The sequence below is a fragment of the Streptomyces sp. NPDC002888 genome (assembly GCF_042888465.1).
Taxonomy (GTDB): Bacteria; Actinomycetota; Actinomycetes; order Streptomycetales; family Streptomycetaceae; genus Streptomyces.
This window is the reverse complement of sequence record NZ_JBIAPU010000022.1, coordinates 57,672-115,342: the sequence shown is the minus strand read 5'-3', so window position 1 is coordinate 115,342 and position 57,671 is coordinate 57,672. Positions and strand designations below refer to the sequence as shown.

Annotated in this window: 43 protein-coding genes (2 of these 43 cut by a window edge); 24 read left to right on the top strand and 19 right to left on the bottom strand. The window is 71.2% G+C overall.

What is annotated here, in order from left to right; translation table 11 throughout:
• Window positions 1-147: the 3' end of an SAM-dependent methyltransferase gene (locus ACFYWX_RS31745; protein WP_389427980.1), read on the top strand. Its footprint begins 669 nt before the window's first position; only the last 147 of its 816 coding nucleotides appear in the window; its start codon lies beyond the left edge, outside the window; its stop codon occupies window positions 145-147.
• Between the two features lie 97 nt (window positions 148-244).
• On the opposite strand, the gene ACFYWX_RS31740 is transcribed toward ACFYWX_RS31745, so the two are convergent.
• Window positions 245-1,204, bottom strand: a complete 960-nt coding sequence (locus ACFYWX_RS31740) for a GNAT family N-acetyltransferase (protein WP_389427978.1) — start codon at window positions 1,202-1,204, stop codon at window positions 245-247.
• Between the two features lie 225 nt (window positions 1,205-1,429).
• Here ACFYWX_RS31740 and ACFYWX_RS31735 point away from each other — a divergent pair, with 225 nt between their 5' ends.
• Window positions 1,430-1,960, top strand: coding sequence for a hypothetical protein (locus ACFYWX_RS31735; RefSeq protein WP_389427976.1), 531 nt, complete (start codon window positions 1,430-1,432; stop codon window positions 1,958-1,960).
• 35 nt (window positions 1,961-1,995) lie between these two features.
• On the opposite strand, the gene ACFYWX_RS31730 is transcribed toward ACFYWX_RS31735, so the two are convergent.
• Together ACFYWX_RS31730 and ACFYWX_RS31725 are read right to left on the bottom strand one after the other, a co-directional pair.
• Window positions 1,996-3,123, bottom strand: coding sequence for an FAD-dependent monooxygenase (locus tag ACFYWX_RS31730; protein WP_389427974.1), 1,128 nt, complete (start codon window positions 3,121-3,123; stop codon window positions 1,996-1,998).
• Window positions 3,120-5,144 carry a LodA/GoxA family CTQ-dependent oxidase gene (locus ACFYWX_RS31725; RefSeq protein ID WP_389427972.1) on the bottom strand — a complete coding sequence of 675 codons (2,025 nt, stop codon included), beginning with the start codon at window positions 5,142-5,144 and terminating at the stop codon, window positions 3,120-3,122. Before ACFYWX_RS31725 ends, ACFYWX_RS31730 begins: the two co-directional genes overlap by 4 nt.
• Window positions 5,145-5,424: 280 nt before the next feature.
• Here ACFYWX_RS31725 and ACFYWX_RS31720 point away from each other — a divergent pair, with 280 nt between their 5' ends.
• From ACFYWX_RS31720 to ACFYWX_RS31700, 5 genes are all read left to right on the top strand, one after another.
• Window positions 5,425-5,598 carry a hypothetical protein gene (locus ACFYWX_RS31720; RefSeq protein ID WP_389427970.1) on the top strand — a complete coding sequence of 58 codons (174 nt, stop codon included), beginning with the start codon at window positions 5,425-5,427 and terminating at the stop codon, window positions 5,596-5,598.
• Window positions 5,565-5,942: a YncE family protein gene (locus ACFYWX_RS31715; protein ID WP_389427968.1), complete on the top strand. Its 378-nt coding sequence runs from the start codon at window positions 5,565-5,567 to the stop codon at window positions 5,940-5,942. Before ACFYWX_RS31720 ends, ACFYWX_RS31715 begins: the two co-directional genes overlap by 34 nt.
• Window positions 5,943-6,077: 135 nt before the next feature.
• On the top strand, window positions 6,078-6,839 hold the full coding sequence (locus ACFYWX_RS31710) for a carbonic anhydrase (RefSeq protein WP_389427966.1): 762 nt from the start codon (window positions 6,078-6,080) through the stop codon (window positions 6,837-6,839).
• A gap of 88 nt (window positions 6,840-6,927) precedes the next feature.
• Window positions 6,928-7,473 (top strand): hypothetical protein, encoded by a 546-nt coding sequence (locus tag ACFYWX_RS31705; RefSeq protein ID WP_389427964.1) that lies wholly within the window; start codon window positions 6,928-6,930, stop codon window positions 7,471-7,473.
• Window positions 7,466-8,002, top strand: a complete 537-nt coding sequence (locus ACFYWX_RS31700; RefSeq protein ID WP_389427962.1) for a CbrC family protein — start codon at window positions 7,466-7,468, stop codon at window positions 8,000-8,002. The genes ACFYWX_RS31705 and ACFYWX_RS31700 overlap by 8 nt, the downstream gene beginning before the upstream one ends.
• Before the next feature lie 36 nt (window positions 8,003-8,038).
• On the opposite strand, the gene ACFYWX_RS31695 is transcribed toward ACFYWX_RS31700, so the two are convergent.
• Both ACFYWX_RS31695 and ACFYWX_RS31690 read right to left on the bottom strand, forming a co-directional pair.
• A complete protein-coding gene (locus ACFYWX_RS31695) occupies window positions 8,039-8,464 on the bottom strand; it encodes a hypothetical protein (RefSeq protein ID WP_389427960.1) in 426 nt (141 codons plus the stop codon).
• Window positions 8,465-8,567: 103 nt separating this feature from the next.
• Window positions 8,568-11,777, bottom strand: coding sequence for a BTAD domain-containing putative transcriptional regulator (locus ACFYWX_RS31690; RefSeq protein WP_389427958.1), 3,210 nt, complete (start codon window positions 11,775-11,777; stop codon window positions 8,568-8,570).
• Window positions 11,778-12,085: 308 nt separating this feature from the next.
• On the opposite strand from ACFYWX_RS31690, the gene ACFYWX_RS31685 reads away from it, so the two are divergent.
• From ACFYWX_RS31685 to ACFYWX_RS31660, 6 genes are all read left to right on the top strand, one after another.
• Entirely contained in the window at window positions 12,086-12,484 is a 399-nt protein-coding gene (locus ACFYWX_RS31685; RefSeq protein ID WP_389427956.1) for a hypothetical protein, read from the top strand.
• A 106-nt stretch (window positions 12,485-12,590) separates the two neighbouring features.
• Window positions 12,591-13,250 (top strand): M15 family metallopeptidase, encoded by a 660-nt coding sequence (locus ACFYWX_RS31680; protein WP_389427954.1) that lies wholly within the window; start codon window positions 12,591-12,593, stop codon window positions 13,248-13,250.
• Between the two features lie 207 nt (window positions 13,251-13,457).
• Window positions 13,458-13,988, top strand: coding sequence for an RNA polymerase sigma factor (locus ACFYWX_RS31675; RefSeq protein WP_389428105.1), 531 nt, complete (start codon window positions 13,458-13,460; stop codon window positions 13,986-13,988).
• Window positions 13,989-14,077: 89 nt separating this feature from the next.
• On the top strand, window positions 14,078-14,956 hold the full coding sequence (locus tag ACFYWX_RS31670; protein WP_389427952.1) for a C40 family peptidase: 879 nt from the start codon (window positions 14,078-14,080) through the stop codon (window positions 14,954-14,956).
• Between the two features lie 66 nt (window positions 14,957-15,022).
• Window positions 15,023-15,796 (top strand): M23 family metallopeptidase, encoded by a 774-nt coding sequence (locus ACFYWX_RS31665; protein ID WP_389427950.1) that lies wholly within the window; start codon window positions 15,023-15,025, stop codon window positions 15,794-15,796.
• On the top strand, window positions 15,790-16,197 hold the full coding sequence (locus ACFYWX_RS31660; protein ID WP_389427948.1) for a hypothetical protein: 408 nt from the start codon (window positions 15,790-15,792) through the stop codon (window positions 16,195-16,197). Before ACFYWX_RS31665 ends, ACFYWX_RS31660 begins: the two co-directional genes overlap by 7 nt.
• A gap of 78 nt (window positions 16,198-16,275) precedes the next feature.
• Here the strand turns inward: ACFYWX_RS31660 and ACFYWX_RS31655 are convergent, their stop codons facing one another.
• On the bottom strand, window positions 16,276-16,659 hold the full coding sequence (locus ACFYWX_RS31655; protein ID WP_389427946.1) for a hypothetical protein: 384 nt from the start codon (window positions 16,657-16,659) through the stop codon (window positions 16,276-16,278).
• Window positions 16,660-16,677: 18 nt separating this feature from the next.
• On the bottom strand, window positions 16,678-17,067 hold the full coding sequence (locus tag ACFYWX_RS31650; protein ID WP_389427944.1) for a hypothetical protein: 390 nt from the start codon (window positions 17,065-17,067) through the stop codon (window positions 16,678-16,680).
• Window positions 17,068-17,307: 240 nt separating this feature from the next.
• Here ACFYWX_RS31650 and ACFYWX_RS31645 point away from each other — a divergent pair, with 240 nt between their 5' ends.
• Window positions 17,308-18,498, top strand: a complete 1,191-nt coding sequence (locus tag ACFYWX_RS31645; protein ID WP_389427942.1) for a hypothetical protein — start codon at window positions 17,308-17,310, stop codon at window positions 18,496-18,498.
• Between the two features lie 109 nt (window positions 18,499-18,607).
• Window positions 18,608-18,985 (top strand): hypothetical protein, encoded by a 378-nt coding sequence (locus ACFYWX_RS31640; RefSeq protein ID WP_389427941.1) that lies wholly within the window; start codon window positions 18,608-18,610, stop codon window positions 18,983-18,985.
• Between the two features lie 12 nt (window positions 18,986-18,997).
• Here the strand turns inward: ACFYWX_RS31640 and ACFYWX_RS31635 are convergent, their stop codons facing one another.
• From ACFYWX_RS31635 to ACFYWX_RS31615, 5 genes are all read right to left on the bottom strand, one after another.
• On the bottom strand, window positions 18,998-23,593 hold the full coding sequence (locus ACFYWX_RS31635) for an FtsK/SpoIIIE domain-containing protein (protein WP_389427940.1): 4,596 nt from the start codon (window positions 23,591-23,593) through the stop codon (window positions 18,998-19,000).
• Between the two features lie 74 nt (window positions 23,594-23,667).
• Window positions 23,668-24,942: a hypothetical protein gene (locus ACFYWX_RS31630; protein ID WP_389427939.1), complete on the bottom strand. Its 1,275-nt coding sequence runs from the start codon at window positions 24,940-24,942 to the stop codon at window positions 23,668-23,670.
• Window positions 24,939-25,511 (bottom strand): sigma-70 family RNA polymerase sigma factor, encoded by a 573-nt coding sequence (locus ACFYWX_RS31625; RefSeq protein ID WP_389427937.1) that lies wholly within the window; start codon window positions 25,509-25,511, stop codon window positions 24,939-24,941. The genes ACFYWX_RS31630 and ACFYWX_RS31625 overlap by 4 nt, the downstream gene beginning before the upstream one ends.
• Before the next feature lie 305 nt (window positions 25,512-25,816).
• Entirely contained in the window at window positions 25,817-26,122 is a 306-nt protein-coding gene (locus ACFYWX_RS31620) for a hypothetical protein (protein WP_389427935.1), read from the bottom strand.
• A gap of 150 nt (window positions 26,123-26,272) precedes the next feature.
• Window positions 26,273-28,588 (bottom strand): hypothetical protein, encoded by a 2,316-nt coding sequence (locus ACFYWX_RS31615; RefSeq protein WP_389427933.1) that lies wholly within the window; start codon window positions 28,586-28,588, stop codon window positions 26,273-26,275.
• Between the two features lie 251 nt (window positions 28,589-28,839).
• On the opposite strand from ACFYWX_RS31615, the gene ACFYWX_RS31610 reads away from it, so the two are divergent.
• The 3 genes from ACFYWX_RS31610 to ACFYWX_RS31600 are packed head-to-tail and all read left to right on the top strand — an operon-like array spanning window position 28,840 to window position 44,555.
• Window positions 28,840-40,989, top strand: a complete 12,150-nt coding sequence (locus ACFYWX_RS31610) for an actin cross-linking domain-containing toxin (RefSeq protein WP_389427931.1) — start codon at window positions 28,840-28,842, stop codon at window positions 40,987-40,989.
• The gene (locus ACFYWX_RS31605) at window positions 40,986-43,670 is read left to right on the top strand and encodes a right-handed parallel beta-helix repeat-containing protein (RefSeq protein WP_389427929.1); all 2,685 of its coding nucleotides are present in this window, start codon (window positions 40,986-40,988) and stop codon (window positions 43,668-43,670) included. The genes ACFYWX_RS31610 and ACFYWX_RS31605 overlap by 4 nt, the downstream gene beginning before the upstream one ends.
• A 27-nt stretch (window positions 43,671-43,697) precedes the next feature.
• Window positions 43,698-44,555, top strand: coding sequence for a hypothetical protein (locus ACFYWX_RS31600; protein WP_389427927.1), 858 nt, complete (start codon window positions 43,698-43,700; stop codon window positions 44,553-44,555).
• Between the two features lie 31 nt (window positions 44,556-44,586).
• Here the strand turns inward: ACFYWX_RS31600 and ACFYWX_RS31595 are convergent, their stop codons facing one another.
• A complete protein-coding gene (locus tag ACFYWX_RS31595) occupies window positions 44,587-46,077 on the bottom strand; it encodes an RICIN domain-containing protein (protein WP_389427925.1) in 1,491 nt (496 codons plus the stop codon).
• A 249-nt stretch (window positions 46,078-46,326) separates the two neighbouring features.
• Between ACFYWX_RS31595 and ACFYWX_RS31590 the strand changes: the two genes are divergently transcribed.
• Together ACFYWX_RS31590 and ACFYWX_RS31585 are read left to right on the top strand one after the other, a co-directional pair.
• Window positions 46,327-47,055, top strand: a complete 729-nt coding sequence (locus ACFYWX_RS31590; protein WP_389428103.1) for a thioesterase II family protein — start codon at window positions 46,327-46,329, stop codon at window positions 47,053-47,055.
• Between the two features lie 170 nt (window positions 47,056-47,225).
• Entirely contained in the window at window positions 47,226-47,666 is a 441-nt protein-coding gene (locus ACFYWX_RS31585; RefSeq protein ID WP_389427923.1) for an ATP-binding protein, read from the top strand.
• 26 nt (window positions 47,667-47,692) lie between these two features.
• On the opposite strand, the gene ACFYWX_RS31580 is transcribed toward ACFYWX_RS31585, so the two are convergent.
• Window positions 47,693-47,989 carry an ANTAR domain-containing protein gene (locus tag ACFYWX_RS31580; RefSeq protein ID WP_389427921.1) on the bottom strand — a complete coding sequence of 99 codons (297 nt, stop codon included), beginning with the start codon at window positions 47,987-47,989 and terminating at the stop codon, window positions 47,693-47,695.
• Window positions 47,990-48,274: 285 nt separating this feature from the next.
• On the opposite strand from ACFYWX_RS31580, the gene ACFYWX_RS31575 reads away from it, so the two are divergent.
• Window positions 48,275-49,231 (top strand): helix-turn-helix transcriptional regulator, encoded by a 957-nt coding sequence (locus tag ACFYWX_RS31575; protein WP_389427919.1) that lies wholly within the window; start codon window positions 48,275-48,277, stop codon window positions 49,229-49,231.
• Window positions 49,232-49,262: 31 nt separating this feature from the next.
• Here the strand turns inward: ACFYWX_RS31575 and ACFYWX_RS31570 are convergent, their stop codons facing one another.
• Genes ACFYWX_RS31570 through ACFYWX_RS31550 form a run of 5 tightly spaced genes read right to left on the bottom strand, consistent with a single transcriptional unit; the run spans window position 49,263 to window position 53,379 of the window.
• Entirely contained in the window at window positions 49,263-49,835 is a 573-nt protein-coding gene (locus tag ACFYWX_RS31570) for a hypothetical protein (RefSeq protein ID WP_389427917.1), read from the bottom strand.
• On the bottom strand, window positions 49,832-50,380 hold the full coding sequence (locus ACFYWX_RS31565; RefSeq protein ID WP_389427915.1) for a hypothetical protein: 549 nt from the start codon (window positions 50,378-50,380) through the stop codon (window positions 49,832-49,834). The genes ACFYWX_RS31570 and ACFYWX_RS31565 overlap by 4 nt, the downstream gene beginning before the upstream one ends.
• 52 nt (window positions 50,381-50,432) lie before the next feature.
• Window positions 50,433-51,503, bottom strand: coding sequence for a M14 family metallopeptidase (locus ACFYWX_RS31560; RefSeq protein ID WP_389427913.1), 1,071 nt, complete (start codon window positions 51,501-51,503; stop codon window positions 50,433-50,435).
• Window positions 51,504-51,505: 2 nt separating this feature from the next.
• Window positions 51,506-51,829 carry a hypothetical protein gene (locus ACFYWX_RS31555; RefSeq protein ID WP_389427911.1) on the bottom strand — a complete coding sequence of 108 codons (324 nt, stop codon included), beginning with the start codon at window positions 51,827-51,829 and terminating at the stop codon, window positions 51,506-51,508.
• A complete protein-coding gene (locus ACFYWX_RS31550; RefSeq protein ID WP_389427909.1) occupies window positions 51,829-53,379 on the bottom strand; it encodes a S8 family serine peptidase in 1,551 nt (516 codons plus the stop codon). The genes ACFYWX_RS31555 and ACFYWX_RS31550 overlap by 1 nt, the downstream gene beginning before the upstream one ends.
• 333 nt (window positions 53,380-53,712) lie before the next feature.
• On the opposite strand from ACFYWX_RS31550, the gene ACFYWX_RS31545 reads away from it, so the two are divergent.
• The 3 genes from ACFYWX_RS31545 to ACFYWX_RS31535 all read left to right on the top strand — a co-directional run.
• The gene (locus ACFYWX_RS31545; protein ID WP_389427907.1) at window positions 53,713-55,419 is read left to right on the top strand and encodes an NAD-dependent malic enzyme; all 1,707 of its coding nucleotides are present in this window, start codon (window positions 53,713-53,715) and stop codon (window positions 55,417-55,419) included.
• 124 nt (window positions 55,420-55,543) lie between these two features.
• On the top strand, window positions 55,544-56,587 hold the full coding sequence (locus ACFYWX_RS31540; RefSeq protein WP_389427905.1) for an AEC family transporter: 1,044 nt from the start codon (window positions 55,544-55,546) through the stop codon (window positions 56,585-56,587).
• Window positions 56,588-56,688: 101 nt separating this feature from the next.
• On the top strand, window positions 56,689-57,671 hold the 5' portion of the coding sequence (locus ACFYWX_RS31535) for an FUSC family protein (RefSeq protein ID WP_389427903.1). The gene runs 736 nt beyond the window's last position; only the first 983 of its 1,719 coding nucleotides appear in the window; it begins with the start codon at window positions 56,689-56,691; its stop codon lies beyond the right edge, outside the window.

Here is a 57,671-nt window from a genome sequence, read left to right as displayed (position 1 = left end):
CGTACCGTCGACCAGATCACGGCGTTCTTCGACGGCTTGGAGCTGATCGAGCCCGGGGTCGTGTCGGTTCCCTTCTGGCGTCCGGACTCCGACTCCCCCGCCCCGCAACTGGTCGGCGAGCACGGCGGCCTCGCACGTAAGCCGTGACACCACCCCGACAGGCCGGGCGTACGACGATGAAGAGCGCCGTCCCGGACGGGGTGGCGCTCCTGTCGTCGCTGCACGCCCTGCCTGGACGTCGTCCCTACACGTCGTCCCAGGCCATCGAGCTCATCCTCCAGCCGGCCGGTGTGCGGACGAACTGGGTGGTCTTGTGTCCGGAGCTCTCGAACCACTCGCCGTCGAGGTAACCGGACTTGCGGTAGGCGCTGAAGCGGTGCGCGATCGACCCGAAGACCTCGGTGCGGTCGGCGACTTCCCATTCGGAGAACTCCGTGAGCGTGCCGTCGGTGAGGATCTTCTCGCGGGGCTCGATGAACGCGTCGAGGTCGTAGATCACGGGATCGGCCCCGAGGTTCTTGATGATCATGCCCTGTGGGATGAACACCTCGCGGATGACGTCGACGTCGGGCCGGCTGCCGCCGGTGTTGGTGAACGCGCCGAGGAAGGCTCGCATCAGGCGGTCGAGTTCGGCCCGGGTGTCGGACGTGGACGCGTCCCGTTCGGGTGACCAATCCTCGTCGAGGACGGACCAGACTTCGCTGTCGTGGCGGACGCCCTGGTACGGATGGCGTCGGCGCAGTACGCCGTCGCGGGTCATCCCGAGCCGACGCGCGACCTCGGTGCTGCGGGTGTTGCCCGCCGCGACCCACCACTCGACACGGCTCATCCCGCGTTCCTCGAAGGCCCAGGTGATCAACGCCCGGCAGGCCCGGGTCACCAGCCCCCGGCCCTCCCCGGCCGCCTCCAGCCAGCAGCCGATCTCGCACACGCCCAAGGCTCCGTCGAAGCGGGTGAACATGACGCCGCCGACCAGCGTGCCGTCCAGCCAGATGCCGTAGATCCGCGCGGTGTCCTGGGCCTGGTTGTCGGCGTAGCGCTGGAGGACGGCCGTGGCGGAGGCGAGGTCGGTGCCGAGTGTCGCCCAGGGTATCCACGGGTCCACGTTCGGGCGGGCTCGGTCGATGTGGGCGAGGAACTCCCGCGCGTGCCAGGGCTCCAGGGGGCGGAGCTGAGCGTCGTCGCCGAGCGGCAATGTGAACACGGATACCTCGATCCCTGGGGTGGCGGGTGGCACGTGACAAGCGTTCGGTTCGTCTCGACCGGGCCGATCATGCACTACTTCCCGACTCCACCGACGCGCGGCGTACAACCCTTTGAGGGGCCCACGGGTCTCACCAGTCGTCCGAAACGTTCCGAGACATCCGGAATCACCGCTTCGGGCGGAGTGTCTCGACGACCATCGACGACCACCAGGGGGAACCACCACATGCGTTATCTCAAGACCGCCGCCGCCTCGCTCACCTGCGCCTTCGTGCTCGTCCCGGCCGGCATCGCCTCCGCCGGTACCGGGCCGGCTCCCGCGCCGGGTGCCCGCACCGCCCCGTCGGCCGCGTCCACCGCGCCGTCACCGGCCGGGAACCCGGCGAGTTCGCGGGCGCAGGTCGCCGGGGTGTGTGCGGACGCCTACCAGATCGGCACCACCGGGTACGTCAAGCGCAGCGGCACGACCATCGCGTCCGTCAAGCAGTTCTACTCGCCGTCCTGCGCCAAGAACTACGGCTACGTCTGGGTCTGGGACAGCTTCCGTGACACCGCCGGGGACTACGACGTGACCGCCGCCGTCTACAGCTACTCGCAGGACGAGGTCCTGGGCAAGCGTTCCTGGACCAACACCACCGTCCAGGAGTTCTGGTCGAGCGGCACCAGCACGGTCACGGAGTGCACGGCCGGGGTGGGCACCGTGCGCAAGGCCGGCGATCCCGCACCCGTGGCGGGCTACTCCGGCAAGCGCTGCTGAGACCGCGCTGACGGCGGCGGCATGGCACGGGAGCTCTATCCCGCCCGTGCCGCCGCCGTCCCTTGTCTTCGGGACCAGAACGGGCGGTCGGGCCAGCGGGTTTCCTGGGCGTGGGCGGTGCGGTGCGCGTGCTGGTACGCGATGCGGGCGGTGGTGATCTCGGCTGTGTAGGCGTCCAGGGCGCCGCGGGTGCCACGCAGGTGGGCGTCGATCGCCCGGCCCGCGCCGAGTCCGGTGCACAGGGCGGTGAGGATGCCCTGGGCGGACAGGGGGTCGAAGGCGACGGCGGCGTCCCCCGCCGCGATCCAGCCGTCGCCGTGGACGTGGTCCAGGTGGGCGCTGTGGGCGGGGGCGCGGCGGGGAGGGGTCGGTGTGCCGAGTCCGTGGGGGTGGGCGGTGGGCGCCACGTACCGGGTGGTGAGGAGGCGGCGGCGGAAGTCCGCGGGGGTGAACAGGTCGGGGTCGGTGAAGTAGGCGACGAGGCGGCGGCGGGAGGGCAGCAGGGTGGTGTACCACCAGCCGTCGGGGGCGGATTCGACCAGGGAGTGGCCGTCGGTGGCCTCGGGCAGGGCGTCGAGGGTGAGGTGATGGGCGGTCAGCCGGTCCTCGACGTGTCGGCGGGCACCTGCGGTGACGGCGATCGCGGCGCGCCGGCCGGTGGCGTCGACGATCCAGCGGCAGGTGACGGTGCGCGGTCCGGCGGGTGCGGCGTGAAGGGTGAGCCGCCAGCTGCCGTCGCGGCGGCGCAGGGGCCGGCGTACGGCGGTGTGTTCGGCCACGTCCGCACCCGCCGCGCGTGCCGCGGCGCGCAGGGTGCGGTCGAACAGCGGGCGGTCCAGGTGCCAGCCGTGGCCGTAGGGATCGCGGATGAAGTCGACGGTGTGCAGGGCGGTGGAGCCCCAGGAGGAGTGGTTGCCGTGGCACGGCAGATGTCCTCCCGTCAGGACGGTGTCGGGGACCTGGAGGTCGTGCAGGAGCAGGCGCGCCACGGGCACCAGGGCCTCGCCGGTCTTCGGCGGGCCGGTCGCCGAGTCGGCGAGGAGCACCGTACGGCCTGCCCTGGACAGGGTGAGGGCGGCGGCGCAGCCGGCGGGGCCGCCGCCCGCGACCACGACGTCGTAGTGGTCGCGTGGCGGTCTGTACGTCGCCGTCGGGGAGGTCACTGGGATGCGCGGAGCGGGTCGAGCTTCTCCAGGTAGCCGGCGGCGATCGCCGCCTCGTCGTGGCCGGTGGCGCGCATGGCCTCGCCGATGGCCTGGGTCACCAGGGCGGCCTCCACCTGTTCGGCCGGCAGTTCCCCGCTCCAGGTGCCGGCCTCCGCGGCCAGCTGGGGGCTGGCTGCCTGCGGGACCTGGACGTTGACGAGGTTGGCGTGGTCGGGCGCCCCTCGCAGTCGCTCGCCGGGGACGGACTCGACCTGGATGAACTCCGGGAACCGGCCGTCCCCGCCCTCGTAGGCGTGGGTCTCCACGATGCCGAAGTCGGGCCAGTCGTCGATCATCTGGCGGCGCTGCTTGTTGAAGTCGGAGCCGGTCAGGCCGCGCAGCCACACGGCGCGTCGTTCGAAGGCCCGCTCCCTGGTCGGTAGGTCGGTGCCGGGGTCGTTGACGATGTCGAAGTCCGAGCGCTTCAGGACGTGGTTGGGGATCTGGGCGGGCCAGAAGGTGGGCAGGTAGGGGCTGTAGCGGGGGCCCAGACCGCTCAGCACCTGATAGCCGGAGCGGCAGCTGGCGGCGTCGCACTGCCAGGGGGCGGCCATCCAGCGGGTGAGGTCTCCGGGGCCCTGCGCGTACAGCGGGCCGTCCTTGGACTTGACCTCCTGGTCGCTGAGGACGTCGCCGTAGTCGCGTTCGGGGTCGTCCGGTGCGCGGTGCAGGATGCGGAAGGGCTCGGCGTACATGGTCTTGTTCCGTACGGGCCAGGTGACTTCGCAGCCGGGGTGGAAGGCGTCCGCGGCGCAGTTCTCCAGCGCGGCCCGGTCGAGCAGGGCCGGTTGCTCCTGGACGGGTGCCTGGTCGACGTCCTCGTGGTGCCCGTGGAGCGGGCCGGGCTGGAAGCGGCCCTCGGCCCACCGGGCGAGCAGTCGGTCCTGGGTCGGGGAGAGCCTGATGTGCTGCCGTTCCGAGGTGCCCCTGCCGCTGGACATCGCGTCGCCGTACAGCCAGGGCCACGGCAGCGGTGACGTCTTGTCCCGTTCGTAGTCGCGCATCTGGACGTAGATCTGGCGGCGCAGTTCCTGGCTGCTGCCGCCCGGGTCGGCGAGGCGGGCGCGCAGTGCGGGGTCGAGGAAGTCGTTGGGGCCCTTCCAGCCGAACTGGGTGGCGAAGCCGTGGTTGGTCCACTGGAGCCCGCAGAATCTGCTGAGGATCGGCTCGATGTGGTCGGCGTAGGAGACGATGTCCTCGCCCGGCAGTGTTCCCTCGGTGGTGAACACGTCCTGGAGTACGTCGTAGAGGGTGCGGACGGTCTTCACGCCGGGGGCGTAGTGCGGTGGGGCCACCACGACCCAGGCCGGCGTCGCCGTCCTCGTCTGTCCGCCGATCGTGACCTGCGCGGTGACGGGGCCGTCGGAGACGTCGTCGTACCAGGTGTCGTTGTTGGTGACACCGGTGATCGGCTTCTCCGGGGTGGCGTAGGAGGCCGACTTCCCGTTGCCGCCGACGACGAGCAGGCGGCCACTGGGCTCGGTGGAGATCTGGCCGAGCGGGACCTTGCGGCCCATGATCGTGCCGGTGTCGAAGGTGCCCACGTCGTGCAGGGAGGCGCGGACGGTACGGATGCCGGGGTCGATGGCGAGTTTTTGGCGCTCGGCGCCGATCACGCCGGCATTGCGCCTGCCTCGCTGTTCCGGCGTGAGGGAGGCCGCTTCGGGGATGTCGAGCGGAATGTGGAAGCGGTACCAGGCGGCCTTCTTGTTGGCCAGGTGCACCGACCAGCGGATCTCGCTCACGCCGTCCTGACCGGGCTTCAGCTCCCGGACGACCTCGCCGGCCTGGTTGTAGCCGTAGACCCGGAACCGGGCCGCCTGCTTGATGATCGCCCCGGACGCGTCCTTGTGGGAACCGGGGGGAAGCGGCTTCTGGTGTGGTGACTCGGGGCCGATGAACGGCGCCGCGGAACTGTTGCCGACCCGGGCGACACCGATCGCCGGATGGATCTTCACCTGCACGATCTGCTGGTCCATGGGGAGCCTTTCGGTCGGACACACCGAAGCGAACATAGGCATGGGTGTGGGTGTCTGCGCAGGTGGCGGGGGCCGTTGGAGTGATGCCTTCACACCGTCGGGCCAGGTGGGGGGGCGGCGGTCCGGCTCGGATCAGCTCCTTGCAGACCATGTCCCTCACCCGACAGCGTGAACCGGCCCGGCGGGCCGCTTCAACGTGTACGGACCCGGTACGCGTTGGATGTCCGGCGGCGGGTGGGCGGTCCCGGGAGGTCGGCGGCGCCGGGCAGACGGGAGAGTCATGCAGTTCCGTGATCGCGCTCTGTTGCGGCTGCTGGACGCCGGTGAGCGGGCCGCGCTGCTGACCAACGCGGTCGGGGACCGGCTGTCGGCGGCGGCGTTCGCGTGCAGGCGTTCGGAGGCGGCGGGCGGGGCGACGGCGTGGACGACGAGCCGGCGGCTGTCGGTCCGGTGACCGCGGTCACGGCTCGACGGGTCGGGCTGCTGCCCGCCGCCGTGGCGAGGCAGTGGGTGGACGCGCAGATCCACGACCTCCAGACGAGCCGCCAGTGGCAGGTGTCGGCGGCGATTCCCGTGCTGCCCCCGCGTTCTCCCGCTGGCGGGACTCCCGACGGGGCGACCGCGCTGGTCGTCGCCAGTTTCGCGAACCTCCTCACGGTGATCGAGACGAGGACGAACCAGGTGACCACCACGCTGCCGGTCGGAGAGCTGCCGAAGCAGGTCGCGGTGGCGCCGGACGGTCGCCACGCCTACGTCACCGATTCGTCGTCCGGCACCGTGACCGTCGTCGACCTCTGAGGCTCCTCGGCAAGGTCAAGGAACTCCCTGGAAGGAACCAAGGGTTGGGCAACGTCCAGCCCTGGTTTCGCCACGCTCTCCCATGGTTCGGCAACGCGACGAAGCAAGCGCGTGCTCGGACATACGTTCCTCTCCGTGAACTCTGACGTCACCTCCCACAGATCCGTCGGTCTCGTGCCGACCGCCCCCGCTGCCACGCCCCGGCGAGCCCTCATTCGGGCAGGGCTGACGGGGGCCGCCGCCCTCGGCAGCGGCATCGCCCTCGGCGCGGCTCCCGCCTCCGCCGCCACCCCCGGCCTCCCGCGCCCCCGCCCCAGCACGCCGGAGGAGGCTCTGCGGGAGCTGGCGGCCGGCAACCGGCGCTGGCGCACCTACCGGGAAAGGCACCCGGACGAAACGCCCGCGACGCGGCGGAGCCTGACGTCCGGTCAGCATCCGTTCGCTGTCGTGCTCGGTTGTGTGGACTCCCGTGTTCCTCCGGAGCTCGTCTTCGACCAGGGCCTCGGTGACCTCCTCACCGTGCGCAGCGCCGGCGAGGTCCTGGACGAGGCCGTCATCGGCAGCGTCGCCTACGGGGTGCTCGAACTGGGGATACCGCTGGTCCTGGTGCTCGGGCACCAGTCGTGCGGTGCCGTGCGGGCGGCGGTCGAGGCGGACGTTTCCGGAGGGCGGCTGCCCGCCCACATCCAGTACCTGGCCGACCAGATACGCCCCTCGATCGACCGTACGAAGGAGGGCGACGCGCGCGTCGACGCGACCATCGACGCCAACGTACGGGCCGTCCGCTCCCGGCTCGCCGCGGAGCCCGACCTCGCGGCGAAGGTGAAGAGCGGGCAACTCGCCGTCGCCGGTGCCCGTTACGAGCTGAGCAGCCAGCTCGTCCACTCCGTCGTCTGACCCTCCGCATTCCCGGCGCGCGGGCTCCGCGGTCCGCGCGCCCGGCATTCGACCGTGTGTGTCAGTGCAGGCCGTTAGAGTGCCGCGCATGTCGCTGATCAGCTCCATCCTCAGGCACGACGACGTCGCCGCCTTCCTCGCCTGGCCGGGCGACTTCGACCTGGACCGACGCGACCACGGCGAGGAGGTGCACCTCGCCTCGGGCGCCGCGCTGGAGGGGTTCGCGGGTGACGGGGCAGGGGGCACCTTCTTCTTCTGCGGTGCGGGCGGCGAGGAACGTCCCATCCTGTACGCGGACTCCGAAGGGGGCGCGGCGCTCGTCGCCGTCGGTCTGCCCGAACTCCTGCGGCTTCTGCTGACGGCACCCTGGTGGCACGGCTGCCAGGCGTTCACGGCGGAGGAGAGCCGGGAACTCGCCGCGGAATACTTGGAGGACATGCCCGACCTCGCGGCTCGGCAGGAGCGGGTCGCCGCGGCCCTCGGCCTGGAACTCCCCGGCGAGGCCGACGTGTTGGCCCGTCTGCGTGAGGTCGTCACCGGGGCCGGTAAGGCCTACGTCCTCGTGTTCACGCCGGAGGACGAGCCCTACGAGCCCCTCTTCACGGGCGTTGTGGCGGACAGTGACCGTGACTGAGCCGCTTCCGGGGTTTCCCTACCACCCTGATCCCCTCGCCACCGGCTCCGTGGTGGCCGCCGACGCGGTGTGTGCGTGTTGCGGGAAAGCACGCGGTCACGTGTACGTCGGGCCGGTGTACGCCGTGGAGGAACCCGGGGGTCGGCTGTGCCCGTGGTGCATCGCCGACGGGAGCGCGGCCGCGACGTACGAGGCTCAGTTCTGTGGAGGTGCCGTGGGGGACGACGTGCCCAGGGAGGTGTTGTCGGCCATCGCCGAGCGCACGCCGGGGTTCTCCGGGTGGCAGGAGGCGCAGTGGCTGCTGCACTGCGGGGACGGCGCCGCCTTCCTGGGCCGCGTCGGTGCCGCCGAACTCGCGGACCATCCCGATGCGGTCGAGGCGATGCGGCAGGAGATGAGCGGCTGGGGCCGGCCCGCGGAGCGGACCGAGCACTACCTCGGCGCGCTGGACAAGGACGACCAGCCGACGGCGTATCTCTTCCGGTGCCGGGTGTGCGCGGCCCATCTCGCCTACTCCGACTTCACGTGAGCGTCGTGGCGGGCGTTCGCGTCGGTCTGCCCGGGGTCAGATGAACTCGCAGTCGACGTCCGCGTCTCCGGGGGCGTAGACGGGGGCGCCGGGCACCGGGGAGTTGTTGGAGCCGCCGCTGACGAACACCGCCGAGATCCAGCCGAGGGTCCTGCCCGGCGTGATGATCTGCACCCAGTAGGTGTTGGTGTAGGGGCCGTCGGTCACGCGGCCTTGCGCTCCGCCGTCCATCTGGCAGTAAGCCTGGACCCTGACTCTGGTCAGCCGCTCGGTGGTGGCGAGGTCGCAGGAGGTGCTCTGGCACGTGCGCACACGTACGTCGCTCGCGTACACGTACACGGAACCGGACGGCGGGTGGGCGGCCGCCGGCTGCGCACCCGAGATCAGGATGGACGCTACGACGACGAGCAGTCCGGCGAGTGAGCGCAGCGCTCTGACTGTCATGCGTGCGGTGTTCGGCATGGTGGATTCCTCTCCCGGCGGGGGTCGCGGGCGGCGGATGCCGCGCCGTCCACCCGGGTGACGGAGGGCGGTCGCGCCACGTATGAGTCCGGGGGTGGGTGCGTCAGGGCCGCGCGACGTCCGGTGGGTCCGGGGCCTCCAGGGCCTCGCGGCTGCCGAGTTCGCGGAAGATGTGCTGCGCCTGCTGTCGTAGCTCCCGCCCTGTGCGTGCGTCGCCCTTGGCCAGTTCGGCGGTGCCCAGGTCGCGGAGGGTGCGGGCGCGCCACAGGGGCAGTTCCAGTTTTTCCCACAGGGCGAGGGCCTGTCGCAGGGTGTCGGTCGCGGACTCCCGGTCGGACGCGGCGAGATGCCATTCGCCGAGTGTGCGCAGGACGAGGGCCTCCCCGAACATGTCCTGGCGCTCGCGGGTGATCTCCAGGCACTGGTCCAGGCGTCTCCGGGCCTCGGTCATGCGGCCCTGGCGGAACTCGACCTTGGCCAGGGACTGGTTCGCGTACATGGCGCCGAAGGCGTCGCCCGTCTCCTCGAAGATGTCGAGGGACTGCCGCAGCAGGGCCTGTGCACTCGTCAGGTCGCCCCGCGCCCGGTGGCACAGGCCCAGGGAGCGCAGGGCGAGCGCTTCACCGTGCCGGTCGTGTGCCGTCACGTACAGCCGGTGTGAGCGGGTCAGCGCGTCCCACGCCTCCTCGTGGCGGCCCTGGTCCCGGTACACGCAGCCGATGCCGTACTGGACGTGGGCCATGGCAGCGGTGTCCTCCGGCTCCCGGTAGAGCTCGAGCGCCGATGTCAGCAGGGTCAGGGCTTCGGTGAAGCGGGCCTGTTCGCGGCGTGCCGCGCCCATGCCGGACAGTGCGTCGGCGCGGCCGCGTCGTACGGCTCGCTCTTCGAAGAGGCGGAGTGCCGCGGTGAAGAAGGCGTGTCCCTCGTCGAAGCGGTCCTGTTCCAGGCGGAGTTGGCCGAGCCCGTTGAGCAGCCAGGCCTCGCCCTCCACGTCGCCGCCGCGGCGCACGGCCTCCAGGGCCACGTCGTGGGAGCGGGACCAGGCGTCGAACTGGTTGTAGAGCGCCGCGGAGGCCGCCATGAGGGCGGCGGCCAGCTCGCGGGCGGCGTCGAGCATCCCGTGTTCCGCGCAGTGTGTGACCGCGGCGAGCAGGCACCGCTGCTCGGCCGCGAACCAGGCGGTCGGCTCGTCGGTGAGGTGTGCCGGCTCGTCGTCGGGTCTTCTCGCGCCGCCCGCCGGTTGTGTCGGTTCGTCCGCCCGTCGCTTCGGCTCGTTCGTCACGGCGGGCGAGAAGAGCCTCGACGCGCCGCCCGGGCCGCGGGTCGCCGCGCTGCGGGACATGGTCAGCCAGCGGTCCACCAGGCGCAGTATCGCCGCCTCCCTGTCGTGGCGGTCCTCGTCGGCCAGACAGCGTTCGCGGGCGTACTCGCGTGCCAGATCGTGGATGCGGTAGCGGGTTCTGCCCGTCTCGTCGGTGCGCACGACCTCCACGAAGTGGCAGTCGACGAGTTGTTCGACGGCGTCCTCCGCGTCGTCGGCGGTCACGTCGAGGAGCGGTGCGGCGACCCACGCGGCGAAGTCGGGCAGGTCCATCAGGGCCAGGCGCCGAAGGGCGCGCTGTTCCTGGGCGTCGAGGTCGGCGTAGCCGAGCCCGAGGCCGGCGCGCACCTCCAGGTCGCCGGCCTGGAGTTCGTCCAGGCGGCGGCGTTCGTCGCGGAGCCGTGCCGCGAGCCGCGACGGTGTCCAGTGGGGGCGGGCGGCGAGGCGGGCGCCGGCGATGCGGACGGCGAGGGGGAGGCGTCCGCACAGCGCGACGATCTCGGCGGCCTGGCCGGGTTCCGTGGTGGGCCGTGCCGGGCCCGCCACCCGGGCCAGCAGGTCGAGGGCCTCCGCCTCGGAGGGCACGCCCAGATCGAGGTGGGCGGCGCCTTCGAGTGCGACGAGTCGGCGGCGGCCGGTGATCAGTACGGCCGAGCCGCCGCCCGGGGGCAGCAGGGGGCGCAACAGCGCTTCGTTGACGGCGTTGTCGAGGATGAGCAGCACCCTGCGCCGCGCGATGTGCGTGCGGTAGAGCCCGAGGAGGTCCTCCTCGTCGCGGGCCGGGGTGTCGGAGTCCACGCCGAGGGCGCGCAGCAGCCGGGCGAGGGCGTCCGCGGTCCGCACGGGTTCGGAGTCCGAGGCCCGCAGGTCGACGAAGAGCTGTCCGTCGGGGAACAGCTCGGCGGTGCGGTGGCCCACGTGGACGGCCAGGGCGGTCTTGCCGGTGCCCGACCGGCCGGAGATCACGCCGATGGGCGGTGCGGTGCGCCGCGGGTCCCGCACCTGGCCGAGGAGGGCGGTCGCCCAGGCGATCTGCTCGCCGCGTCCGACGAAGTCCGCCACGTCGGGCGGGAGTTGGGTGGGCGCCGGACGGCCGGATCCGTCGTACGGCGGCTCGGAACGGTGCTGCCGCGGGTGTGGGAGAGGGGTGTCCGCGCTCCCCCCACGCGCGGGGGCCGGTGGTTGTTCGGGGGTGGGGCTTCCCGCGGTGGGCGTGGCCCCGCGGCGGGCCGGGGTTCCCCCGAGCACGGTCGTGTCCGCGCGGAGCAAGGCCTGGTGGAGCGTGCGCAGTTCCTGGCCGGGGTCGATGCCCAGCTCCGTCCGCAGGAGGCGGCGGCCCTCCTCGTAGCAGCGCAGCGCGTCGGCCCCCCGGCCGGTACGGAACAGCGCGGTCATCAGCTGACCGCGCGGGCGCTCGCGCAGGGGGTTTGCGGCGACGTGGGCGACGAGTTCGGCGACCAGGTCCGTGCGACGGTCCAGGGCCAGTTCGGCGGCGAAGCGGAACTCCTGTGCCTCCAGGCGGAGTTCCGCCAGGCGCATGGCCTCCACGCGGGCGAAGGACTGGCCGAGGCCTTCCAGGGCGTCCTGTCCGCGCCACAGCCGCGTCGCCGCCTGAAGGGTTTCGACGGCTTCCTCGGCTCGCCCGTCGAGCGCCGCGCTGCGGCCGGCCGCGCACGCCTCCTCGAAGCGACGCGCGTCCACGGCGGAGGGCGGCAGTTCCGCGACGTAGCCCGGGGAGCGGGTGCGGATGACCTCGCCGCCCTGCGTGCCGGCCAGCGCGCGGCGCAGTCCGGAGACGTGCGTGGCGACCAGCGCCCGCGCGGTGGCGGGAGGTTCCTCCTCCCAGACCAGGTCGACCAGACGCCCGGCGGACAACACCTCACCGAGATGGACGACGAGAGCGGCGAGTATGGCCGTCGGTTTGGCACCGTTCAGCGGAATTCGAGTGCCGCCGCTCGACACTTCGACCGGCCCCAGAAGGCGAACGTCCACCGTGTCCCCCGATTTCACGTTCCCGCAAGTCAGGGACAAGATACCGGCGCCCACCGACAGGCATGCCTCTTACCGGTCTGCCTTTTTTCACGGCGGACCGGTGTGGACGGCGAGTGGCCGGAATTCGATGGGTGTGCGGTGGGATTTCCTATCAATCCGACGAAAAGACTGTCCGAGTTCCCCCCTTGGACGGACGGGGTCGGCCCGTCGTATGAGCGCCGGGAACGTGGTGCGGGGTCGGACGCATACGACCGCCGTTCCGAGGACGTCAACCGGGCGAATCGACGACCCCCGACCGGAGGAATTCCATGACCGGATCACCCAGCAAGCGAACCACCCGACTCCGCCGGACGGCGGTCGCCGCCGCGGCGGCGTGCGGCGCCGCCCTGTCTTCGGTGGCGGCCGCGCCGGCCCCGCAGGCGGCGGCCACGACCACCGTCTACGTCTGGGCCACCGACGTCAACATGCGGGCGTGCAGCTCGTTCTCCTGCCCGCCGTACAGTGGCGTGAAGGTCGGTCGGATGAACGTCAAGGCCTACTGCCAGAACAAGGGCGACACCCTCCGGGACGGACAGTACGTCAACGATTACTGGGTCCAGGTGGACGCCGGTGGCCCGCGCGGCTGGATCAGTGCGGTATATGTCAGCGGTGGCGTCAACTGGGGCCCCATTCCCGGCGTTTCCGAGAACTTCGAGAACTGCTTCTGACGCAGTCCGCTCAAAGGCACGCGAGTGCCCGCTCTGCAGGAGCGCTGCATCTCTTCCTACAGAAGATCTGCAGCGTTCCTGCAGAGCTCACCTCCACGCTGTGAGCGTGACGGAAATCATCCTGCTTTCGGATCACCGAGTCGCCGCGACGCGCGTCGCCGAGAGCGGCGACCCTCTGGTCGACGCCCGGGAGACGGCCGCACTGCGGGTCGACGCGCGCAAGGCCGACGACGACGGTTCGTACGCGCACGTCCGGGCCGACGTCCTGCGTCGGCTCCTGCTCGCCCAGGACGCGCTGCCCCCGGGACTGCGCCTGCTGCTGGTGGAGGGCTTTCGGCCGCCCGCTCTGCAGCGACAGTACTTCGACGAGTACGCGGACACCCTGCGCGCGGCCCATGCCGGCGCCCGGCCGGAACAGATACGCGAGTGGGCCAGCGCCTACATCTCGCCTCCGGAGGTCGCCCCGCACGTGAGCGGCGGCGCGGTGGATCTGACGCTGTGCACCGAGGACGGGGTGGAACTCCCCCTCGGCACCGAGGTCAACGCCACGCCCGAGGAGAGCGCGGGCGGCTGCCGTACCGCCGCGGTGAACATCGACGCCGAGGCGCGGGCCAACCGGGCGCTGATGGGCCGGGCGATGACGGCCGCGGGCTTCGTCAACTACCCGACCGAGTGGTGGCACTGGTCGTACGGCGACCGGTACTGGGCGCTGCTGACCGAGGCACCTGCGGCCCTGTACGCACCCGCCACCCGGAGCCGCTCATAGCGCGGCCGCGCCCGGACGGGCCCTAAGGCCGACTGCCAGGGCAGCGGGCAGCGGCACCACGTCGACGGCACCACATGCCGGACCGCACGCTGAGACAGACCCCGGGGGAACACCGTGGAGAACACCTGTATCTCGACGACGATGACCAAGTCGTCAGCCCTCTCCAACACGCTCACCACCACGACCACGACCACCAAAGTCGACCACATGACCGCGGCCGAGTTCGACGAGGCGTTCACCGCCGCGATGCCGAGGTTGCGGCGCCGGCTACTGGCCCTGACCGGCAATCCGCACGACGCCGACGACCTGGTGCAGGAGACGTATCTGAGACTCTCCCGCCGGGCCCGGGCCCGCACCCTGGCGCGGCAGCAGCAGCCGTACGCGTACACGTGCGCGGCGGCGCTGAACCTGCTGCGGGACCTGTGGCGGCATCCCGCGCGCCAGGAGCGCTGCACCGACCGGTTGCCCGAGCAGAGCTGGGACGGGGGCTTCGCCGGCAGGGAGGCCGAGGCGGTGGCGACCGCGCTGCTGAGCGGGCTGTCCCCCAAGGAGGCGGCCGCCGTGATCCTGGTCGACCTGGAGGGCCTGACCCACGACATGGCGGGTGAACGGCTCGGCGCGCACCGCGGCACCGTGCAGCGCAACCGCATGCGCGGCCTCGCCAAGATGCGCGCCGCGCTCGCCGCATACGAACCGGGCGTCTCGCCCGTCTCCTCCATGAAGACCGACCGTCCATGACGGTCCATGAAGACCGACCGACGCTGACCGTATCGGCCCGCTCATTCGCACATCCGCTCACAGCACGCACCGAACCAGGGGGACCCCACATGAGCCGCACGCACCGCACTTGGGCGATGGCAGGAGGACTGCTGCTCGCCACCACGTTGAGCTGTACGGGTACGGCGATGGCCGCCGCCGCGTCGCCGCTTTCCTCGAAGACAGCGGCCGCCGCCGACTGCCGTCCCCTGACGAGCGCGCCCGCCCAGGCGCAGGCGATCGTCAACGCCGCGTGCTCGCAGATCGGGGTGCCGTACTCGTGGGGCGGCGGCTCCATCCACGGCCCGACGTACGGTCAGGACTACCCCGACGGCGGCCCCGGCGCCCACGACAGCCAGGTGAAGGGCTTCGACTGCTCGCACCTTGTGCAGTACGCGGCCTGGCAGGGAGCGGGGATCGCGCTGCCCGAGGGGTCCTGGAAGCAGGCCCAGTGGAGCGGCGCGACGGCACGCTTCTCGCGCGACCAGGGGCTCGGCCCGCTGCAGCCGGGCGATCTGCTGCTGTGGGCGTCGAACCCGAACAACCTCAACAGCGTCCACCACATCGCCATCTATCTCGGCGACGGCAAGATGGTCGAGGCCCGGGAGTCCGGAACGCTGGTGATGGTCAGCGACGTGCGTCTGAACGCCCAGTACGCGGGCGCCCTGCGCATCGCCGGCGCCGAGGACCCGCCGGCGGGCACGAAGCGGTTCATGACCTGGGGCACCGGGGTGAGCCTCCGTCAGGAGGCCGGCACCCAGAAGCCCCCCGTGACCCGTCTGCCGGGGCCGACGGCGGTGGACGTGCTGTGCCAGGTCCACGCGGAGATGGTCCACGCCGAGGGCTACAGCAACGACGCCTGGTCGTACCTGCCGAAGTACAAGGCCTGGATCTCGAACATCTACATCGACGACCCGGCGGCCTGGCTGCCCGGGGTCCCCACCTGCTGATCCGCGGCGCCGACCACGCCGTTCAACCCGTTTGATCCCCCCTTCCTGCACGGAGGAGACCTCGCCATGCGCGTGTTCAAGCGAACCAAGTCCATCGGCCTGCTCGTCGCCGCGGTCGCCGCGACCGGGCTGATCCCGCTCACGGCCGGCGCCGCCGACGCCGCGCCACCCGCCAAGCCCGCCGACTACGCCGGGTCCTGCCCGGCCGCCGGAACGGTGACCCAGTGGTGGCACTCCGGCCACGACGGCGTCGACATCGCCAACAACCGCGGTACACCCATCTACTCCACCGGACCGGGCAGCGTCATCGCCTCCGGTCCCGCGAGCGGCTACGGCCAGTGGATCCGCATCAAGCACGACGACGGCACGGTCACCGAGTACGGCCACATGTACGAGCGTCTCGTCTCCGTGAACCAGCGGGTCAGCAGCGGTCAGCTGATCGCGCGCATGGGGTCCGAGGGCGACTCCTCCGGCAACCACCTGCACTTCGAGGCGCACAGCTCCACGGCCAGCACTCGGGGCATGGACCCCGTCCCCTACCTGGCGGCACGCGGTGTGAGCCTGCCGTGCACTCCGGGCAATGGGACGCCCGGGACCAACTTCAGCACGTGGGGCACGTCGGTCCGGGTGCGCGCCGACGCGCGGCTGAACGCGGCGGTCGTGCGCACGCTGACCGGGCCGACGCCGGTCTTCGTGGAGTGCCAGAAGCACGGCGACCTGGTCAACGCCGAGGGCTACAGCAACGACGCCTGGGCGTACATCCCGGCGCTCGGCGGCTACATCAGCAACATCTACATCGACCACCCCGCCGCCTGGCTGCCGGGGGTGCGTGAATGCTGACCGGCGTCCTCGCCGGTACGAGGGGTGTCGCGGCGGTCGCTCTGGCCGCCGCGCTGCTCCTCTCCCCCGGCCTCACCTCGTCCGCGCGGGCGGCCGACTCGGTGCCCTGCACCCCTGACCGTGACTACCCGGGAACGTTCCGGTGTCCGATCTGGGGGTCGAACGTCAATCTGCGCTCCGCTCCCGACTCGCAGGCCCCGGTCATCGCGACGTCGCCCGACAGCGGGTTCCTCAGGGTGCTGTGCCAGGTCAAGGGCGGGCGTTCGACCTACGGCGGTTACTGGCACACCTGGTGGGTCAAGACGCCGGCGGTGGGGATGGCGCCGTCCGCGTACATGAGCGAGATCTTCCTCGTCGGAGGCGGTGACGACGAGCCGGACTCGGGCCTGCCGACCTGCTGACCTGCCGACCTGCCGACCGACGGCACCGCACACGAGCAGTGGCCCCTGGGAATCCAGGGGCCACTGCTCGTTGCGGGTTCAGCACTCCTTCACCAGCGGTGAGGGATCGGCGCCGACGTTGACGTTGCCGCCCCAGACCCACGCGCCCTCGTAGAGCCTGCCGGTGGCGGAGTCGGTGACGTCGCCCCAGTACCAGACGTTGGTCGTGTAGCCGCCGGCCGTGACGCGTTCACCCGGGTACCAGCACAGGATGTCCTGGGAGAACCGGCCGGGCGCGGACCCGGTGTTGACGAGCAGGTCGCCGCGGGAGGAGGCGAGGTCGCGGACGTTGCTGTGCGTCTGGAGCGTCGCCACGACGCCGTCGGCGCGGGCCTGGGCGGTGCCGGTGCCGAGGGCGGTCAGGGTGAGGACCCCGCCGAGCGCGAGGGTCACGGCGGCGGTGCGGTGGTGGTGCTTGGCCATGGTGTCGTCCTCCTTGGGTCAGTTCCCGCAGACGTCTACGGAGTCGGACGGGTCCTGGCCGATGTTGACGTTGCCGCCCCATGCCCAGACGTTCCGGTACGTCTTGAAGGGGTCGGCGCCGTCGTGGACGGTGCCGTAGTACCAGACGTCCGTGGTGTAGCCGCCGGCGGTGACGCGCTGGCCGTGCACGTAGCAGACGCCGTCCAGGTAGTAACGGTCCCTCGTGGAACCGGTGTTGACGACCGGCACGTTCTGGGTGTGGGGCGCCGTGCGGACGTTGCTGTTCGTCTGCAGCGAGACGTAGAACCCCGAGGCGCCGGCCTGGGCGGTGCCGGTCGCTGCGAACAGGGAGAGCGCGGCGCCTGCGGCGAGGCTCGCGGCGGCGAGGCGGGTGCGGCGAGGGGGCATGGGTGCTCCGTGTGGTGTCGGGAATTGGGGCAGGACTTGATGTGCGCGGAGGGGACGAGGACGCCGGTCGAAGGTGTCGTCGGCTCGCGGCCCCTGCCGGGCAGACGGGTGCCGTGAACCCGTCGTATGAGAGTTCCGGGGGCAAAGGGCTTCTCGGCCCGGTTCTCATACGGCGCGGGGCGTGGCGCCGTCCAGCCGGTGGTGCGAGCGACGCACCTCGACCGGACAACGAGGATGACGATGACGACCTCACGCAGCGATTCCGGATGGGCCCGGTCACGGCCGGCCCGTCGCCGCGCGGCGCGGGCGGGCCTGCCGGCCGCCGCCCTCGCGGCGCTCCTGTGCACCACCGCCACCGCCGCACCGGGCACGTCCCCGTCGCCTTCGCCGCCGGCGTCGGCGCGGGCCGACGTGCCGGCCGGGGTGACGGCGGGCGTCGCGGTCTTCGACCGCCAGACCGGCACGTTCACCGAACAGATCAACACCGCCGGGCAGTTCCGGTCGGCGTCCGTGGTCAAACTGCTGATCGCCCTGGACGTTCTCTGGAACCGCGGCCCCGACGCCCTGTCGGCCGCCGACAGGTCCCGGATCGACACCATGCTGCGCGGCAGCGACGACGCGGCCGCGAGCACGTTCTGGGCGAACAACGGCGGGGGCGCGATCGTCGACCGGATGGTCGCGCGCCTCGGTCTGACGGACACCGCCCGGCCGCCGTCGACGCACCCGGGCTACTGGGGCTACACGGCTCTGTCGGCCCGCGACACCGTGAGGATCTACCGCTACCTGCTGGACTCCGCTCCCGCACCGGTACGCGACTACGTCCTCGGCAACCTGCGGCAGTCCACCCGCTGCGCCACCGACGGCTACGACCAGCACTTCGGGATCGCCGGCTCCTTCAACCGGCCCTGGGCCGTCAAGCAGGGCTGGTCCGGCTTCAGTTCGGGCGGTTGCACGGCGACCGCCGCGACGGCGGCGGGGCCGAAGGCACGGTCGGGCGCGGGCGCCGACGCCGTGGACCTCTCGCGTCCGGCGCTGCACACGACGGGTGTGGTGGGCGCGGGCGACCGTTCCATCGTGGCCGTCTTCACCCTGCACCCGAGCGGGACGTCCTACGGCAAGGCGTACTCGGACGTGGGGCGGCTGACCCGTTCGCTGAACGTCCCCGGCGCCTCGCGCCCGGCCGGCACCTGGATCGGCACGTGGGGCAGCGGAGTCCGGGTCCGTACGCAGGCGACGTCCACGTCCGGGGCGGTCACCACGCTGCCCGCCGGTGTGGAGGTCCTGGTCGGCTGCCAGAAGCGCGGCCAGCAGGTCAGCGCGCCGCCCTACGTCAACGACTGGTGGGCCTACCTGCCCCAGTACGGCGGCTACATGACCAACATCTACCTCAGCGTGCCGGAGAACCAGGTTCCCGGGGTGCCGGTCTGCTGACCGGGCGGTGAGCAGCGGTCGGGGCGGCTCATACGGCGGGGGCCGACGCGTCGTCCCCTTGGCGGGACGACCTTCCGACGAGACGACCTTCGCGTGAGGGAGAACAGCGATGTACAAGCGCGTGCTCGGAGCCCTGGCCGCGACCGCGGCCGTCGCCGGTGTGCTGGGAACGGCGCCGGCGGCCTCGGCCGCACCGAACCCACCGGGTTGTGGCAAGGGCTACTTCTGCATGTTCTCGGACCTGTCGCAGGGGGGTCGGCTGGTCCTGAAGTCGGCCGGGAACTGGTCGGGCAGGGCCACCGGCATGTCCATCTTCAACAACGGCTCGCCGCTGCCCGGCCTCGACCACATCCAGGTCGAGTGGGGCTGGGAGGACGGCGGTCACTTCTCGGACTGCCTGCACTACAACCCCGGCCCGGGCGAGTACTCCCGCAGCTTCGGGGCCAACGCCGTCTTCACGAAGGTGACGTGGCGCGGCGAGTGCTGATCCGACCGGTGGTCATTCGAGGTGGACCTCGGGGACCTGGACACTGACCAGCTCCCCCGAGCGGGGGTCGACGGTCAGGGCCCGGCCGGTCCTGCGGTTGCGCAGGTGGGCGTGGGTCAGGCGGACGCCCAGGATGTCGCCCTCCATCAGGCTCTGGGGGTCCAGCAGCACGCCCCGGCGCTGCCGTTTCAGGGCGCCCAGCCAGCCCATCGCTCCCGCCATGGTGTCCCCCGTGGCGGCGGCGACCACGCCGATGCCACGCTCCCTGCCGGATTCGACCAGGGCACGAAGGTCCGCTTCGATGTCCGGCAGGGTCAGCAGGTCGGCGTCGTCGACGAGGACGACGCGGGGCTCGCTGCCGGTCTCCAGGGCGGCGGTGAACTCCTGTGCCGTGGGCGTGCGTGACGTGAGCAGTTGTACTCCCGGATGTCCGTGCAGGGTGCGCAGCGGTGAGTCCCGGGGGGTGAGGACGACGAGCCGGGTGCCGGAGGAGAGCAGGGAGACGGCGAGGCTCGCCAGGGTGGTGCTGCGGCCGGAGCCGGGCGGCCCGGCGACCGCCAGCGTCGGTGAGGAGTCCGCGAAGTCCACGCCCACCGGTGCGACCTCGTCGCCGCCCAGCCCCAGCAGACCCCACATGGGCCGGCGGAGCTCCTCGGGCACCTTTTCGTACGCCTCGGTGTAGGCCACCTTCGCGGGCAGCGAGCCGATGCGGAGGGGCCGGCGGGCGGCGGGGAGTCCCGCGTCGCGGCGGGTCGCCTCGGCGCCGATCGCGCGCAGCGCCTCCGCCTGCTCCTGACCGGATGCCCCGGGCCCGAGCAGGGCCACCTGGATCTCGGTGCCGTCGGAGGTCCAGCCCTGTCCGGGCCTGATGACGTCGGGCAGTTCCTGCCAGCGTTTGCCCACGGCGTGGTACTCGGTGCGTTCGTTCAGCCGCAGCAGCAGCTTGTTGTCGTTGAGCGAGGCGGCCCGGCCGGCCAGCAGGGCGCGCTCGGACGTGGCGACGACGTGCAGGCCGGAGGCGGCACCCTCCCGCAACAGGCGGGTGAGCTGGTCCATCTGCCGGCCGCCGTTGTGTTCGGCGACGAGGTCGACGAGCGCGTCCCAGCCGTCGATGAGCAGCAGCACGTGTGCGGGGCGGGCGGCCGTGGGGACGATCTCGCGCAGCTCCGCCAGGTTTGCGGCGTGATGGTGCGTCAACTGTTCCTGGCGGCGCTCCAGTTCCGCTTCGAGCCGGGCGAACAGCCGCTCCAGCCGTTCGGTGTCGCTGCGGGGCACGACGGCTCCGCAGTGCGGCAGCACGCCCAGGGCGGACAGTGCGCCGCCCGCGAAGTCGACGCCGTACAGGTGCACGTCCGCGGCGGAGTGGCCGCGGGCCAGCGCCCCTGCCATGGTCCTCAGTACCTGCGACCGCCCGGAGCGGGGGATGCCGATGACGTACAGGTGCCCGAAGGTGTCGAGGTCCAGCTGGACCGGCAGTTGCGCCTGCGACTCGGGCAGGTCCGAGAGGGCCCAGGGCACCGGGGCGAGACGGGTGCCCTCGGTCGGTTCGGGCTGCGGCAGGTCGTCGATCAGTACGTTCTGGTCGATCGGAGGCAGCCATGGGCTGGGCTGCGGGGCGCAGCCGAGGAGTTCCGCCGCCTCGCGCACGGCTTCGACGAGGGCGTTGAGGTCGGTGGGAAGGTCGTCGTCCGGGACGGCGGCAGCGGGCTCGGCGACGGGCCCCGGCAGTGCGATGGCACGGCCGAGACGCTGCCAGGGCAGGTCGGTCCCCCACATCTGCGGAGTGTCCTCTCCCGTGCGGTGCTGCGGCTGCGACACCGGTTCGGCGCCGGGTCGGGTGGTTCCGGCGTACGCGGTCTGGAACGGGACGACCGTTCCGTGCCCGAGGCGTGCCAGGGCCCGCCCGGGGGTGTTCGCGGAGATGCTGACCGCGTCCTTGGTGTCGATGACGTCCTGGCTCTCGGCGGTGTCGGTGACGCGCAGGGCGATCCGCAGATTGGTGTTGGCGCGGATGTCGGCGCTGACCACGCCCGCCGGGCGCTGAGTGGCGAGGATCAGATGGATGCCCAGGGACCGGCCGCGCTGGGCGATGCTCACCAGGCCGGGGATGAAGTCCGGGATCTCCCGGTACAGGGTGGCGAACTCGTCGATGACGAGGACCAGCCGGGGCACCGGTGCCAGCTCGGGGGTACGACGGCGCATGCCCTGGTATTCGGGCAGGTCCTTGGCCCCGGCCGCCGCCAGGATGTGCTCACGGCGCCGCAGCTCGGCCGACAGCGAGGTCAGGGCACGCTGGACGAGATGGCTGTCGAGGTCGGTGACCATGCCCAGGGTGTGGGGCAGCTTGACGCAGTCCTTGAAGGCGCTGCCGCCCTTGTAGTCGACGAGGACGAAGGTCAGCTCGTCGGGCCGGTTGACGGCGGAGAGCGAGGCCACGAAGGTCTGCAGCAGCTCCGACTTGCCGGATCCGGTGGTGCCCGCGACCAGGCCGTGCGGACCGTCCTTCACCAGGTCGAAGGCGGCCGGGCCGTCGTAGCCCGCGCCGATCAGCAGCGAGGTGGACGACGGCCGCTCCGTCCAGCGCGCCGCTATCGTCCGGCCGCTCGGCTCCGGCAGCCCCAGCAGGTCCAGGAGGCCGACGCTGTCGGGCAGGCCCTCGGAGGCGTCCGGGGTGACGTCGTGGATCGGCGCGATGCCCCGGGCGAGGCGCTCGCACCAGGCGGGCTCGACCAGGTCGGGGCGGATGTCGGGGACGTCGGGCTGTCCGGTTCGGCGCAGGGTCAGCCGCTGGTCCTCGTACCGGACGACCGCAGTGCACTCCTCGGGGAGGAGGCGTTCCTCGTGGTCCAGGCAGAGGGGGAAGATCCGGACGGCCGGGCCCTCCTTCAGGATGGAGACGACACCGGGGACGTCGCGCAGGCGGCGGGCGCCGTCCATCACGACCAGCACGTCCGGTTCGCTGAGCAGGGCCTTGCTCATGGTCGACTCGGTGGCCCGCTGGCGGGTGCGCAGGGTGGACACCAGCTCGGCCACGCGGTTGGCGACCGTCTCCGGGTCGTTGCCGATGAGGGTGACGGCTCCTCCGCGGGATCCGGGCAGGCCGTCCCGGGAGTGCGGCAGCCAGCAGGCCCACTCCCAGGACTCCTGGGACGTCTTGTCGGTGAGGATGACGATCCGCAGGTCACGGGGGGTGTGCAGCACGGCGGCCTGGGCCGTCATCCACCGCGCCAGGGCCTGCACCGGACCGGTTTCCCCGGCCAGGCCGACCACTGAGCAGTGCTCCAGGTCGACGCTGACGGGAGCGCCGGGGATGGTCCAGTGGACCGACGTGTGGTTCTCCTCGCGCGCCGAGTCGTCGATGCCCAGCAGGGACAGCTGTTCGGCGGTCCCGATCCGCAGGGCGAGGTGGTCCGGGTCGCCGTGGCGGCGCTCCCACAGCCGGTGGCCGGGGCCGACCGCCCACAGTCCCGCCAGCGCCGGGTCGGGTGCGCTCTCGGTCCGCAGCCGCTGCTCCTTGGCGACGCGGTAGCGGACGTCCTCCTCCAGGGAGCCGCGGCGCAGCCGGTAGACGCGGCACTTCTCCTCGTAGTCCTTGCGAGCCTGGCGCCGCCCGCTGAAGTGGTTGGCCGCCATGATCAGCGGCGACACGAGCATGAAGACCAGGTAGTAGTACGAGTTCCAGAAGAGGACCATGGCGATGCCCATGACCATCGGGGCGAACGCCATGATGAGCGGAATGGGTCTGCGCCCGGGCGCCTCGGGTGGTGCGGGCAGCCGGAAGCGCTCGGGTGCGAGGTGCGGCAGGATGCGCGGCGGGCGGTTGTAGTCCAGGCCGCCGCCGCCCTCGGACGGCACCACCGCGGCGTCCCTGCGCGTCGGTTCGGCCAGCCGCAGCAGGAATCCGCCGACGGCGAGTTCGCCACCGAGGGGCCAGGGCTCCCAGCCGTCGGGGAGGTCGGCGGTGTCCCAGGAGGGGCCGGTGTCCTGCTCCTCCTCTTCGTCCGCGTCCTCGTCCACCAGGGGGAGCAGGGGGAGGTCGGGCTTGCCCCGGTGCTCCGGCGGCTCCGGGAGGGACAGCCGGGCCGTGCCGTCCGCGGGCAGCTCGACGATGGCGGATCCGTCCGGGCGCACGGTGACCCGTATGCCGTCGGCCGGAACGCCGCGTCCCTCCAGCGGTACGGCGGAGCCCTCCAGGGGGCCGATGCCGTGGGTGCCGACGCCGCAGGCGTACACCCGGCCGGCGTCGGGTCCTCCCACCACCTGCAGTTCGACGACCGGTGAGTGGTCGATCCGGTGCGGCTGCGGCATCACGGAGCGCTCGGGCCCGTACTCCGTGCCGGCCGGCGCGGCGGGGGCTCCGAGGCCGATGACGCTGCCGTCCATGACCGGGGTGGCGGCCAGCGACGCTCCGGGGGGCAGCACTTCGCCGTCCAGGTAACAGGGGGGCGCGGCGGGCGCCTTCGTCATGTCGGATCCGGTGTCGCCCGCCCGCATCCGGACCAGGTGTGCGGCGAACTCCCGCACGGGGGTGGAGGCGTCGGCGCTCAGCATGACGTCCTGACGGCTCGCGGGGTCGCCGTCGACAACGGTGGTGATGAGGAGTTTCACGTCTCCCCTTCGGTTCTTGGGGGCGAGCAAGGCAGTGGGTGGGGCGGTGGCGCCGGACGTGGTACGGCTGCGGGCTACTCGTCGCCGGTGGAGGACGCCTGGGCGGGGCGGGTGCGGGCGGTGGCCGGTTCGGACAGCAGGTCGGAGCCGGTGACGGTGCGGGGCGAGGCCTGGACCGGGAGCGTGGGTTCCTCGGTGAGGTCGGAGGGCTGCGGCGCCCGCCGCTCCGGTAGAGCGCGCGGTTCGACGGCCTGCTCGACCGGGCGGCCCCGTTCGGGTGCGCGGCGCGAGCGGCGCCGGTCCGCCCGTACGGCCGCGGCGACGGCCCTGCTCAGCGGGGCGCAGTCCGCGTACAGGCCGAGTTCCGGGGCGGTGACGCGGCCCCGGGCGTCGACGCGCAGGGCCCAGCTGTGCCCGGGCACCGGGCCGTCGACGAGACAGACGGCGGTGCCGGAGGCGGCGAGCGCGCCCAGCGTGCGGGCCTGTTCCCGGGTGGGTCCTGCGCAGACCACGACGCCGGTGGTGGCGGTGACCACTTCCTGCGGTTCCCCGGCGACCGATGCGGGGGGCGTGTCCTGCAGTTCCCGCAGCACGGTGTCGAGCCGCTCCCCGTGGTGGTGGGGGTGAACGCCGTCCGTCACGGTCACCGAGGCTCCGCTGCCGGGCCGGTCGAGCTGGGCGGCCAGCGCGTGGAGCAGGCGTGTGCGGGCGGCGGAGTCACCTTCGACGGTGATCATCCGTGGCCCGGCGGCCAGGTCGAGATGGACGCAGGCGTCGTCCGCCATACCGACGGCGACGGGCAGCGGCCGGACCCGCGTACCGGCGCGGGGCGCGGCGTCGGGGAGCGCCGCCACGTCGGCGGCGTGGTCGGCGTTGTCGAGTTCCAGGCACCAGGACTGCGGCCCCGGACCGTCGTCGGCCTCCCACGGAGCGGGGGGATCGGGCAGCCGCCGCGCGGCTATCTGGACGGCGGCCCACCCCGGCCGGGTCCGCAGACCGTAGGCGAAGGCCCCGGGCACGTCGCCGAGGGCGGCCCCGGCAGCGTCCAGCAACCGGCGTACGAGCACTCCGGCCCGGGGGTCGGACAGCTGGCGGGCCAGGGTGCGGACCCCTCGGCGGTGGCGCCGGTACGCGCGCAGCGGCTCACCGAACGCCCGCCGGGTCAGGGTGAGCTCCCGGGCGACGCGTCGCCGGCAGCGCCGCCAGCCGCCGTGCCTGCGTACGACGTGCCGCAGCAGGAGGAAGAGCAGCAGGAGCACGACGACGGCGACGAGGATCATCGTCCACACCGACGTGTCGGGCTTGGCCAGCGCGATGAGGTGGCCGGGTGCCCGGGTGCCCGCCGTCATGCCGCCGCCATCAGGTGCCGGGGGTGGCGTCGGCGCAGCTCCCGCAGGGCGTGGTGGGTCCGGGACTTCACCGTGCCCGGCGGTATGGAGAGGGCGTCCGCGGCGTCCGGGCCGGTCCAGCCCAGGACGTAGACGTAGAAGAGGATCTCGCGATGGGGCAGGGAGAGACGGGAGAGGGCGTTCACGAGGAAGCAGCGGTGGACCACCTGGTTGATGGGGTCCACGGGTTCGGCATGCGTCTCCAGGAGTTCCTGGTGGAACTCGGGGCGTGCCTGCTCGCGTCGGGTCCAGTCGACCACCAGGTTGTGGGCCACCCGGAACAGCCAGGCCCGCGAGGCCGACCAGCCCGGTGGCTGGTCCGCGGAACTGAGCCAGGCGCGCAACAGCGTCTCCTGGACGAAGTCCTCGGCGCGCTGCCGGTCGCCGCGCAGCAGTCCGCTGACGTAGCGCAGGAGCGGCCCGTGGTGCCGTTCGTAGAGCTCACGGACGGATCCGTCGGCGGTGGGAGCGCTTCCATCGCGTCTGTGAGAGCTCCCGGCTGCGCAGGGGCTGGTCGTGGGCGTGCTCATGGGTTGCCTCCCCCAGTACCGGCGTCGCTGTCATGTGCCGGTCCGGTCGTGCGCCGCGCGTGCGGCATGAGCTGAGCTGAGTGAACCGGGGTAACCCCAGGGTGACCAGCACGTTCACGATCGGAACGGGTGATTCCTGTTGAGGCGTGAGTCTATGTGTGCTGCTCTGACTTTCAAGAGGTGCCGAGGTGAACGTGAGGTTCTACACGAGAACGTGACCAGGGCGAACGTGAGGACATGCCCAAGGGGTGCCGACCGGGAGGGAGATCCGGGGCGGCACCCCTGGGGCCTTGCGGGGCCGTCGGTCACTTGGTCGGGGGCATGCTGTCCCTGATCTGCTCGTCCGTCTTGAGGAAGTTGTCCTTGACCTGCCGGTACTGCTTCGCGAACTGCGTAATGTTCGTCACCGCCTCTGTCACCGACTTGTTGAAGGCCGTGTAGGAGTCCTCCAGTGCCTGGCGGCTCGCCGGCAGCACCAGGCCGCTGTCGAGCAGGCTGACGACGTCGTTCTGCAGGCTCTGCAGCTGGGGCACCAGGGTGTGGTGGACGGCGTTGTCGAGCTTGGTGGCCGTGGCTTCGACCATCTCGTCGTCGATGTGGAGCTTCGCCATGTTTCCTCTTCGTGTTTCTGTGCGGCCGGTCGTGAACGACCAGCGCATGTGGTGATGGGTGGAACCGGCCGGCGCACGACCGGGGTCGCAGCAGTCCGGTGGGGCCCTGCGGGCGCGCCTGGGTAGGGGGAGGGGGGCGCCCGCAGGGAGTCATGGGGTGACCTGGTCGGCCTTCCGTTTCTCCTCGGCATCGAGCTCGGGGAAGGCCCAGCCGTCCTCCGCGTACTCCGGGATGCTTCTGGAAGCCCCCAGCTCCCACGGGTAGACGTACTTCGTGCCGTCCTCCCGGTAGTAGACGCCTCTGCGCCAGAACTCGAGGACTTTGCCGTTCGCGTCGGTGACGTAGCGCGCTTCGAAGTCCCCGTCGGTGGTCGTGACGACCTTGGTGACGGAGCCGTCGGAGGCCTTGTAGGCCGACACGGTGGTCTGTTTGCCGGACTCGCCCGGCTGGAAGGTCTTGGTGGTCTCGGTGTAGGGCTTGTCGTCGTTCGGACGCCCGGTGTCGTCGACGATGGAACTCTCCACCCTCAGGTGGACGGGAAGGTGGCCCAGCGTTTCGTTCTCGGGGTCGGTCGACACCGCGAGTTCCCATTCGTCGCTGCCGGGCTTCTGCTTCCAGATCTGCAGGATCTCGTCGTCCCCGTTCACGACGTAGCGGATCGGGGAGCCCCCCTCGGGGTTTGCGGCGGTGTGGGCGTCGGAGTCCACGACCACCTTGGTGACGGAGCCGTCGGAACCGTGGGTCACCGTCCGGTAGTCACCGTCTCCCAACAACTTGGTGGTGGTCTCCTCGTACCGGAGGCCGTTGTTGTCGGTGATGGTCGTCGTCGTCTCGACGGGCTGGCCGTTCCTGTCGACCTTGATCTCGCCCTTCTCGTCGAGCCTGTACGAGACCTTGACGGTGCCGTGCTCGGTGACCCGCTCGAACTCCTTGGGCACGGGCGGCGGTTCCGACTCCGGATGCGGGTCCTGCCCTCGCCTGATGTACAACGGGTCGGGCTTGCCGCTCTCAAGCTTCCACGGCGCCTGCTTGTCCAGCTCCTCGAAGGCCTCGGCACGGTTCTTCTGGAACTCTTCCTCCCGCTGCCCCAGGGCCTCGTCGTCCTTGCCCAGCTGCTTCAGCGCCTCGTCGTCGGCAGCCTGGTCCTTCCACAGGGCTTCCTGCTGCTTGTGGAGGTCGTCCGACCGTGGCTGGAAACGGTCCTGCTCCTTGCCCAGAGCCTCGCGCTGCGAGTCCAGGGCGTCCTGTTGCTTCCGCTGCTCCTGCGCCAGCTCTTCCCGCTCGGCGCCCTGTTCCTTCCACAGGGCCTTCTGCTCACCGAGCAGTTCCTGCTGTCGCTTCGCCAGCGGCTCCTGGTCCTTGATGAGCGCTTCCTGCTCCTTGTCCAGATCCTGCTGTCTCCGGCTCAGAGGCTCGAACGCCTTCTCCTGTTCCTCCTGCTGCCTTTCGTGCAGGTCCTCCCACTTCTTCTGCAGGGGTTCGCCCTCTTGCTTCCAGAGGGTGTCCTGTTCGGCCGTCAGGGCGTCCTGTTTCTTCTGCCAGGCGTCCCACTCGGCCTGCGTGGCATTCTTCTTGCGCACGAGGGCGTTGCGCTCGGACCAGAGAGCCTCCTGCTTTTTCTGCAGGGTGTTCTGCTTGGCGTCGTAGCTGTCCTGTTCCCTCTGCAGGACTGCCTGCTGCGCCAGGAAAGCAGTCTCCTGCCTGTGACGCAGATCCAATTCCTCGCGCCACAACGCCTGCTGCTTCTTCTGCAGCTCCTCCTGGCGTTTCTGCAGAGGTTCCTGTTCCCTCTCCAGGGCCTGGAACTTCGCGTCCTGGGCGTCCTGTTCGGCCTTGAGGGCCGCCTCCTGGCCGTTGCGCCGGTCCAACTGCTCACGCCACAACGCCTTCTGCTTCTGCTGAAGCTCCTCCTGGCGTTTGCGCAGAGGCTCCTGCTCCTTGTCCAGGGCGTCGTTCTTCCGCTGCAGTTCGTCCTGCCGCTTCTGGAGCTCTTCCTGCTTCTTCTCGAGAACCGCGCGCTTCTTCGCCAGTTCGGCCCGCTCCTGCTTCAAGCGGGTCTCCTGGGCGGCATACCTCATCCGGAGGTCGTCGGCCTGCACCTTCTTCCGCTTGGCGTCCATCCGTTGCTCGTAGGCCTTGATGTCGGCCTCGGCCTGCTGCCGGTGGAGAGTGGCCGCCTGCTGGGCGGCGGAGCCGGCGACGCCCGCGTCCGCGTCGTAGAGGGTCTTGCCGATGTCGTCGAGCAGGTTGCCGAGGTCGGTCAGGACCTGCCAGGCGTCGCGAAACGACTTCCGCCAGTCGTTGTAGAAGTCCGTGAGCGCACCGGCCGTCTGCTTACGGGGGCCGATGTCCGAGCGCGGAAAATCACGCTCTTCCTTCTCCTTCTTTTCCAGTTCATCACGGAGATGCCATACCCGCCGCGCAAGTTCGTACATCAGATCGTAGTCGACCGTCATTCGAGCCACGTCTTCCGTCCTTCCTTCCGGGCCTCGGCGGCGAATCGTTCCGTGATGCGTGGTGACCCTCGCATCGGGTCGCCCTGTAGACGCAAATGGGGATCCGCACGGTTCAAAAGAATTTCGCGCATTTCCCACCGACCGGTAAGTATGTGGCGTCCATCACTTCGGTGAACTGGTTGCTGTTCCGTTTACGTCACCAGGAAGTCAACCGCGTGAACGCGGCCGACCCTCGTGTCCTGAACAGCTTGGAGGACCCTGTGGCCAGCCCGGACGACTGGAACAAAGTGGGGTACGACGGAAATCCGGTCGCGGGAAACCCTGACGTCCTCGACGACATCGCCGTGGATCTTCACGGACTGGAGCGTCTGGCCACCGACGTCGACGTCGGGCTGGACGCCATGCTGCGTACCTCGGAGAACGGGGGATTCGAGGGCGAGACCGCGGACGCCCTGCGCACCTACGTCAAGGACGAGCTCAGGACGTTCATGCTGCACGTCAGGACGTCGTTCCAGGGGGCGGCCTCGGCCGCGGAGCGGTACGCGAAGGCGCTGAGGGAGTCGCAGGGCAAGGCCGAGGGCGCCGCCAGACGGGCCGGCGAGGTGGCCATACCTCCGGCGGGAATCGTCGGCAAGAACGCCCCGCCCCCGCCGGAGCTGACCGCCGCCCGCAACGACGTGCAGGCGGAGGTCGATTTCATCGACACCGAGGCGAAGATCCTCGAGGAGGCCCTGGACTCTGCGAGGGACCTGGTGACCCGGCCCGTCAAGAAGATCAAGAAGAGCTTCTGGAAGAAGTTCCAGGAGGTGTTCTGGAAGACGCTGGAGATCCTCAGCATCGTCGTCTCGATCGTCGCTGTCATCTTCGGGGGCCCGCTGGGGCTCGTCGCCTTCGGCCTCGCCGCGGTGCTGTTCGCCAAGGCCGTGGTGGACTTCGCCACGGGCAAGACCAACGCCCTCGGCCTGGGCCTGGCGTTCCTGGGCATTCTCTTCCCCTCGACCAAGGGCCTCACCTCCTTCACCAGAGCGATGCAGCTCCTGAAGGGCGGAGGGAAGATGCTGCTCGCAGGAGCGCAGAGGTCCGCCTCCGCGCTCGGGCGCATGTTCCTTCAGGGCGGCAAACTGCTCCTCTCCCCCAGGACCTTCGCGAGCGTGGTCGGCCAGAACCTGCTGAGCGCGGCCCGCTGGACGAACACGTTCGTCGTCTCGACCCTCCCCCGCGCCACCGCCACGGTGTGGCGGGTGGCGCACGACGTCACCACCTCCATGTGGCGACAGTTCAGCGGCGGGCTGGGCCGCGACTTCGCGAGGACCACCAGTTTCCTCGGCGGCGGCAGCAGAGCCCTGCGGCTGAGTGTCTTCGCGATCATCGCCCTGCCCCGGTTCATGGCGAACACGCTCCTGCCGCTCAGGTACTTCGAGATCGCCAAGTTCGGCTGGAGGGGCGCCTTCCGCATGGGCGTCCTCGAGCGCGGACTGCGCATGCGGCCTTCCACCGCCCAGTCCCTCACCAGGATGGGCGGCGCCGGTGGCACCATCACCTCGCTGAGGGGCAAGGACCCGGTCACGTTCGGTTCCGGCGGGGGGTTGGACAACGTGACCACTCCCCACCTGGTCGTTCCCGGCACCCGGGCCTGGGACGAGGCGCTCGACGGTCTGGACGAGATCGCGGCACGGCCGCCCGTCACACCGACCCTTCCGTCGGGCATGAGCTCCCTGCCCCATGCTCCCGGCGTACGGGGAGGGATGCCCGAAGGGACGTCCGGCCGGGCCCCGGCCGCCCCAGACGACCTGGAGCGGATGGCCCTGCACGACCTCGACGCGGCCGGAGGCCGCCTGGGCAACGTGTTCCAGAGAGAGCGCCTCGACACGCTGGGCACGTTCCGCGGCGGCCCGGTGCCGACGCGGCTGTTCCGCAACCTCGTCGACGACCTGGACCAGTTGGGCATGCCCCTCCGGCCCGGGCGAGGACCCCTCCTCCTTAAGGCCCCGGACAGCGCTGTCACCCGTCTGCAGGAGCTGGACGATGTCCTGGGTCTGGAGCGCACCGCCACCGGTCTGCTGAAGCCCTTCGACGACGTGTCCGACCTGGCGTCCCTGAGCCTCGACGGCAAGCTCGGCGGTCTGTCCGAAACCCAGTTGCTCAAGGTCCTCGACGGTGAGATCGACCTCGTGAACGTGCGCCCGGACGGGGTGATCCTGCGCATCGGCAAGACCGACCCGGTGGACGTCCACGTCGGCCTGAAGGACGAGGTGACCATCCGCGTCCTGGACCCCCAGGAGAGCGGTGCGGGGCTGCCCCCACTCCTGACCAGGATGACCGGCCCGGACTCACCCGCCCGGCTGGGCATCGGACTCGACGATCTGGCCCGGCTGATCCCGGACAGCACCGGCGGCATGCGCCAGGTGCGTGAGGTGCTCGGAATGAGCCCGGCCCGGACCGGCCTCGCCGTCAAGCCGGTCACGCCGCCACAGACCGGCTTCCCGCCGCTGACCCTGCGGGAGATCGTCACGGGCGGAGCGGTCGGCAAGATCGGCGCGGACCGCTTCGAGACCTGGATCCGTCTGCAGAACGCCGAGGTCGACCTGGACACCGCCGGCCAGGAACTCACCAGGCTGACCGAACTGCCCGACGCGCCACCGCTGAGCCGTGCCCAGGCCGAACTGGACCTGAACGCCGCGGAACTGAACCTCGGCCAGGTCCGGACGGACTTCGGCAGGCTCGGGATGAACCTGGACGCGGTCCGGCAGGACATCACGTCGATGATGACCCGCTTCGACAGTCCGCCGGCAACGCTGCCCAGCACCACTCCGGTGACGTCCGCCCTCACGGGTGACCTACCGGTTGGCGCCGTGGCGCACGGTCTGGACGGGGCCGCCGGGCCCGTGGACCACATCCGCCTGGTGGACACGGTGAAGGCGGGCTTCGAGGTGAAGCCCGTCTCCTTCGAGGTCCGCGCCCTCGGCGGCACGAACGCCGGCCTGCCGTCGACGCCACTGAACACCGCGGGGCGCGAACTCCCCTTGCTGGGACAGAACCTCGGTCCGCTGGCCCAGGTGCGGCTGGTCGTCACCACCCCACCACCCGGCGCCACCCTCACCGGCAAGACCTTCGAGCTGATCGGTGCCTCGGACGTCACCGGATCGCTGAGGATCGCCCCGGTGGAGGGCGCCCTCGCCGGACGGCTGCCGAACGGCTTCACCCTGACCGACCTCGCGAACAACCGGTTCCACTTCGACGAGGGCCGCACCCTCATCTACCGCGACGTGCCGGACCCGGCCGGCACCGGATTCCTGCGGCACACCGAGGGAGCGACGCCCGGCACCGAGCCCGTACAACTGGACGCACAGGGCCGCTTCTCCAGTCTCTTCCGCTTCGAGGCCGGGGCCGGACCCGACCCCGCCCAGGCGCCGCCGCACTGGCTGGTGCGGCAGGACATGGATTTCTCGGCGTCCACCCTCAAGTCCGGTATGAAGACGCGGCTGACCGACGACGGTCTGGTCCCGGCCAACCTCGACGGCACCGTCACACCGCTCCAGGCGGTCGCGACGGCCAACGCCAAGGCGTTCAAGCAGAACAGCCCGTTCACCGCCTTCTCACCGCCCGGCAGCATCGTCAAGAGCTACGGCAACCACGAGATCGGACTCGATCTGATCGCTCTCCGGACGGACATCGCCGCCGGTGGCGAGCACCTCGGGAGCGTCGAGATCCTGTCCACCACCAAGGTCCAGAAGGACATCCTGGACGAGATCCGGCTCAAGACCTCAGAGCCCCAGCTGGATGTCCCGTCGACGTTCAACACCAGGACGAGTACCAAGGAGATCCAGGAGTTCCTGACCCAGAACACCAGTGTCGGCAAGAGTATGGCCGCCAAGATCACTGCCGACGTCAAGGCCCTGCTGCAGGTGCGCCAGGACAGCACCTGGCTGATCAAGGGAGCCATCCCCGCGAAGTACCTGACGGGCCCGTACGCGACGGCCGACTCCCTGCAGTTCGTACCGACGGCGCCGACCACCCCGCTCGCGGCTTCCACCGACGTCCTGGAATCGGCCGGCCGGGCCTCCGGATCCGCAGCTCCCGCAGAGTCTCTCCAGCTGACACTCAAGCCGGACGACTTCTCCATGTCCGCGGTCCCGCTCGACGACCTGCGGGGGGTCAAGCTCGTCCGGCAGGACGACTTCTTCACCACCGCGGTCGACTCCAAGGGGCTGCGCAAGTCCTACTTCGCCCCGGACCTCGGCATCGTCCCGGCCAACCCGGAGGGCAGGACCACGGCCTTCCAGCACGTCGCGGGCGCCGAGAACGCGGCACGGAAGAGCAACAGCCCGTTCACCTCCTTCGCCGTCGTCGGCAGCCACAAGGTCTACGGCGACATGGAGGTCACCCTCGACGTCTTCAAGCTGGGCGAGGACATCAAGGCCGGCCGGGTGCAGAACGTGGCGATTCTCCCGGCCCACGACCTGCAACGGCTGATCTCCGACCAGATCGAGTGGACGATCAAGAGACGCCTCGACCTCCACTCCGCGCTCACCGGGGACAGCACCCGGCAGGACGTCCTCGCGTTCCTCAAACAGAACGACGTCAACCTCGTGGGCCAGGGCGGAAAGGACGTGAGCGCCAAGATCGCCTCGGACGTCCGTGTCCTGCTGAACACCACCCGTGACCAGGAGTGGCTGATCAAGGGCGTCATTCCCAAGGGCTACCTGGAGGGTCCGTATCCCAGGGCCGGGCTGATGCCCACCGGCACGGTGCACGGACTCGACGAGGCCGCCGGGAACCTGCGCCTGACCGAGGGCGAGCTCCCCTTCCTGGGACGGGACCTCGGTCCGCTGTCCCGCGTGCGGGTGGTCGTCACCGACCCGCCGCCCGGCGCAACTTTGACGGGCAGGACCTTCCAGCTGGCCGGCGCCTCCGACCTCACCGGCTCGCTGAAGATCGCCCCGGTGGAGGGCACCCTGGCCGGACGGCTGCCGAACGGCTTCACCGTGACCGACCTCGCGAACAACCGGTTCCACTTCGACGAGGGGCGCAACCTGGTCTACCGCGATGTGGCAGACCCGGACGGCACCGGATTCCTGCGGTACGCCGAAGACGCCCCGCCCGGCACCGAGCCCGTACGCCTCGACGAGCAGGGCCGCTTCACCGAGCTGTTCCGGTTCGAGGCGGGGGCCGGGCACGCGCCCCCGCCCCCGCCGATGCCCGCACCGCGTGTTCCGGCGCCCCCGGCTCCGCACGCTCCCCCTCCCCCGTCAAGCGTGGTTCACCAGGCGTCCCCGGGAGTCAGTGGCATCCACCGGGCCAAGGCACCGGGCTTCGAGAAGTCCTTCCCGTCCTCCTCCATCGGCACGGAGAGCGAACTCACCGGATTCGTCGTCGCCCTGCCGGAGAACTCCCACAGGACATTCGCCCATGTCGTGCGGGCCGACTCCGGCGAGCCCCTGCTCCAGGTCACGAAGGACATGAGTCAGGGCCCGTACGCGAACCCGGCGAAACTCGTTGCGGCACAGAAGGGGAACTGGCTCACCCACACCGTGGAACTGGTCTCCTACCCCTCGCTCGTGAGCGACGAGGTGGCGCTCACAGCCCGCAACGACGCCACACAGTTCCTGCTCGACGTCTTCAAGGAGAGGCTGGACGGGCACAATCACGCCCCGCTCGGCTCTCTGCTCAGCGCCGACGGCCGATTCCGGCTGGAGGTGACGAACGACAGGCATGTCCTCGCGGCCGGCACCGGCAGTCGACTCGACGAGCAGCCCCTCGTCTCCATGCCGCTCAGCGGGCAGCAGGCCACGATGGGCGTCAGGGCAACGGAGTTCGGCACCGGCGCGACGGACGAGTTGAGGCTGCTGGAGGACAACGCCCCCTGGTACAACCGCGGTTTCAAGGACGACGACGCGCTGCGGCAGGTCAGGAACCGGCTCGACAACCCCCAGGACGTGGAGAACGCGTACACCTACCTGAAGTCCGTCATCGACTTCACGTCCCGCCTCGCCCAGAAGCACGGCATCCCCATGGAGGGGTTCCCGGGCAGGCCGTCCGGCCTCGCCCTCACCGACCCGGCCGTCAAGAACGAGTGGCGAGTCCTGCCCCGCACCAGGCCGACCGCCGTGCTGGACTCCCTGTCGGAGAACGACAGGCTGCTGACGAAGCAACTGGTCCGCGAGGCCTCCCCCATCGGCGCCGAGTTGCCGTGGCGAGAGGCCAGGACCTACATCATGAACGGCAGCCAAGTGGCGGGGCACAGCATCGACGGCGCCACCATCGGCGGCGAAACAGCCCTGCTGTTCGAGTTCCGGGCGATCCCCGACAAGTTGAAGGCCTTCGTACCGCACCAGAACACGCCGGTCGTCAAAGTCACCGATCTGCTCGCGGAGTTCGGGAACGGCAGGTCGGCCGCGCTCCAGCAGATCAAGGACTTCGTCGGACGGACGGGCAACAAGGACGCCTTCGCGGACTGGTACCGGGCCGAATTCCCCCAATACCAGGCCAAGTCCACACACACGATCTACACCATGTCGGCGGCCAATCACAAGGCGATGTGGATCCGGGACCATCATCCGCAGACCTGGCAGGAGTTCACCGGCGGACGCTCCCCCGTCGCCGTCGACCTGCACGCCTCCGCGCCCACCGCGACCGACCTCACCGTCCTGCCCGGTTCCCGCGGCCCGTCCCCCGTGCGGGAGACCCCCGGTGCCACGGTCCGGGAGGTACCCCTCTCCGGCGTGAGCGACCTGCGGGGACTGGGGCTTCGGATCACCGAGTTCCCGGCGAGCGATCTCGGCCCCGCGTCGGTCCGGGTGGAGGTCGTGGACCTCACGGCTGCTGGTGGGCCGGTGCGGTTGCCGGACGTGACGGTGACCGGCCGCGAGGGCGGCGGCTTCACCGTCACTGGCTCACAGGGCGGTGCGCGCTGGCAGTTCGACAGCGCCGGCCACCTGGAGTTCCGGGAACTGCCGCTGAACGGCACCGACTTCTCGCTGCGCTTCGACATGGGCGGCTCGCACGCGATGCCCCAGGTGGTCGGCACGGACGGGGCCCACGTCCCGGGCAGTACGGTCACAGCGCCGGCCCGGGACGCGTCCGGTGCGCTCACCGGGCTGACGACGGTGCGGGTGCCCCTCTCGGGTACGGGCACCGACGCGCTTCACGGTGTGTTCCGGTTCGACGGCAAGGGCGTGCTGCGCCAACAGGAGCTGCCCCTCACGCTGCCCGGTCTCGACGGCCCGTCCGGGCTCGGGGTCAAGGTGACCACCGCTCCCGGCGCGGGCGGGGCCACCACGAGGACGTTCACGCTGACCGGCCCTCCCCACCTCACCGGTTCCTTCCGGCTCGCGCCTGTGGACAGCGCCCTGACCGGGCGGATACCGGGCGGGTTCACCGTGACCGACACGATCACCGGCAGCCGCTTCCACTTCGACACGGACGGCCGCCTGGCCTTCCGCGACCTCCCGGCCCGGGACGGCTCCGGCTTCGTGCGCTTCACCGGGGGCGCGGAGTCCGGTACGCCGCCGCTCCGGCCGGCCGAGCCCGGCGGCGTTGCGGACGGCCTGTCCGGCAATAGCCCTCTGGGCGGGATCCCGGACATCTTCCGGCGCACGCTCGACGAGGCGACCGGCATGCTGAGAGCCTCCGACGCCCAGGCCACGGACCTTCCCCTGACCCGCCTCGACGACCCGAACGGCACGCCCGTCGGCGCGGAGGGCCGTCCCCCGGCCCTCGGCGAGCCGACCGATCTCGGCGGTACGGGCACACCCCGCACGAGTTCCCTCTCGGACCTCGACGATCTGCCGGAGCTCGACGACGAGGCCATCCGGGCCGCTCTCCAGGAGCACTGGCAGGTGGTCCGGGAGCACTGGGATGTGGTGGAGGAGCACCTGCAGCCCCTGGACGACCTGATGAGCGTCCCCCTGTCCGGGGTGGACGAACTGGCGGGTGTGGAGCTTCGGATCACCCACCTTCCCGACACGGACACGGGGCCCGGCTCGTTCCGGCTGGAGCTGGCCGATGCCGGCCCGGCGGGCGGCGGGCCGGGACGCGCGTCGGAGTTCACGATCGAGTCGCTGGACGACAGCGGCAGGGTCGCCGTCATTGACACGACCGGGAACACCCGGTTCACCTTCGGTCCCGACGGCCGCTTCCTCGGGCGGGAGACGGTCCTCGCGGTCGACGGGCTGCCGGACGGTCTGCGGCTCGGTGCGAGGGTGGGCTCCGGGCCGGACGGGGCGGCGCGGACCATGGTCGACCTGGCCGGTCCACCCGGCTCGCTCCGCTCGGTCCGGCTCACCCCGGTGGACGGCGCGCTCGCCGAGCGGCTGCCCGGCGGCTTCACCCTGTCCGACACGGTGACCGACAGCCGCTTCCACTTCGACGCCGAGGGCCGACTCGTGTTCCGGGACCTGCCGTCGCACGACGGCTCGGGCTTTTTGCGCCACACCGAGGGCGCGCCCGGCACCCCGCCCGTCCGGCTGGACGACGTCGGCGGAGCAATCGACCTCCCGCGCGTCGAGCCCGACGTCGCGCCCGAGTCCCAGATCCTCCAGACGCTCGACCTCTCCCGGGTCCCGCAGCTCACCGACGGCTCGATCGAATCGCTGAACACCTTCGGTTCGAGCCCGGATCTCCTGCACGGCCGGCTGCACGAGGTGACCACACGGGCCCACGAAGGAATCCGGCAGGCAGCCGCCGACGCGCTGCGGGACCACCTGAACCTGCCCCCGGCGACACGCCTCGACGATCTGCGGACCGGCGCCGGCCACACCGTCGGCGACTTCACCGTCACCCCGACCCCGCACGGCGGGTCCGGCGGCAGCCACTACATCGTCGTCCACACGCCTTCGGACCTGGTCACGGGCTTCGGCCGGAACGGCGAGCGTCTCTATCAGGAGGTGCTCCTGAGGGGCGGCCCCGGCGACTTCGACGGTCTGAGGCTCGGGATCACCGGCCGCTCGGCCGAGGGCGGGCCATGGACCCCCAGTTCCTTCGAGTTCGTGGGCACCCGCCCGGCCGACGACTCCCTCACCGTCACAGGGCTCGCCCCGACCGCCCCGGCGGACCTGCGCGGCGGCTTCACCGTCACCGACGCGTCCGGCGTGACACGGTGGCACTTCGGGCCCGAGGGCATGCACGTCCTACGGGACGTGGAACTCCCCGGTGGCAGGGGTCTGTTCCGCTTCGACGCGGGCGCCCCCGACGGCGTACCGCAGGTGCTCGACACGGCGGGCCGGCCGTCCACGGCATTGCGCGTGGAGCGCCTCGACGACGGTCGGATCGCCACGATCCCCACCGGAAGGGCGGCCCAGCCGCTGGAGCGGGCGGTGTTCGACGCCCATGGCCACACGCTGCTGGAGGAGACCCTCGCCATCCGCGGCAAGGGCGGCAGGCCGACCGGCGAGTACTGGAACATCGACCACGCGTCCGGCAAGGCCGTCCGCACCGGCGCCGACGGCACCCCGTTCACCGGCATGTTCGACATCGCGACCGTCGAGAGGTCCGGCACCGGCCAGTTCAGGCTGATCAGCGCGAGCCCCGGCAAGGCGACCCTCTTCGAACGCGAGGCGCTCGCCAACGGCAACACCCTCCACGTCGACGTGAGCCGCTCCGGACGCGCCCGCTGGACCGAGTTCGACAGCGCCGGCAGCCGGCTGCGGCACGGCGAGCGGATCGGGGACGTGGACCAGCGCACGTTCCACGACGTACCGGCGGGTTCGCTGCGTCTGCTCAACAACGTGGACGTGAGGACGTACACGAAGGCCCTCGACGGTGGTCTCGTCCGCGCCGAGAAGGGGGCGGACGGACACTGGACGTGGCAGCGCTTCGGCAAGGACGGCACCGAGGTGCTGTCCGGCGACCGTCACTGGAGCTGGAACCACGTCGCGTTCAAGGACACCTACCGCGATCCGGTCACCGGCCTGGACGCGGTGGCCCAGCGGCGCGGCCAGACCTGGCCCTTCGACGGTCTGCACGGTTCCCGGATGTACCAGGAACACGCGGTGCTGTCGGGCCACGCCCCCGCCGGTGGCCGGGTCGACCCCGGCGATTACACCGGCTACTCCCCGTTGAACGTCCAGATCGAGCGTCTGGAGGCGGTGTCGGGCGGCGGCAGTCTGCTCGTCCAGCGGTTCGCGGACATGCGTCCGCCCGCCTTCCTCTGGAAGGGGGCGGCCGGACGCAGCCCGTTCGAGGGCTTCCTCGGCGACCTCTTCGGCGGTGAGTCCCTCCACCGGGTCAGCTTGTGGACCGAGACCGCAGCCGACGGCACCAAGGTGACCGGTGTCCGGCTCAACCCGACCGGCTCCAACTGGGTCGACTTCGACCAGTACGGCCGACTCGTGCGGGAGAGCCGGAAGCTGGAGAACGGCCATGTCATCGAGGTGGGACGGAGCCTGGAGGACCCCACGCGCTGGGCGCCGGTCCCCGAGTTCCGCGACGGCGGCTCGTACGAGCTGCACTGGAAGGACCTGACCAGCGGCCGGACCGGTACCCGGCACGTCGACGGCAGCGGGCGGTGGAGGGACCTCTTCACCGACTCCCAGGGCATCGAACGGGTGCAGCTGCGCAGCCAGGGCAAGGGAACCCGTGAGTACCTCTTCGACGCCCCCTCCACCGAGGAGCTCCGCCTCCACGACGACGCGGGCCTCTGGGTCGACAAGAACTCCCAGCAGCACATCTTTGGCCGCCGCGACCTGGTGGACGGCCAGATCGTGGAGTCGTCCGGCAGCCCCTACCGCACCAAGTGGACGTGGAAGTCCTACGACCCGAGCGCCCCGGACACCCTCATCGGCGAGGGGCTGCGCAAGCAGAACCGGGGGTCGCTCTACTCGCGGCCCTGGGACGACTCGTTCAAGGACTTCGACCTGGGCGGCAACCTCGTCCGCGAGCGCAACGCCACCGACACGGGAAGCTCCTGGACCGACGCGGTGAAGGCGGACGACGGCAGCTGGAAGTGGACCAAGAGGGCCGCCGACGGCACGGTCCACTCGGAGGGTGTCCGCGTCTACGACGATGTCACCGCCGGCCGTTGGCGGGACCTCGTCGACGGCCAGGAGGTCAGACGGCCGGTCGGCGACCGGGTCCGCGAATTCGACTACGAGATCGTCGTCCCCGAGCCGCCGACGCCGCCCGCCGGCAACCTCACAAGGGGAACGCTGCGCGACCTGCTCGCCGACTCCGCCCGCCACTTCGAGGCACCCGCCACGGTCCGCGTCGACCCGAACGTCTGGAAGGAGTACGACGCCGGCAAGGTCTTCCGCGAAAGCGTCGCCGTGGACGGCCTCCCCGGCCGGTACCGCGTGCTCGACAAGCAGTGGGGCCAGTGGATGGAGTTCCAGAACGGCCACATGGTCCAGTGGCAGACCATCGACGGACGGGTCTGGACGACCGATGCGTTCGGCCGCCTGAGCACCTCCGGCCCCGCCAGGCTCCGCCAGTTCCTGGCCGGAGGCCTGCCCCGGGTCGGCGGCGACATCGGCCTGCCCGGCAGCCGCGGCTGGACGATGATCGGCCGGGAGTTCGACTTCCGCGGCATGGACGTCGAGGTCATGGCACACCTGCGGGAGATGCTGGACGTGTGGCACGGAACGTTCACCGGCGCCAGGGGCGGCGAGGTCGTCGAGATGCCCATGTGGCAGCGCGAGCTCCGCAGCGGGCTGCTCACGTTCACCACCGGCTTCGTGACCGACTACGCGACGAGCCTGGCCATCACCGCCGCTGTCCAGAACGGCGATCTCAAGAGGGTCGACTACTTGAAGGCGCTGCTCTCCGGCGCGGTCGGCGGAACCTTCAACAGCGGGCTCACCCTGCTGTACAACCACACCCGGCTGGGCCGGCTGAAGACCAGCATGGGCACGAGGGACTGGGGCGGACACCCCAACCAGACCCTCGCCACCCAGACCGACACCTGGGCGACCGAGTTCTCCGCCCAGGAGAAAGCCACCCGCTGGCGCAACGCCACCTACGCCAACACCGTCGGCGTGGGCATTTCGGCACTCAGCGCCTTCGTCTCCGGCTCCATCAGCGCCGCGGTCTTCGGCGTCAACGGTCACGACACCAAGGGCCTGGACGCGCTGGTGGCAGGCGGGTGGGGCGCCCTGGGCACCCTCTACGGCGGTGTGAGCACCAACCTGGTGAGGAACGGCTGGCATGCCACGACCGGCGCCAGGGTCTTCCACAAGGGGGGCCTCGGCGAGTACGCGATGAACCTGGGCGAGTCCGCGCTGAGCCGGTACTTCACCTGGGTCATGAACGAGTGGGACGACAACGACCACCACTACGACCTGCCCAACGCCGCGCGCTCCTTCCCGCCGGCGAGCACCGCACCACCGCCCACCACGCCTGCGCCGCCGCGACAGCAGATCCAGCAACCCGCTTTCGAACCGCCCACCGCTCTCGACGAGGGATTGGAGCTCCCGTGACCGCCACCGCCACCGTGCACCGGGTCGCCCCCAGGGGCCGCGGCGCCCACCGCAGCATCACCGCCGCCGTGCGCGCCGCCGCCGACGGTGACGAGATCCGTATCGCCCCGGGCGAGTACGTCGAAGTGCTCGTCCTCGACCGTGGGGTGTCCCTGCTGCCACAGGACGGAGCGGAGCTCGCCGTACGGGTGCTCGCGGCGGACCCGGGCCGGCCGGTCCTGGAGGTCACGGCCCCCGGCGCCCACGTCGGCGGCATCGCCCTGACGGGGCAGGACCCCGGGCTGCCCGCCGTACTGGTGAGCGCAGGCGGTCTGGAGCTGGAGGGCTGCGAGATCTCCGGAGGCCGCGTCGAGGCGGGCGGTGAGGCGTCGCTGACGCTGCGCGGGTGCCGGGTCTCGCGTGCCGCCCTGGCGGGGGTGCACGCGAACACGACCGGCCGGACCGAGTTGACCGACACCCTGATCGAGGACGTGGACGGCACGGGTGTCGTCCTCGGCTCGGACACGCCCGCCGAGGCCGACGGGCTGACGGTTCGCCAGGTCACCGGTTCGGGAATCCGCGTACGGGGCCGGGCGAGTGCGCTGCTTCGCGACTGCCGGGTCACCGCCCCCGGCCGCAGCGGGCTGCTGGTGGAGGACGACGCGGCCGTTTCCGCGCTGGACTGCCGGCTGGAGGACACCGGTGCGGAAGGCGTCCGCGTCCTCGGGAGTTCGGCCCGCCCCGAGGAGGGCACCGGGCAGGGCGCGGACGGCGGAGTCGTCCTCACCGACTGCCAGGTGCTGCGCACGGGCGCGGACGGAGTGGCCGTCTCCGGCGCCGGGGACGTGCTGCTGGTGAACTGCCGCCTGCGGGACGGGGCCGGGCCGGGCGTGACGACCGAGGACGCCAGCAGGGCCGCTCTCGTGGACTGCCAGGTGGACCGGCCGCACGGCTCCTGTCTGGTGGCACGGGGCAACGCGCACCTGTCCGCGCAGGGCACCTCGATGCGCGGCAGCCGCGCCAACGGGCTGCTCGCGGGCGACCGTTCGCGGGTGACTCTGGCCTCCAGCGACGTGCGGGACTGCGGGTTCAGCGCGGTGCACGCCGGTGACGACTCCCGGCTGTCGCTCACCTCCTGCCGGATCGGCGCCACCCCCGAGCACGGGGTGCGGGCCACCGACCGGGCCGAGCTCACCGTCGAGGGCGTCCGCATCAGCGACTGCGGGCTGTCGGGCCTGCAGATCGACGGCGCGGCGGGGGCCCGCGTGCACGGTCTGTCGGTGGTGCGGGGCCGCACCGGTATCAGTGCCGAGTCCACCGGGACGGTCGTCCTTCAGGAGTGCGACGTCACGGAGGCCGAACGCGCCGGGATCGCCTGCGGCACCGGGACGTCGGCCGTGCTGCGGGACTGCCGGATCAGCGGCACCGGCACCGCCGGGTTGGTGATCGGCGAGGGCGCGACCCCGAGCATCGAGGACTGCACGGTCCGCGACGCCGCCGGCTCCGGTCTGGTCCTGGGCCCGGCGTCCGAGCCGCGCGTCAGGTCGGTCACCGTGGCCCGTACCGGCAAGAACAGCCTGTTCGTCGGCGAGAAGGCGCGCGGCACCTTCGAGGACTGCGTCTTCGCCGGGGCGGGCGGCGACGGCCAGGCGTTCCCCGCCGTCCATGTGTCGGCGGGAAGCGCGCCCGTGCTGCGCGGCTGTCTGGTGCGGGACGCCGAGGAGGACGTGGCCGCGGAGAAGGGGGCCCGTCCCGTGTTCGACGCCTGCGTGTCGCGCAACGTGGCGAACGCGGCACTGCCGACGGGTCTCGGGGATGCGCTGCCGTCCACCGCGGGCGGGGAGGCCGGGGCCGAGGGCGTGCGGGAGACCGAGGCGCCCCCCGAGGACACGCTGGAGGACCTGCTCGCCGAACTCGACGGGCTGGCGGGGCTGGAGCGTGTCAAGCACGATGTGTCGTCCCTGGTGAAGCTGATGCAGACCGTGCGCCGCCGGGAGGAGATGGGCCTGGCCCCTCCCCCGCTCAGCCGCCATCTGGTCTTCACCGGCAACCCGGGCACCGGCAAGACGACCGTGGCCCGGCTCTACGGCCGCATCCTGGCCGCGGTGGGCCTGCTCGAACGCGGCCATCTCGTGGAGGCCGACCGCTCCGCGCTGGTCGGCGAGTACGTCGGACACACCGGGCCGAAGACCACCCGGGTCTTCCAGCAGGCGCGGGGCGGTGTCCTCTTCATCGACGAGGCGTACTCCCTCACCCAGTACGCCGGAACCAACGACTTCGGGCAGGAGTCGATCGCCACCCTGCTGAAGCTGATGGAGGACCACCGTGACGACGTGGTGGTGATCGTGGCCGGATACCCCCGGGAGATGGAGGTGTTCGTCCGCTCCAACCCGGGTCTGGCCTCGCGCTTCACCAGGACCCTGCTCTTCGAGGACTACGGCGCCGCCGAGCTGGTCAGCATCGTGGAGCACCAGGCCGCGCAGCACCAGTACGAGCTCACCGCGACCGCGCGGGAGGCTCTGTCGGCGCACTTCGACACGATTCCCCGTGGGCGTGGGTTCGGCAACGGACGTGCCGCCCGCCAGTTGTTCCAGTCCATGACGGAGCGTCAGGCGTATCGCGTCGCCGAGCTGTCCGACGTCTCGGAGTCCGACCTGGTGACGCTCACGCCGGAAGACCTCCCGTCGCCCTCTGCCCAGTAGCCCCTCCCCTTGTGAAGGACCCGTCTCATGCCGCAGACCCCCGTTCGACCGCCCCGCTCGGACGGCGAGTTCGCCGAGCTGTTCGCCCGTAGGGCTCGAACTCCCCTGCGCGGGTTCCTGCCCGGCCGCAGGGTCTTCAACGCCGTCGGCGCCTCCGTGGCCGTGGTCCTGGTGATCGCCGGGGTCACGGCGGTCGTCTCCCGGATCGACTGGGGCGGTGGTCCGCAGCAGACGACCACGGCCACCGCGAAGAAGGCCGACGCGAAGGAGAAGCACTCCACCGGCGGCAGCGGCGCTCCGGCCGTCGCCGCGTCCTCGGACGCCCCGGCGCGGCGGCAGGTCGACGAAGCCCCCGGCGTCGTCGGCCGCACGGATTCGGGCGGGTCCGGGGGCGGCGCCGGGAGCGGGGAGTCCGACTCCGGCCGGTCCGGGACGAGTGGCGACGACTCCGCGAGCGGGGACAGTCAGGTGAACTCCCCGGCGTCGACGGGTTCCTCGCCGGAGCCGACGGCCTTCCTGTGGTCCGACGGGAGCGTGGAGACGGACACCAACGACTACTGGGACCAGAGCGCCGTCACGGTCAAGTCGACGAAGCCGCTCACGGGCCTCAAGGTGGTCGTCAAGATCATCCAGACCGGCGGGGTCGCCGGCACCGGCACGTGGACCTCCCTCGGGGACAAGGTGTCGGTGGCCTCCGCGACGACGAGCGGCGAACTGGACTACGTGGTGACGTTGAAGTCGGGAGTCACGCTGGATCCCGGCACCTACGTCTTCAGGTTCCAGTACAACCACGACCAGGGCGGCCGGGACGCGGGCGGCGACCGCTACAACGTCACCGCCACGTCGACCGCTTCGGCCACCGAGTTCCGCAAGGGGGCCTTCTGAGCGGGCCGGGCTGCCCGGCCCGCTCAGAAGGTCAGGACAGGCTCCACTGCTGGCTCGTGGCGCCGGTGCCCGTCTCCTGGTCCACGGCCGCGCCCTGGGCGGTCGAGCCTCCCGTGACGCCGAGGTTCAGGTCGCTGCCCACCCCGGCGAGCAGGTACGTGCTGCCGGTATAGCTGCCGACCAGGTCGAGGAACCACTGCTGGTTGGTGCCGTTGTTGCAGGTCCACTGCTGCAGCTGCACGCCGGTGGCGGTCGACTGGTTGGGTACGTCCAGGCACAGGCCGCTCTTCACGCTCTTCAGCGTGTAGACGTTGTCCGCCACCCTCGTGAGGGTCCACTGCTGGTTGGCGCCGCCGTTGGACGGCCACTGGATGATCTTGGCGCCGTTCGAGGTGGAGCCGCTCGCCACGTCCATCACCTGGGAGCTGCCCACGCCGGTCAGGGTGTGGACACCGGCGGAGGGCACGCCGCTGTCGGCCGTCCAGGTGCCGGCGGCGGGGTCGAGGGACCAGGTGGGGTACTGGCCGAGGTTGACCGTCGTGCCCCGGATGGTCAGCGGCAGCCAGATCAGCTTCGACGAGCCGAGGTCGGAGGTGTTCCAGCGGTCGCCTGCGTAGAGGTAGGTGGTGCCGGAGGAGCCCTGGACGGTGATGACGTTCGCCGTCTGGCTGCCGTAGGTGTGGGTGCCGGGGGCGGCGAAGTTCCGGAAGGCCGACCAGGGGCCGCCCAGCGAGGTGGCGGTGGCGTAGACGTTGTCGTTCAGGCTCCAGCCGGTGAGGTGGGAGCCGAACACGTAGTAGACGCCGTTGACCTTCACCATGGCGGGCGCCTCGACGCTGCTGCTGCCACTGCCGCCGAGTACCGCCACCGCGCTGTCCACGGACAGGTAGTCGGCGGACAGCTTGTCGATGCGCAGTCCGTTGTTGCGGTCCTCGCTCAGCAGGTAGGCGGTCCCGTCGGTGTCCTGGAACAGGCCGAGGTCACGGCTGAGGTTGCCCAACGGCCGGAAGCTGCCGCGGTAGTCGTAGGGGCCGCAGGGGGTGCTGCTGGTCGCCACACCGACCTTGGCCTCGGAGTAGTTCGTGCTGTCGATGTGCAGGTACATCACGTACGTGCTCGTCGACGCGTTGTAGATGACCTTGGGCCGCTCCACGACACGGCCGGGGCCGAGGTCGCCGCTGCTCTGCCGGGACAGGGCCTGGCCCTGGTAGTTCCAGGTGGCGAGGTCGGTCGACGTGTAGCAGGTGATGTCCTGGAACGAGGTGTCGGACGAGGTCTCGCCGGTCTTGTCCTCCCCGAAGCCGTACCAGGTGGCGCCCACCTTCACGATGCCCAGGCCGTGCAGTTGGAGCGCGTTGCCGTTCTGGTCGGTGCGGGCGGCGCCCGTGGTGAAGGAGACCGTGGCCGCGTGTGCTTCGCTCACCGGGAGCAGGAGCGCCGCGAGGCCCCCGAGCAGTGTCAGGAAGGCGGTGGCGGCTCTGCGCCAACGGCCGGTGGGTCTGTGGGGGACTTCCTTGGACATGGGCTTCCCTCTCCTGGGCGGTTCGGGGGTCCATGAGAGGTGCAGCCGGGAGAGGGCGTCAAGATCCGTGACGATCGATTTTGTTGAGCCTTGACCGGTCAGTTGGGTATTCGCGGAGCCGCCCTGGTCGGATTTGTTGAACTAGCCGGTGTCGCGTGATGCCTGGGCGATCATGTGACGCGGATAGCATGATCCGGTCAAGTGATCTGATCGCAGGGGGAGTTCAGAGTGAAGGCAGCGCTGCCCGATATGTTGGTTCTGCACCATGCCGGCGGGTCCGCGGTCCCCTACAGAGGGCTGGTGAAGTCGCTCGGAAGCCGGTTCAGGATCCGTGCCGTCGAGCTTCCCGGCCGCGGGGCGACCATGGGAGCAAAGCCCTGCCGGACCGCCCGGGAGGCCGTCGCGTTCTGTCTCGGCGTCATCGATGCCGAGGGCATCGAGCCGGCGGGCGTGTTCGGTCACAGCATGGGGGCGGTGATCGCCTTCGAGCTCGCCGCCGAGCTGGAGCGGCGCGGCACGCCCGCCGCATGGCTGGGCCTGTCCGCCGCCCGCCCGCCCGGTCATCCGCATCCTGCGCGGGTCCGGCGCGACCTCTGGGACGACGCACGGCTGGTCGCCTTCATCCGGGAACTGGGCGGCACCCCGGAGGAGCTTTTCGAGGACCCGGGGATCGTGGCGTACATGCTCGACGTCATCCGCCCCGACCTGGCCATCGTCGACACGCACGTGCCGAGCGTCGACGCCCCGCTCGGCACGTACACCGAGGTGTTCTACGGTGCGGACGACCCCCTTCTGGAAGGCGTCGAGGACCACCACTGGCAGGCGGGCTTCCGCAACGAGGTCCGCAGGCACACCTGGCCCGACGGCCACTTCTACCTCTTCGGCCGGGAGGAGGAGCTCGCCGCGGCGATATTCGCCTCGTTCGACCGGGCGATGGAGCAGAACATCCGCGAGCGGAGCCACCAGGACGTCTCGTGAACCGGTTCACGAGGATCTCGCGCGTGTCACTCACCGTAGCGTTCCCGCCACGGCCAGGGTGGCGCGCGCGTCCTCGTCCTTCGCGACGATGAGGAGAAATTGGGCATGCCTTTGCTCGGATCGGGAAGCCGGTACGAGCCTTGAGTTCGTCGGAAGGAAAGAAGAGCCACATGCCCGCCGAACGCGATCCCACAGAGAGGGAAGCCGGTCTACTGAACACCCTGAGCGTTGAGCAGACGTGGCAATTCGGCGGCGCCCTGAGCGACGTGGCACAGGCCAGGGACGACGCGGCCGCCTTCCTCCAGAGTCTGGAACGCATGCAGCCGCCGCACGCGCCGGACGCGCCGGACGACGTGCTGCTGGTGGTCACCGAGCTGGCCTCCAACGCGTTCACCTTCGCGCCCGGCCCGTTCACGCTGCGGCTACGGGCCGTGGCCGACACCGTGCAGGTCGCCCTCGAGGACACCAACCCGACGCATCCCGAACCGCGCCGGTTCGACCTCGACGGACGGGGCGGCATCGGATGGCACCTGATCAACGCGCTGGCCGAGCAGACCATCACCACACCCGGCCCCCGGGGCAAGACGGTGCACGTCTTCGTGCGCTGGTAGGTCCCCCCGGCGTCCTCCCAGCGGGCTCATTCCGCCTTCGCGCGCCGCAGGGCGTCGGTCAGGGCGCGGTGGATCTCGTCGGGCAGCCAGCCGCAGTGGGTGCCCTGCACCACGTACTCCGCGACCTCCCGCAGCTTGGTGTTGGTGCGCTGGGAGATGTCCTTGAGGACGTCGAAGCCCTGCTCCGGTCGCAGCCGCCCGATGGCGATGACGACACCGATCGCCTGGTCGACGACGGCGTGCGAGTCGAGGGCCTGCCGCAGCTGGCCGACCTCCTCCTGCAGGGCACCGACCCTCTCGACGAGTTCCTCCTGCCCGGCCATGGCCAACCGCCCCACCCCTTTGTCCCAAGGTCCGCGAAGCGACACGCACGGCGGATCACCGCGGTGCCGTGTGGTCCCAGCCTCCGTGTCACGGAGCGTCGCCGCCGCACCGCGAACGAACAACACCGCCGACGCCTGTCCGGAAAACGAATGTCCGCCCTGGTCCCGGGTAGGCGAGCGAAGCGGAACGATCCGCAGTCGCTTCTCGGCGCATCGCGGCAGCGAGGTGCGACGCCATGACCTGGCACCCCGGAATGCCGCGTCATTCACCGGACGGGGACCGTCATGGACACACTGCGCTTCGACAGCGACGACCTGGAACGGACCGAGGAGTTCCTCAGCCGGGCCTACGCCAGAATGAGCATCGGCAGCGACAGCCCGGACACCGGCAGAGCGAGAATCACTCGTACCTCCATGGCGTCGGTCAGCGTCGACGAGCTCGACCTGGGCTTCGAGATGAGCTACTCGGTCACTCCCCTGCGCAGGATCTGTCTGTGCCTCGTCCATGACGGCACCATCCGCGACCACGCCTTCAGCGGGGTCGAGGACGCCTTCGGTCCCGGCGACGTCGTGTCCTTCGCCCCGCCGGACCGGCCCTACTCGGGCCGGGTCTGCAACGCCCGGTACAACATCACCATGCTGGACACCGACCTGCTCTCCCAGGTCGCCGCCACCGCCCCCGGGCGCCCCGCCGAGCCGGTCCGGCTGACCGGGCACCGGCCCCACTCCCCGGCCGCGGCCCGACAGCTGCGGCACTGCATCGGCTACATGCGCGACTACGTCCTGGCGGACCCCGACATCGCGGGCCTGCCCCTGATCGCCTCCACCGCCGCGCAGCACCTTGCCGCGAGCGTCCTGGCCGCCTTCCCCAACACCGCGCTGGACGAGCCCACCGCGACCGACCGCAACGACGCGCATCCCGTGACGCTGCGCCTGGCGCTCGCCTACATCGAGGACCACGCCGCCGAGCCCCTCACGGTCGCCGAGATCGCCGAGGCCGCCCATGTGACCATCCGCGGCCTCCAGTACGCCTTCCGGCGGCATCTGGACACCACGCCGCTCGCCCATCTGCGCAAGGTGCGCCTGTCCCACGCGCACGAGGACCTGCTCGGGGCCGACCCGCTCGGCACCACCGTCACCGAGATCGCCGCCCGCTGGGGGTTCTTCCACCCCGGCCGCTTCGCCGCGCTCTACCGGGACGCGTACGGCAGGCCGCCGCACCAGACTCTCGGCGCCGGGTGACGTACCAGGGATGACATCACCCCTCGCCCCGTCACGCGGACCTGAGAGCCAGTGGCGGTGACGGAAGCCCGAAGTGCTCGACGATGACGCGCACCGTGTGGGCGCCGTCGGCGTTGAAGCCGGGGTCGGTGTCGTACTGCGGGGTGTCCCGGCCGACGATTCCGGCGTCCAGGAGCTCCCGCACCAACAAGTCGGCCATGCCTCCGCCGCGCCGTGACTCGCGGCGTTCACCGAGGTTGAAGTACGTCTTCTCGAATCCGCCGGCGCTGTGGGCGAACTGGAAGGGGTGCTCGGCGCAGTGGGGAACCATGTAGTTCTGCCCGTGGGGGCACGTGCAGGCGGGTGTGGAGGCCAGGAACACCGTTCGCGCGCCGTTCGGATCGCTCACGCGGTCCGTGAACCGGAAACCGGTGAGGTTGCGCGCCAGCTCCCAGGCGGACTCTCCCCGCGGGGCGGTGTAGGCGTCGTGCGTCAGCCAGGTCCAGCCTGACGACTCGCCGGTGGCGCGGGCGGGGTGCCCGGCGTCGGCGTAGACGGCGGTCAGGGTGGACAGCTCCATACCCTGGCAGAAGGTGACGAACGTGTTCGGGGCGAGCCAGCTCACTTGGCCGTCACCTCCATGGCGAGGGGCGGCGAGGGGAGGGCGAAGAAGTCGGCGATCACCTTGACGAGCGGTTCGTGGTGGTCGCGGGCGTGGACGTAGCACTCATGGCCGTCGACGTCCTCCTGGTCGCATCCCGCGTCGGGGCCGATGAGGTTCGCGGCCAGGAGTTCGGGCGAGAGGTAGTCGGGGTTCTGGCCCACCCGCTGTTCCAGGTCCTCGAAACTGAAGCGCAGGATCAGGCGGCCGTCGCGGTAGTACTCGAAGTCGGGCGGAAAGCCCTTCACGCTGCACGGCTCGGTGACGAACACGACGATCTCGCCGCCGTCCCGGCAGAGGGTGGTGTAGTCGACGGCGTCGTAGTCGTCGATGTCCGGGTTGAGCATGTCGTGCACCGCCCACACCCACCCGTTCCCCTCGCCGAGCGCGAGGGGCTCTCTGTGCAGGTCGCGCAGACCCTTGTCGAGCGCGTCGAGGGACATGCCCCGGGCGAAGACGACGTTGACCTCGTCGTGATGCCCGAAGGAGCCCTGTATCCAGTTGGTCATGCCGAGCACCCTAGGCGGGAGCACTGACAATCACCGCCCGCCCAGGGCCACTTCAGGTGTGCGGGGCCTCGACGGCGAGCGCCAGCAGTCCCGCCGAGACCTCACGGATGACCTGTTCGGCCTCGCCGAACGCCGGCTGGAAGCTCGTACCGCACTCGATCGTGTAGCCGAACACCTTCGTGGCGGCCGGATCGGTGAAGTGCCTGCTGTACGCGTAGTCGTCGCTCGCCCCCGAGGTGGGGTACAGGCCGTACGCCGGCTCGGCCCCGTAGTCGACTCCGCGCACCGCGCGCACCGCGTCGCTCATCCGCTCCGCCAGCCCGACCGCGATCTTCAGGTCCTGTTCGGGGATGAACTCGCCGATGCCGTCGTCCTTGCGTCCCCGCACCCCGTCGAGCTCGGGGTTGCGGAAGTTGTCGGACGGGGTGGTGGTCTGGTTCTGGTCCGAGCCCCAGCTGTGCAGGATCACCGGAACCGCGCTGTGCACGTCGACCATGCATTGGATGCGCGGGTGGTTCTCGAGCGCCCACACCACGTTCTCCGTCTCGGGCTCCGACGCGGCGGCCGGCCCCCGGTAGGTCTGCTCGTCGCACGGGTCGACAGACGTGTGGACGTCGGCGTCGGGTGCGAACTTCGTGGTGAACTCCCAGAGGAAGTCGAAGTTGCGGTTCAGATCCACGCCCACGCACGACGGGCCGGTGTGTCCGGCGGGCGCCGGACGGCGGTTCTTGCGCCACATCGGGGATGCCGTCTGGCTGAAGGCCCGGCCGTCGGGGTTGACGCAGGGATAGAAGAACAGGTTGACGTTCTCCACCACTTGAGCGACCTGGGCCGCCGTGAACGACGACGAGCCGTAGCCGAGCCCGGTGCCCAGCTCGTGCGCCTCCAGCAGGTCCGCCGCCAGCGAGACCAGCGCGTCCGGCGGCACCCACTCCCGGGCGTGCACCCCGCCCAGCAGCAGGATCCCGTCCGCGTCGTCGGCCGCGCGGGTTCCGACCCGCAGCAGCCGTGCCGTGCGGCCCTCGTGGGTGGTGTGGGGCGGAGTGAGGATCTCCGTCGTCTCGGGGTGGGCACCGTGCAGACTGGTGATCGCCGATTCGATCTCGGCCACGTTGAGGTACATGGTCACTCCTTACGGCCGAGACCGTGCGGGACGGCGTCCCGGGCGGCGAACCGGTCGCCGCTGCCGACCTCTTCCCTGCGGGCGCGCCAGTTCTCGGTGACGTTCTCGACTTCGGTGATGTCGACCAGCGAGGCCGCTCTGGATCCTCGGGCCCGGTCGAGCCGGCCCTCGGGGAAGTAGAGGTCCAGCTCGACCCCGCCGGCCCGGCTGCCGCGTGCGACGGCGCGGCAGCCGAGGTCGGGCCCGGTCTCGGCGATGAACGCGCGCAGCGCGTCGGCGTCCTCGGCGACGACACGGCAGCGGTAGACCGCCGGTTCCTCGCTCATCACGGTGTCCCGTCGGCGAGCGCCACGGCGTTGGCCGCGTTCACCCGGCCGAAGCCGTAGTCGTCGTTGTGACCGTTGGCGTCGTAGACGACTCCCGGTCCGCCGATCTGGTCGGCCGACCCGTGCATCACCTCGCGCAGTCCGTCACGCGTGAGGCCGGGGTTCACCGACAGGGCCAGGGCGGCGCATCCGGCCGCGCAGGGCGCGGCGAAGCTGGTGCCGGTGCTCGTGCCGTAGCCGCCGCCGGACCTGGTGCTGAAGACGTCGACACCGGGAGCGATGAGCTCGACCTCCGGACCGCGGGCCGCGTTGTCCTCCAGGTCCCGGTTGTCCGACCGCACGACGGCGATCACGTCGGGGTGGGAGACGACCTCGTCCATCAGGATGTCGACGTTCCTGCCGTTGCTCGCCGCCCAGAAGATCGGCAGCCCCTTGCCCCCGCGGCCCTTCGTCGCGGCGAACTCCAGGGCGCGCTCCAGGGTGGAGGAGAGATCCCACTCCGCCCCGTTGGGGCCCAGGCTGCTGACGAGAATGTCGGCTCCGCTGTCGGGATCGCCGTCCCGCCGCTCCCTCGAAGGGTCGGCCGTGTAGGCCACCGCGCGGGCCAGCGTGACCTGGGTGCCGACCTGGTCGCCCAGGCACGCCACCAGCATCAGCTCGCTCTCGGGCGCCGCGCCGACACCGCCCTTGCCGTTGCCTAGCCGGGCACCGGCCATGCCCGCGCAGAACGTGCCGTGGTCGCTGTCGGGCATCCCCACGGTCTCCTGGGTGAAGGTCGTGCCCACCACGCCGTCGCTGTAGAAGCCCGACAGCGGGCCCACTCCGGCGGCGAGGTCCTCGTGCTGCGTGTCGAAGCCGTTGTCGATGACGGCGACCCGGATCCCGCGCCCGAGGGTGCGGTCCCACGCCGGTTCGATGTGCACATCGGCGCCCGGAGTGCCGCCGTCGGCACCGGAGTTGTGCCACTGCCACTGCTCGGTGAAGCGGGGATCGGTGGGACTGAACCGCGTGGGGACGTGCTCGATGAACGACGGTTCGGCGAAGACGAACCTGTCGTTGTCGTGCAGTTCGACGGAGGCTGCGAGGGCGTCCTCCGCCGCCCGGGCCCGCACTTCGTACAGGTTGTCGGCGAAAGTGAGTCGGGTGACGATCTCCAGACCGGCCGCCTCGAGTTCCCGTTCGGCCTGCTCCTCCGAGAGATCCGGCTGCAGTTGAACGCTCAACACGTCGGTCGCGATGCCGATACGGCCGTTGGGACGGCGGATGACCTTGCCGGTGGCCTCCGCCCCGGAGACCTCCCCGCCGGTGGCGAACGCCTCGCGGGTCTGTGGGTTCGGTTTGACGAAGACCCAGCGCGCGCGTTCGAACGCTTCGGTGGTCTCGTCGTCGACCCCGGCCTCCCGTATCTCGCTCCGCGCGCTCGTACCCAGTTCCGTCTCCGCGCCGGTGAGACCCGCTCGCTGAGCGTCCTCGCCCACCTTGACCGCGACGACATCATCGAGCTGTTCGGCCTCAACGAGATTGCCGCGCTGATAGTACTGACGTGCCATCGCACTCGCCTCTTCTCAATGGCGCGCGGGTGCTCCGGCCGGTGACGTCACGGCCCCGGAGCCCGCAGCCCGAGGAACAAACCCCCTCCCTGCCAGTCTCCTCGCACCCCAATCCCCCGGCAACTCCAGGCCAAACGCGCCGACGGACCGCTGCGTGCTTCATCACAACGACCCGACGGGTCGACTGTTCCTCACCGACAAAACCACACGTCAGAGGCCCGAATGCCTGGAGGTTATGCATCACGTAGGTATGAGGCATTGGACGCATGCATCGGTTATTTCGCAGGCTGGTGGATGTCCCTCCGTCCCCCAACCTTCAGGAGAAGCAGTCCTATGGGCACCGAGTGGAACGCCGTCGACGGTCGCATCCGGACCACCGTGCGCGGGCACACCGTGCTGAACAACCCGCGCCTGAACCGGGGCACCGCCTTCACCCGGCAGGAGCGACAGGACCTGGATCTGGTGGGCCTGGTGCCGCCGCAGGTGCTGACGCAGGACCAGCAGGCCGCCCGTGCCTACACGCAGTTCTGTTCGCAGCCGAACGACCTGGCCAAGAACGTCTATCTGACGGCTCTGCGCGACCGCAACGAGGTGCTCTTCCACCGGCTGCTCGGCGACCATCTCGCGGAGATGCTGCCGATCGTCTACACCCCCACCGTCGGCACCGCGATCGAGCGCTACAGCTACGAGTACCGCCGCCCCCGCGGCGTGTACCTCTCGGTCGACGCGCCCGAGGAGATCGAGCGCGCCCTGCGCGCGTCCGGTCTCGGCTCCGAGGACGTCGACCTGATCGTCGCGACCGACGGCGAGGCGATCCTCGGCATCGGCGACTGGGGGGTGGGCGGCATCGACATCGCGGTGGGCAAACTCGCCGTCTACACCGCCGCCGCGGGCGTGGACCCGGCCCGCACCCTGGCGGTGATGCTGGACGTCGGCACCAACCGGCAGGAGCTGCTGGAGGACCCGCTCTACCTGGGCAACCGGCATCCGCGTGTGGACCGGGAGACCTACGACGCCTTCGTCGACGCGTACGTCACCGCCGCCAGGAAGCTGTTCCCGGGCGCCCTGCTGCACTGGGAGGACTTCGGCCCGGCCAACGCCCGTCGCATCCTGGACCGGTACCGCGACCAGGCGCTCACCTTCAACGACGACATCCAGGGCACCGGAGCCGTCAACCTGGCCGCCGTGCTCTCCGGTGTGCGCGCCAGTGGAGTACCGCTGCGCGAGCACCGTGTCGTCATGTTCGGCGCCGGCACCGCGGGCATCGGGATCGCCGACCAGCTTCGGGACGCGATGGTCGCCGACGGGCTGTCGGCGCAGGAGGCCACCGACCGGGTCTGGGCCGTCGACCGGCACGGTCTGCTCACCGAGGACCAGAAGGACCTCCGCGACTTCCAGACGCACTACGCCCGTCGCACCGCCGAGGTCGCCGACTGGCGGCACGACGACTCCCTGGGCGGCATCCCGCTGGCCGAGGTCGTCGACCGGGTGCGCCCGACCGTGCTGATCGGTGCCTCGGGACAGGGCGGAGCCTTCACGGAGGAGATCGTCCGCGCCCTGGCCGCACACACCGAGCGCCCGATCGTCCTGCCGCTGTCCAACCCGACCAGGCTGGCCGAGGCGGTCCCGGCCGACCTGCTCGCCTGGACCGACGGCCGGGCCCTGATCGCCACCGGCAGCCCCTTCGACCCGGTGGAGGTCGACGGGGTCACCCACCACATCGGGCAGGCCAACAACGCCCTCGTCTTCCCCGGCCTGGGGCTGGGTGCCGTCGTCGCCCGGGCCACGCACATCACGGACGGCATGCTCGTCGCCGCGGCCCGCGCCGTCGCCGAACAGACCGACCCCACCGCGCCGGGCGCTCCCGTGCTGCCCCGGATCGACCGGCTGCGCGACACCTCCGCGGCGGTCGCCGTGGCCGTGGCCCGCGCCGCCGCCGAGGACGGCGTCGCCCGGGAGTCCGTCGACGACGACGTGGTCGAGGAGCGCGTCCGCGCGGCGATGTGGCAACCGGAGTACCGGCCGATCGAGGCCGTCTGACCGAACCCACCTCAGTCACCGAATCCGTACGACTCAACGACCGTAGCGCTGCGGCGCTCCGACGGACCGTCCCCTGGCCCCACGGTCGGTCGAGCCACCCCCACTTCGAAGGATTGACGCAGCCATGTCTTTCGCCGACATCTTCACCGTCGTGGTGCCGGTCTTCCTCATCATCGCGGTCGGCTACGGCACCGGCCGCCGCGCGCTCTTCGACGCCGGCGGGGCGCAGGCCCTGCGCGAGCTGACGATGCAACTCGCGCTCCCGGCCGCCCTGTTGCTCAGCATCTGGCAGACCCCGCGGGAGGTGCTGGTCGAGCAGCTGCCCCTGGTGGGCCTGCTCGCGTTCGGGCTGCTCGGCGTGTACGCCGTGCTGTTCGGCGTTCTGCGCCTCGCCGCGCGCCGGCCGCTGCGGCGGGCGGCCCTGTTCGCGCTGGCGTGCGTGCAGCCGCAGTACGCCTTCATGGGCACCTCCATCCTGGGCGGCCTGTTCGGCACCGCGGAGGCCGCCGTGCCGATCGCGGTCGCGGGCATCCTCGTGAACGTCGTCCTGGACCCGGTCGTGCTGATCCTGCTCGGCCTGCCGGAACGCCCGGTGTCCCGTCCGGACGCCGCCGCGGTACGGCAGCCGGCCCTGGCGACCGTCGGCGGTGGCGCGGAGGCGCCCTCGGCGGTCACCGCCGCGGCGAGCGCGCCCGCGGAGCATCGGCCCTCCGTGCTGAGCACCGTCGGACACGCCCTGCGCGAGCCGTTCTGCTGGGGCCCGGTGCTGGGCCTCGTCCTGTCCGTCGCCGGGGTGGGACTGCCGAAGGTCGCCGACGCCTCGCTGACCCTGCTCGCCGGTGCGTCCTCGGCCGCCGCCCTGCTGTACGTCGGCGTCTCGGTGGCCCGCATCGGCCGCCCGAAGCTGACCCCCGCGGTCTGGGCGGTCTCCCTCACCAGCGTCGTCGTCCTGCCGCTGCTCGTCTACGGTGTCGGCCTGGCCGTGGCCTCCGCGGCGGACGCCGCCCAGGCGGCGCTGATCGTCGCCTTCCCTGTCTCCCCCGTCCCGCTGATGTTCGCCGCCCGCCAGGGTGACCCGCACGACGTGGGGACCATAGGCTCCGCCGTCGTACTGAGCCTGCTCCTCTCCTTCGCGACCCTCCCGCTCCTCATCGGCCTGGTCGGCTGAGCCCGGCCTGGTCAAGGAGGCCCCGCCCGTTGGAGGATCCGCACGAGCAAGCGCCCCGCCGAGCACCCCTGCAACCCCTGCAAGCGAAAGGACGCGGCCGCATGACACCAGCAGCAGACGCGCGACCGGACCGTCCCGCACGCATGCCCCGCCTGCCCTGGCGACGCCTCCCGCTCGCCGCGGCGGCGCGGGGCGCGGTCGCCCTCGCGCTGCCGCTGCTCGTGGGGCAGCTCACCGGGTGGGTGGTGCCGTCCGTGATCGCGGCGATCGGCGCCCTGTGGGGCGTGAGCCAGGACGGTTCCGACCCCTACCGGGTGCGGGTACGGCGGCTGGGCCTGACCGGCCTCTCCAGTGCGCTCGGTCTGCTCGCCGGTGAACTCGCCCTGCGCAGCGGGCAGTCGGTAGCGGTGGCGGGGTGTCTGGTCGCCGCGGCGCTGGTCGCGGGGACGGTGGGTCTGCGCGGTCGGATCGCGTCCGTCGGGGGCATGCACCTGCTGCTCGGTGTCACGATCGGCACCGGCATCCCGGTGCCGGGGCCGTGGTGGCTGCCGCCGCTCGAGCTGCTCGCCGGGGTCGCCCTCGTCCTCGTCCTGTCCGCGGCCCCGTGGCTGTGGCGCCGGCATCACGTGGAGCGGGCCGCCGTGCTCGCCGTGTACCGGAGCGCGGCCGAGGCGCTGGCCGCGGCCGGATCCGAGGGCGCCGAGGAGACCCGGCTGCGGATGACGCTGGCCCTGAACCACGCCCACGAGGTGATGGCCGGCCACCTCGCGTCACGGGCCCGGTGGAAACGACAGCCGGAGGTGCGGGAGCTGGTCCGGGCGTTCCACTGTGCCGTACGGCTGGGTGAGGCCGTGACGGCGCTGGTGTGGGAGGCCCGTCCCCTGCCGTCCGCCGTGACCGGCGTGCCGCTGCGCCTGGCGGAGCGTCTGCTGCCGGAGCGGGACGCGGCTCCCGCCCCGCCCCGGCCGGCGCTCCCCGTCACCGACGCCGACTCGCCGGGCGGGCGGGCCCTGGCCGATCTGTGCGCGGCCGTCGACGAGGAGCCCGACGTCGACGACCTGACCCTGCGCCTGCCCGCGCGTTC

Coding starts and splice junctions, on each gene's coding strand:
- ACFYWX_RS31735 (WP_389427976.1), top strand. CDS start 1,430: ATGCGTTATCTCAAGACCGCCGCCGCCTCGCTCACCTGCGCCTTCGTG.
- ACFYWX_RS31725 (WP_389427972.1), bottom strand. CDS start 5,144: ATGGACCAGCAGATCGTGCAGGTGAAGATCCATCCGGCGATCGGTGTC.
- ACFYWX_RS31720 (WP_389427970.1), top strand. CDS start 5,425: ATGCAGTTCCGTGATCGCGCTCTGTTGCGGCTGCTGGACGCCGGTGAG.
- ACFYWX_RS31705 (WP_389427964.1), top strand. CDS start 6,928: ATGTCGCTGATCAGCTCCATCCTCAGGCACGACGACGTCGCCGCCTTC.
- ACFYWX_RS31695 (WP_389427960.1), bottom strand. CDS start 8,464: ATGCCGAACACCGCACGCATGACAGTCAGAGCGCTGCGCTCACTCGCC.
- ACFYWX_RS31685 (WP_389427956.1), top strand. CDS start 12,086: ATGACCGGATCACCCAGCAAGCGAACCACCCGACTCCGCCGGACGGCG.
- ACFYWX_RS31675 (WP_389428105.1), top strand. CDS start 13,458: ATGACCGCGGCCGAGTTCGACGAGGCGTTCACCGCCGCGATGCCGAGG.
- ACFYWX_RS31670 (WP_389427952.1), top strand. CDS start 14,078: ATGAGCCGCACGCACCGCACTTGGGCGATGGCAGGAGGACTGCTGCTC.
- ACFYWX_RS31665 (WP_389427950.1), top strand. CDS start 15,023: ATGCGCGTGTTCAAGCGAACCAAGTCCATCGGCCTGCTCGTCGCCGCG.
- ACFYWX_RS31660 (WP_389427948.1), top strand. CDS start 15,790: ATGCTGACCGGCGTCCTCGCCGGTACGAGGGGTGTCGCGGCGGTCGCT.
- ACFYWX_RS31655 (WP_389427946.1), bottom strand. CDS start 16,659: ATGGCCAAGCACCACCACCGCACCGCCGCCGTGACCCTCGCGCTCGGC.
- ACFYWX_RS31650 (WP_389427944.1), bottom strand. CDS start 17,067: ATGCCCCCTCGCCGCACCCGCCTCGCCGCCGCGAGCCTCGCCGCAGGC.
- ACFYWX_RS31645 (WP_389427942.1), top strand. CDS start 17,308: ATGACGACCTCACGCAGCGATTCCGGATGGGCCCGGTCACGGCCGGCC.
- ACFYWX_RS31640 (WP_389427941.1), top strand. CDS start 18,608: ATGTACAAGCGCGTGCTCGGAGCCCTGGCCGCGACCGCGGCCGTCGCC.
- ACFYWX_RS31630 (WP_389427939.1), bottom strand. CDS start 24,942: ATGACGGCGGGCACCCGGGCACCCGGCCACCTCATCGCGCTGGCCAAG.
- ACFYWX_RS31625 (WP_389427937.1), bottom strand. CDS start 25,511: ATGAGCACGCCCACGACCAGCCCCTGCGCAGCCGGGAGCTCTCACAGA.
- ACFYWX_RS31620 (WP_389427935.1), bottom strand. CDS start 26,122: ATGGCGAAGCTCCACATCGACGACGAGATGGTCGAAGCCACGGCCACC.
- ACFYWX_RS31600 (WP_389427927.1), top strand. CDS start 43,698: ATGCCGCAGACCCCCGTTCGACCGCCCCGCTCGGACGGCGAGTTCGCC.
- ACFYWX_RS31595 (WP_389427925.1), bottom strand. CDS start 46,077: ATGTCCAAGGAAGTCCCCCACAGACCCACCGGCCGTTGGCGCAGAGCC.
- ACFYWX_RS31590 (WP_389428103.1), top strand. CDS start 46,327: ATGTTGGTTCTGCACCATGCCGGCGGGTCCGCGGTCCCCTACAGAGGG.
- ACFYWX_RS31585 (WP_389427923.1), top strand. CDS start 47,226: ATGCCCGCCGAACGCGATCCCACAGAGAGGGAAGCCGGTCTACTGAAC.
- ACFYWX_RS31580 (WP_389427921.1), bottom strand. CDS start 47,989: ATGGCCGGGCAGGAGGAACTCGTCGAGAGGGTCGGTGCCCTGCAGGAG.
- ACFYWX_RS31575 (WP_389427919.1), top strand. CDS start 48,275: ATGGACACACTGCGCTTCGACAGCGACGACCTGGAACGGACCGAGGAG.
- ACFYWX_RS31565 (WP_389427915.1), bottom strand. CDS start 50,380: ATGACCAACTGGATACAGGGCTCCTTCGGGCATCACGACGAGGTCAAC.
- ACFYWX_RS31560 (WP_389427913.1), bottom strand. CDS start 51,503: ATGTACCTCAACGTGGCCGAGATCGAATCGGCGATCACCAGTCTGCAC.
- ACFYWX_RS31555 (WP_389427911.1), bottom strand. CDS start 51,829: ATGAGCGAGGAACCGGCGGTCTACCGCTGCCGTGTCGTCGCCGAGGAC.
- ACFYWX_RS31550 (WP_389427909.1), bottom strand. CDS start 53,379: ATGGCACGTCAGTACTATCAGCGCGGCAATCTCGTTGAGGCCGAACAG.
- ACFYWX_RS31545 (WP_389427907.1), top strand. CDS start 53,713: ATGGGCACCGAGTGGAACGCCGTCGACGGTCGCATCCGGACCACCGTG.
- ACFYWX_RS31540 (WP_389427905.1), top strand. CDS start 55,544: ATGTCTTTCGCCGACATCTTCACCGTCGTGGTGCCGGTCTTCCTCATC.